This window comes from Clostridium sp. M62/1 (assembly GCF_020736365.1).
GTDB classification, from domain to species: domain Bacteria; phylum Bacillota; class Clostridia; order Lachnospirales; family Lachnospiraceae; genus Otoolea; species Otoolea saccharolyticum_A.
The window spans coordinates 2,766,135-2,823,805 of record NZ_CP085988.1 but is presented as its reverse complement, the minus strand read 5'-3'; the positions used below and the strand labels follow the sequence as shown (position 1 = coordinate 2,823,805).

Genomic DNA, 57,671 nt, shown 5'->3' with positions numbered 1-57,671 from the left:
TTCTGCGCCCAGCTGGACCTCTACATGGTTGCCCAGGTATGCAGAAAGCTGAGGCAGTGGGAGGATGAGGGCAGAAGGCCAATCAGCGTTTCTGTCAATCAGTCCAAGCTGCTGTTTTATCAGTCTGACTATGTGGAGCGTCTGTGCCAGATCACGGAGCACTACAACATTCCGCGCAGCAGGATCACGCTGGAGATACTGGAAGGGCTGGCGGCGGAGAGCATCGGAGAGCTGAATAAGACAATTATGCTCTTAAAAAATCTGGGATTTAAGATCTCTCTGGACGATTTTGGAAGCGGCTATTCTTCCCTGAACCTGCTGACGAGAATCGGCATTGATGAAGTCAAGCTGGACCGCGGTTTCCTGGAGCAGGAGGTCTTCAGAGAGAGTGAGAGCCAGGCGGTTCTCATGAAGCATATTGTGAATCTGGCGAGAGACCTTTCCATCACTACGGTTGTGGAGGGAGTGGAGACTGCAGAGAATGAAGCCTTTATCCGCTCCATCGGCGTGGACTATGGACAGGGCTACTATTACAGCCGACCGATTCCAAGTGATGAATTTGCAGAGAAGTATCTGCAGTAAGAGTATATACAAAGCCAAAAGCGGCGCATTCCAGGCGGTTTATCCGTCGTCTGGAATGCGCCGCTTTTGGCGCGCTATGTGGGATATGAAATTCTCAGAAGCGTTTCATTTTCCAGCTTTCCGGGAAACTGGAAGATGAAACTGTCATTACAGATCCAGCTTTAAATCTCCTTCACGAATCCATCCGATTTTGCGGAAGATCTCTCCGAAGGCAAGTGTCAGGACTGCCGGGAGCAGAAAGCATACAAGGGCGATTCCAAGCCACATGTTTGCTCCGCCCTCAGGCATAGCTGTGTAGATGCCGATAGGTCCTACCAGTCCGCAGGTTCCCATGCCGGATCCGGCCGCGATATTTTCCAGCTTGAAGACCATGGTGGATATAGGCCCTGTCACCATGGAAGCCAGGGTGGGAGCCAGCCAGATTTTTGGGTTCCTTACAATATTCGGCATCTGCAGCATGGAGGTTCCAAGCCCCTGAGCCAGAAGGCCGCCAAAGCCGTTCTCCCTGTAGCTCAGTACGGCAAAGCCGATCATCTGTGCGCAGCAGCCGGCTGTAGCTGCTCCTCCCGCCAGCCCGTCAAGGCTCAGCATGATGCAGATGGCCGCGCTGCTGATAGGAAGCGTCAGGGCGATGCCTATAAGAGTGGAAACTACAATTCCCATGAAGAATGGCTGCATGACAGTGGCTGTCTTTACGAGATCTCCGAAGGCTGTCATGAAGGCGGAAACGCCTGGTCCGATAAACTGGGCGGTAAGAACTCCGAAAATGATCGTGACCCCGGGGGTTACCAGGATGTCAACCCTCGTTTCCTTTGAAACGGCCTTTCCAAGCTCGGCTGCAATGATGGTGGCTACCAGTGCGCCTACAGGTCCGCCCAGCTCGTTTCCGGCAATGCCGACTGTGGCGGCAGAGAAGATGACAAGCTGGGGAGCCTTCAGAGCATAGGCGATGGAAACGCCCAGGGCGGCTCCGGTGGCCCCCTTTGCATAGACGGCAATGGTGTTGAAGATTTCAAGGCCTGTTTTTTCTCCCAGGGTACCGAAGATGGTGCCGATCAGCAGGGAGGCGAAAAGACCGAAAGCCATGGCGCCCAGCGCGTCAATCAGGTAGGTCTGGACGGAGATATTGATCTGCTTGCGTTTGAGAAAGTCTTTTACAGTCTGACTGTTCATTGGTGTAAATCCTCCTGTGAAAATCTTGAACTGTCTTACAATCACACTGCATGGACGAAAAGGAAGGCAGCAGACGGGGCCTGGCTTCGAGCATGCTTTCAGCGGCAGAGTAAACAGCACAGCATTGTTAAAAATCTGTCGAGTAAAACAGTTACCGTATTCTACCATAGATTGACAGGAATGCAAGAAAAATTCGAAAAAATGTGAAAAATTTGTCAATATCATTTGTGGAAATTTTATCAATCCTGTGCTATACTTACAGAAATCTTACAGCTGAATGTCAGGCAGCAGTTCAGCGCCCTGCCAGGCAGGCCCTGACCAAAGGCTCTGAACAGATGCCTGTCTCAGTGAAAGAGCAAAAAGAGAAAAAAAGAAAACTCGGCCTCCTCGGAGGACCAGGGGAAACGGAGGTATTCAGGTATGAAGATCAGAGATATACTAGCACAGGGGAAGCCGACTCTTTCGTTTGAAGTGTTTCCCCCAAAGGCAGAAGACAAATATGATTCTGTGGAAGAGGCAGCCATCAGGATTGCCAGGCTGAAGCCTGCTTTTATGAGTGTGACCTATGGGGCGGGAGGAGGTACAAGCAAATATACAGTGGATATTGCCTCCAGTATCAAAACCAGGGAGTGAATGCCCTGGCTCATCTGACCTGCGTCTCGTCCACGAAAGAGGAGGTGCGCCGTGTTCTGGGAGAGCTGAAGACCCGCGGGATCGAAAATGTCCTGGCGCTCAGGGGCGACATTCCCGAGGGAGGCCCTCTGGCTCACGACTACAGGTATGCGTCTGAGCTGATCCGTGAGATCCGCAGCTTTGACGGGGATTTCTGCATCGGCGCCGCCTGCTACCCTGAGGGACATGTGGAATCTGCCAACAAGACAGAGGATATTGAGCATCTGAGGGAAAAGGTGGAGGCCGGCTGCGACTTTGTGACCACCCAGATGTTTTTTGACAACAACATTCTGTACAACTACCTCTACCGCATCCGGGAGAGGGGAATTACAGTTCCTGTGGTAGCCGGAATCATGCCTGTCACCAATGCCAGGCAGATCGACCGCATCTGCAGGATGTCCGGAACCTATCTTCCGGCCAGATTTAAGGCCATTGTCGACCGGTTCGGAGACAATCCGGCTGCGATGAAGCAGGCTGGAATTGCCTACGCTACCGAGCAGATCATTGACCTGATTGCAAATCATGTAAACGGCATCCATGTCTACTCCATGAATAAGCCGGATGTGGCGGAGCAGATCAAGAACAGTCTTTCAGAGATTTTGCAGGATTAAAATATTTATAAGTATCCTTCAGAAACCATTAGGTATCACCAGGCGGAGCCTCCTTTCAGCAGAACCGGGGCGCATGATGAAGGGAAGCAGAAAGCAGGAAAGTACAGCCGGAAGAGCGGGCTGCCAGCCCGGGGACGGAAAGCAGGACAGCCTGCAAAGCAGAAAGCGGGGAAAAATGGAAAAGGACACAGAAAAGCAGACGGAAAAAAGAAAAAAAGAACGGGAACTGGAGAACAGGACGCTGGAAGCACAGATTGCAGGATCCACAAACCGCAGGGAAATCTTCCGCTACCTGGGCTACAGAGGAAAACGCCCTGAAAGGAGGGAGGAGGAGCTTGTGGAGAGCTGTATCGAAGAGCTTTCCGGCTTCCTGTCTCCCCGCTTTTACGGCCGGGAATACCCTTTTTCCGTCAGTCAGGACGGCTCCCTCGATTTCACCTGCTTTCAGGCCAGAAGCGAGAGTCTGAGAAAAAATCTGGAAGGATGTCGGCAGGTATTCCTGTTTGGAGCCACACTGGGGGCAGGAGTGGATCTGCTCCTTCGCCGCTACAGCGCCATAGAGATGAGCCGGGCAGTTGTGATGCAGGCTGCGGCAGCTGCCATGATCGAGGCCTACTGCAACCTGGAAAACAGGCGCCTGGCAGAGGAGTACGGGAGGAGGGGGCTGTATCTGCGTCCCCGCTTCAGCCCCGGCTATGGTGATTTCTCTCTGGAATATCAGCGATCCTTTGCGTCAGCCCTGGAGCTTGAAAAGCGGGCGGGAATCACACTGACTGACAGCCTCCTTATGGTGCCGTCGAAATCGGTGACAGCCGTTATCGGGATTGGCAGTGAGGCCTGCTCACAGGCGGGCACAGCAGGAGGACGCAGCTGTGAAGCCTGCCAGAAGGAGGACTGCATGTACCGGGAGAGGAAAGAGGGTTCAAAAGGCCAGGTTTCCAGGTCCGCAGCCGGACGGGCAGGCACAGGGAACAGACAGAGAAAATAGATTTAAATAATAAAAGTTGCTAAGACAGGAGTGCGGGAAGATATGAGCATAGCAGAGAGACAGACAGGGAAAAAGAGCAGACTCCTTCATGAGCTGGCGGAGAGGATTCTGTTTTTTGACGGAGGGACAGGGAGCCTTTTGCAGGCGGCCGGGCTGAAGCCGGGAGAGCTTCCTGAAACCTGGAATATCCGCCGTCCAGAGGTGATCGTAAAGCTGCACAGAGATTACCTTGATGCAGGCTGCGATATCATCAATACCAATACCTTCGGGGCCAACCGGCTGAAGTTCAATGAGAATACGGAATTTGGCCTGAAGGAAATCATAGAGGCGGCCGTCAGGAATGCGAGGGAGGCAGTGAATCTGGCAGGCCACGGATACATTGCCCTCGATCTGGGGCCCACAGGCAGGCTTTTAAAGCCCATGGGAGACCTGGATTTTGAGACAGCGGTGGAGATTTACCGGGAGGCTGCCGGGATTGGGATCCGCGCAGGGGTGGATTTAGTTCTCATCGAGACAATGAGTGACAGCTATGAGCTGAAGGCCGCTGTTCTCGGCGTCAAGGAGGCTCTGGCAGGGGACGGAATCTCAGGGGAGCAGGCGGATCTGCCTGTTTTTGCCACAACGATCTTTGATGAAAAGGGCAAGCTCCTGACCGGCGGCACGCCCCGCACGGTGATTGCTCTTCTGGAGGGGCTGGGCGTGGATGCAGTGGGCATTAACTGCGGCCTGGGACCGGTGCAGATGAAGGAATTTGTCAGGGAGTTTGCGAAATATGCGTCAGTGCCGATTATTGTAAATCCCAATGCAGGTCTGCCCAGAAGCGTGGAGGGCAGGACTGTATACGATATAGACGAGGATCAGTTTGCCAAAACCATGGCTGAGATTGTGGATATGGGAGCATCCGTTGTAGGCGGCTGCTGCGGAACGACGCCGGAATATATCAGAAAGCTCTGCCTGGCATGCAGGGAAAAGAAGCAGAAGCTCCCGTCCAAAAAGGCAGAAACCGTTGTCACCTCCTACTCCCAGCTGGTGGAGATCGCATCGGATCCGGTAATCATCGGGGAGCGCATCAACCCCACCGGAAAGCCGAAGTTTAAGCAGGCCCTGCGGGATCACGACATGGAATACATTCTCAGGGAGGGACTGGCACAGCAGGATAGCGGCGCACAGGTGCTGGATGTCAATGTGGGCCTTCCAGAGATTGACGAGCCGTCCATGATGGAGGAGGCGGTGAGAGAGCTTCAGAGCATTCTCGACCTTCCGCTTCAAATCGATACCTCGAACATTGAGGCCATGGAGAGAGCCATGAGGATTTACAATGGAAAGCCTCTCATCAACTCCGTAAACGGAAAGGCAGAGAGTATGGATGCCATCTTTCCCCTGGTAAAAAAATACGGAGGAGTTGTGGTGGCCCTGACTCTGGATGAGGAGGGAATCCCCGACACAGCTGACGGCAGAATCAGGGTAGCTGAAAAAATATACAGGAGAGCCGCCCAGTACGGAATTGACAAAAAGGATATTCTGATCGATACACTCTGCATGACGATCAGCTCAGACAGCCAGGGAGCGCTGACCACGCTGGAGGCGGTAAGGCGCATAAGGGATGAACTTCACGGGAAAACCATTCTTGGGGTATCCAATGTCTCTTTCGGCCTTCCCCAGAGAGAGAGCATCAATGCCGCTTTCTTCACAATGGCCATGATGAATGGTCTGAGCGCGGCCATCATCAATCCCAATTCCGATGCCATGATGCGCTCCTGGCGCAGCTTTCGTGCCCTGGCCGCTCTGGATGAAAACTGTGGGGATTATATCAGCGCATATGGGGGACAGACAAAACAGCAGCCCTCGGACACTGTCTTTGGCAAAGGAGAAGCAGTATCGGAGAAAGCGCCGGAAGAGGTACAGGAAATCCATGAGAGCCATAAGAGTCAGGTGCAGCTCTGGGAGAGCGTGGTGCGCGGACTGAAAGAGCAGGCTGCCAGAGCAGCAGCTGCTGCTCTCAAGGAGGCTTCCCCTCTTGAGGTGATCAATGCCTGCATGATCCCGGCTCTGGACTGTGTGGGAAAGGGCTTTGAGCAGGGAACGGTGTTTCTTCCCCAGCTCCTCATGAGCGCGGAGGCTGCCAAGGCTGCCTTTGAAGTGCTCAAGGCTGCCATGGCAGGTTCAGGGAAGAGTCAGGAAAAAAAGGGAGTGATTATCCTTGCAACCGTCAGGGGTGATATTCACGATATAGGGAAAAATATTGTGAAGGTGCTTCTGGAAAACTACAGCTATGAGGTGGTGGATCTGGGAAAGGATGTGCCGCCTGAGCGGATTGCAGAGGAGACGGTGAAGCACAGAGCACCTCTTGTGGGACTCAGCGCCCTGATGACCACCACGGTGCCCAGCATGGAGGAGACGATCCGGCTTCTCAGGAAGGAAGCAGGCTGGGCAAAGATCATGGTGGGAGGCGCAGTTCTGACTCCTGAATATGCCGATTCCATCGGGGCTGACGCCTACTGTAAAGATGCCATGGCATCTGTAAACTATGCCCAGAAGGTCATTGGATAGCGCATGAAAGCGTACTTGACACAGAATGAAAATTGTAATAAAATTCTCATATATCAGACGAGGAGTCATGGCACTCTAAGGAAATGAAACAGTAGAGGAGACGAGCGTATGTTATCTAAAAAATTAACGGTTGTGAACCCATCCGGTCTTCACTTAAGACCAGCTGGAGTGTTATCCCAGGCAGCTATGAAATTCAAATGCGACGTAATCATCGAGTGCGGTGAGAAGAGGATTGTCGCAAAGAGCGTGCTGAATGTAATGGCAGCAGGAATCAAGTGCGGAACAGAGATTAACCTGATCTGTGACGGCGAGGACGAGGAGGCAGCTATGGAGGCCCTCTCCGCAGCGATCGAGAGCGGACTCGGCGAGAATTAATAGAATATGCGTGAGAAGAGAGAGTGTTGCTGGCAGCAACGCTCTCTTTTTGCCAGTGCCGACTTTTATCCAGCGGCGGAAGCATGAGAGGCTGCGCGGCTGTGCAGGTCCGAACCGGTACATCCTTTTGATTCGGAACGTACATTCAGGCCGTATGATTCAGGCCGCGTACTTCCAACTGTGTGTTTCGAAGGGAGAGCCGTGATACCAGGAAGATGATGGAAGCAGGAAAGGAGCGGGATGTCGTGAAATATGAGGTTTATGAACACAAGACACAGTATTATGAAACGGATCAGATGGGGATTATTCACCATTCCAATTACATCCGCTGGTTCGAGGAGGCCAGAGTCCACATGATGGAGCAGATGGGCATGGGATATGACATGATGGAGGCGGAGGGAATTATCAGCCCCGTTGTTTCCATCCACTGTGAATACAAGAGCATGACGCGCTTCGGTGAAACCGTGCGGATCATCACGAATCTGAAGGAGTACAATGGAATCAGAATGACCATAGAGTACACGGTGCTGGACTGCGAGACAGGTCAGGTGCGCTGCGTGGGAGAAAGCCGTCACTGCTTTTTGACCAGAGACGGGAAACCCGTTTCCCTGAAGCGCAATTACATTGAGATGGACAAGGCGTTCAGGGAGATGAAGAATGAGTCAGAAGAAGACTGACGAAACGGCAGAGACAGCCTTCAAAGCCCCGATTGACCGGGACGCAGATAAAAAGTATTGAAAAGTTATGCTGATATGGTATAATAGCGAGAAAAGCGCATGCCATGCTTGCATGAGCATGCATTTGGCGAGCAGTCCCATCGAGACGTCAGTAGAGATGGTATACTGTGGTTACAGAAAAATAAGAACGCAGAGTAGGGGAGCAGGCGTTAAGTGCCGGATGGACAGGGAGTTGCCGTCCGGACGAAGAAGGAAACCTTCGCGGTCTGTTCCCCGCATCCCGCTGCATCCGTGGAAGGAAGTATCTCCCTGGTGCGGTTCGAGATTCTGCACGAAGGAGGTATTTTTTTATGAAAAAACTCGCAGAATTGTATGCCCAGTCCTGGAAGGAAATGAGACATCTGAGGACGATGACCACGTCGGCCATGTTTATGGCCATCTCCGTTGTGCTGGGCTATTTTACCATTGAGGCAGGGCCTTACCTGAAAATAGGCCTTGGAAGTGTGGCAAATCAGTTTGTCTACTACCTCTTTGGTCCTGTGACAGGCATGTTCTATGCGGGAATCCTGGACATTCTGAAGTTTGCAGCCAAGCCGACGGGAGCCTTTTTCCCTGGCTTTACCCTGATCGCCATGCTGGGCGCCATGATTTACGGAACGGTTCTCTACCGCAGGCCCATTACCTTTGGCCGCGTCCTCTTTGCCAAGCTTCTGGTGGCTCTTATCTGCAACGTACTCTTAAACACCTGGTGCCTCAGCTTTATGTACGGCAAGGGAATGGCAGTTCTGATCGGGCCGAGGCTGTTGAAAAATCTGATCATGTGGCCCGTTGACTCCGTTATTTTCTTCGTGATTGTAAAGAAGCTGGAGGATCTGGGCTTTGTAAAAACGATCAGAAACCTTAGGACGGCCAGAAGGATACAGCAGTGATCACAGAGAAGACATGGCTACGGTGCCCGGCCCCTGTTTAAACGGCGAGAAGCAGTTCAATCAATGGGTGAAATAAGAAAGCAGAAGAAGGAAAAACACTGACAGAGAAGGGGGAAGAGTAAAGCTCTTCCTCTTTTTTGCGGAATAAAACTGCAGACGGGACAGAGAGGAGAAGACGCTGCCTTTTGGAATAAGAACGGAGATGCACGAAAAAAAGAACGGGACAAACCGGTGGGAATGTGATACGATAGAAGCTGTCAAAAAGCCCAAAAGGGCAGAAAAAACGATTGGGAAGGGAGAACCCTTCTGACCATAAAAAAGAACGTGCCGGCTTTTAAAGACGCCGGGGACGGAAAGGAGAAATTATTATGAGTGAAGGGTGCAATCATGACTGCAAAAGCTGCAGTGCTGACTGCCAGAGCCGCCAGCCATCCAGCTTTTTAGAGCCGTTAAACCCACAGAGTACAGTAAAGAAGGTAATCGGCGTAGTGAGCGGAAAGGGAGGCGTGGGAAAGTCCCTTGTGACCTCACTGATGGCCTGCAAGATGCGGGCAAGAAACAACAGAGTCGGGATTCTGGATGCGGACATTACCGGACCGTCCATCCCGAAGGCCTTCGGTGTTCATGAGATGGTGAGGGTGACCGCTGACGAGCTGATGGTTCCCTGCGAGAGCCAGACGGGCATCCAGATGCTGTCCGCCAACCTGATCCTGGAGAATGAGACGGATCCTGTGATTTGGAGAGGCCCCATTGTGGCAGGCGTGATCAAACAGTTCTGGAAGGAGGCACTGTGGAAGGATATCGACTATATGTTTGTGGATATGCCTCCGGGAACAGGGGATGTGCCGCTGACCGTCTTTCAGTCAATTCCCCTTGACGGAATCATCATTGTAACCTCTCCTCAGGATCTGGTTTCCATGATTGTGGCAAAGGCCGTCAACATGGCGAAGAAGATGAACGTGCCGATTATCGGTCTGGTGGAAAATATGAGCTATCTTGTCTGTCCTGACTGCGGAAAGAAGATTTCCGTGTTTGGAGAGAGCAGAATCGAGGAGGTAGCCAGAGAGTATCAGATCCCGGTGCTCGCCCAGCTGCCGATCGATCCGAAGATCGCAGACAGTGTGGATCAGGGTGTGGTAGAGTATGTGGAATCTCCATGGCTCGATCATGCAGCAGATGTGATTGAGAAGCTGTAAGCTGCAAATGGTTTGGCAGCCGTAAATTCTGCGTGAAAGAATAAAGAAAAATGCGGCTTCCGGCCGGACGGAACGGGAAGGTTCCATGTCTGTGCAGGGAGTCCGCATTTTTTCTTTTCCGTACTGCATTGAACATCTGGCAGAATATCAATAGAGCAAAGGCTCTCCCGGTCGATGCAGTGCTATCTGCCGTTTTCAGTTTCGCGCAGGAAGCGCTCCACATAAGCATTCTGAAGCTTTTTGAAAAGGTCAGAGGCCTTTCCGCCCACCGGCTGTCCCTCCAGCTCGCATGCGCGCAGCACCAGCTTGGTGGAGCTGGAAACGATGATCTCGTCAGCCTCCAGAAGCTCCTTCATGGTGAATGGAGTCTCGTCCACCGGAATGCCCAGGCGCCTGCACTCCTGAATCAGATGCATTCTGGAAATGCCGGGAAGGATGTAGTGGTCGGTAGGATGGGTGATGAAAACGCCGTCCTTTAAAATGGAGACATTGCTGTGGGCGCACTCGGTTACAATGTCGCCGCGGTGGAACACACATTCATCGCAGCCTGCCTCGTGGGCCTTCTCGGCGGCCATAACATTGGGAAGCAGGTTGAGTGTCTTGATATTGCAGTGGAGGAAACGTGTATCCTCTGTAGACACCAGCTTCAGAACATGATCCGGATCCGCCTTCTTTCCGGGCTTCATGGTAATCCAGAGATTTGGTTTTACGGAGGCGTCGGGGAATACATGATTTCTGATGGCAGTGCCTCTGGTGAGCTGCCAGTAGACCAGAATCTCAGAATCATCCATCTTGCCGAGCATGGAATAGAGAATGTCGGTCAGCTCCTCTCTCGTGTAGGGAACTGTCATCCTGATCAGTGCGGCGCTGTTGTAGAATCGGTTTAAGTGATCCTCAAGGGCAAAGATTTTCCCATTTCTGGCCAGGGTCGCTTCATAGACGCCGTCGCCGAAGTATCCGGCGCGGTCGTTCATAGGTACGGTCATCTCTTCCAGAGGGCCGAAGGCACCGTTGTAGTAACCTAAGTTTTTCATAATAAACCTCCAATCCGATGTAAAATATCTACTGCTAAGCATACCATTAAAGGGATAGTTTGTAAACCGCTCAGCGCGAGGGAACCCGGGTAAAATGAAAAAATACAGAACCTGTGCCGGAGAGCATATGGGAACTGCGGCAGACGGTGCCCGCCGGATAGGAAAGAAACGAACTTCAGGGAAAATTAATGAAAGTTTCATTGTCTCCGAACGGTTTTTCGGCTATAATAGACAGAGATAATGCGGAAAACACCGGCAATCCGGCTGTGCCGCAGCAGACAGAATGACAAACCAGAGGTGTGTGATATGAGTTTTAACCAGAATCCGAACAGTGAGCTGAGCCAGTCAGTTGTGATTGGGCCAAGTGAGGTGGAGGTTCCGGAAAGCCTGATCGGCGAGGCCATTGAATTTCGAAATGAAATGATGAAATACTCCTGTGCAATCCGTGAACTGAAGACAAAGCTGGAGGTACTCAACGACGAGCTGTCAGTCAGGAACCAGAGAAACCCCATAGAGATGATTAAGTCCAGAGTCAAAAGGCCGGAGAGCATTTTCGGGAAGCTCAGACGCAGAGGACTGCCTCTGACTGTGGAGTCCATGACGCAAAATCTTGATGACATTGCAGGAGTCCGCGTGATCTGTTCTTTTATTGACGATATTTACGATGTGAGCCGTATGCTGGCGAGACAGGATGATGTGAGAGTGGTTGCCATTAAGGATTACATCAGAAGCCCCAAGGTAAACGGATACAGGAGCTATCACATGATTGTGGAGGTTCCGGTGTTCTTTTCAAACTGTAAGCAGTATATCAGGGCAGAGGTTCAGATTCGCACGATAGCCATGGATTTCTGGGCCAGCCTTGACCACCAGCTCAAGTATAAAAAAGAGATGACCGAGGAGGAGGCGGCAGAGATCGGGGAGGATCTGAGAAAGTGTGCGGAAGTCATTGCCGGGACAGACTGGAAGATGCTGGAGATCCGGAGAAAAATTGAGGACCGGGAGCAGATGAAGGAGTTCGATATCAACAAAGGCAGGGAAAAGGCGGTGTAGAGCCGGCCCGTTTGAATATTTCACAAATAAGAAAGAACTGTTTTCGGGACAGATGCCAGAGATGGCTCTGTCCCATTTTTGGTGTGCCCGGCGGGCACACGTTCTAACGGGTGAAAGTCCCCGACCCGCCCAGCAGTGGGAAGGGTGCAGCCAATGGCAAAGGCGTCATCGCGAGGTGGGGTCTGAAGGAAGCCGGAGGCAAAACACTGGCCTGTAAAAGTTGTACCCACAGGGCATGATACCCGGATAGGCTGTGAAGCGTGGATGAGGTTACCAAACAAACTAAAGTCCAATAACTGCACGGAACGCCAGCAGTAGACGGGGCAGGTATAAGTGGGAAAGAGCGTGTGAGTACCCGGGGAGGTCTCATGGACATGGCAAAGGCGATAAAATATTCGTAGCCATGGAGTAAAGCTTGCCATGAGAAGTCAGCAGATGTCATAGTACCGGAACAGCTATAGATGTACCGGGAAGGACGGAACAGTAGGAGGTGCCATTTCCAAATGGAAACCAGACATGGAACGAAGTACAGACAACTTCATATAGAAGACTACCTGAGAGAGATACCTGCGGAACAGGGAAAGGTAACAGGAGTGTACGCCCATGAATGGATTACCGGGAACCCTGACACCAACACGGACTTTTGGACGGACAACCTGCTTGATACGATACTCAGGAGCGACAACCTCAACGCCGCATACAAAAGAGTGAAAGCAAACAAAGGCAGTGCTGGTATAGATGGTATGGATTTTGAGAAATTTGAAAAAAGACTAAATAATAATCTTTATAAAATCTGGAACCGGATGAGTTCGGGAAGTTATTTTCCATCTCCAGTGATGGCGGTAGAAATACCAAAGAAATCAGGAGGAACCAGACGACTCGGAATACCGACTATAGCAGACCGGATTGCACAGATGGTCGCAAGAGCATATGTAGAACGGGCAGTGGAGCCTATGTTTTGCGAAGATTCATATGGATACAGACCACACAAATCAGCATTAGATGCGGTTGAGAAGACAAGGAAAAGATGTTGGAAATATGACTATGTTATAGAATTAGATGTAAAAGGATTGTTTGACAATATCGACCATGAATTGTTAATGAGAGTGGTACGCAGACACGTAAAGGAGCCTTGGATATGTTTGTATATTGAAAGATGGCTCAAAAGTCCTTTCGTTCTGCCGGATGGAAGCAGGATTGAAAGAGAATCTGGAACACCACAAGGTGGTGTAATTAGTCCAGTACTGGCAAATATGTTTCTGCACTATGTCTTTGATATGTGGATGAAAAGAAATTTCCCACAGGCGCCGTTTGAAAGATATGCAGATGATGGAGTTGTGCATTGTAGAACCAAAGAAGAAGCACTCTACATAAAGAAGAAGCTTGTTAAAAGGTTTGAAGAGTGTAAACTGGAGCTGCATCCTGTTAAAACAAGAATTGTATACTGTAAAGATAAGGACAGGACTAAGGAGGAAGAACTGGCGGAGTTTGACTTTCTTGGGTACACTTTTAAGGCAGTCTACATTAAATGTAAGGATGGTGTGATGCGAAATAACTTTATCGCATCGGTCAGTAAAACAGCAGCGAAAGGTTTCAGGGATAAGATCAAAGCACTGGAGATACACAAGAGAACCGGGTGCAAGATAGACATGATTGCAGAACTGCTGAATCCGATGATTAGAGGGTGGATGAATTACTTTGGGAAATTTAATCCGTCAGCAATGAAAAACACGTTACAGTGTATTGAATGCAGGCTGATAAAATGGGCAATGTGCAAGTATAAAAGTTTTCGTGGACGCAGGCAGAGGGCTGAGAAATGGCTCTCGTCTATCAGGAAACGAGAGCCGAAGCTGTTTGCTCATTGGAGCAGGATGTACTCGTATTGTTAAATGATAAGAGCCGTATGAAGGGAGACCTTCACGTACGGTTCCGTGAGAAGTTTGAGGTGAAAGTCCTCTTACTTACTCGACTGGAAGGGGAGGGTCAAATCTCCCCTATCCGATTCTCTCCCAGAATATTTAAGCTTTTGACAGAAGCGCTGCAGAAGGAGGAACCTGCGGGACAGAACTCCTGTTCCTGTAATGAAGTCCTCCTGGGATTTTCAGTTTCCGCAGCGGTTTGCAGAAAAATTTCAAAAAACTTTACGCCATGTGGGCGGCTGATATGGACATGGAGGTTTCGGAGTGTGTCAGAAAGGCTCTTCACGAATATGTGGATCCGGGCGTGTCCGGCTATGTGAGAGTAATTTTGGATGAAATTTTGGATGAAATTCATCAGGATCTGGTATGCGGGGAAGACAGACGTCTCCCCCTGTTTTTTTCTGTCTAATTTTAATAGAGATAATAGGACAGAATTTCACTGATTTGAAAGCCTGCTTTCCGGTACAGGGAGACGGCGGCTGTGTTGAGCCCTGATACATGGAGAGAGATCCGCTTACAGCCCGGTACAGGCAGACCGCCTTCAAGGAGGGAGAGGGTGAGAAGAAGGGCCTCTTTTCCAAGACCCTGGCCCCGCAGGGATTCTTTGATTTCAAAGCCATAGAAGCAGGCGCTGTCTGAAGAAAAGAACAGGCAGCAGCTCCCCGCACGGAGGGAGGACGGGCAGGGGCGTTCTTTTCCCTTTTTCAGATAAAAAGAGAGAAGAAAAGAGCCGTCTCCCATATCCTCCCACCGGACGCCGAGACGGCCGGATGCTGCCGGTTTGGCTGTTCTGTCTCCTGTTTCCTCGGCTCCCGCTTTCGCGCCTTCTTTTTTATCCGTTTTATCCAGCTCAAGCTCCATCTTATACTCATCCCTGTCGTGAACCGCCTCCAGAGAGGCCAGGGCAGCCAGAGTCCCCTCGCAAGGCGCGCTTACAGGAAAGTAGAGATCCATATCCTCAATATCCTGGGACAGCCGCTCAAAGAGAGCAGAGAAATACCCGTTTCTTCGAAGGTCGGGGCGGGTAAAGGCAGTACACTCTGCGTAGGAGACGGCTGGATCGGCGAAAAAGCTTAAGGCTGCTGCGCAGGCCAGCTCTTTTGTGTCCATAAAAAGAAGATAGAAAAGATCTCCGTCCTCAAGGGGAAAAAACGGCGCGGCATTCTCCCCGTTTCTGCACTCTTCTAAAAGTCTGCAGACTTTTTCTCTCTGAATGAGAGAAAGCCGGTCTGTTCTTATTATATTCATCGCAATATCTCCTGAAAAATAAAAAACGCATGCTTCATGTGCGTTCATTATAAGTATAGTCCATATATCGTTTTAATTTCAACAGAAAAATGAGAACTTTTTCTATTGTGCGATGAAAATCTCAGTGATAAAATATAAGCGTTTATAAAAATGAGGAGGGACTGAAGATGAAATTCATGAAGGGCATCACTATCATTTTCGGCATCACCGTAATAGGGGAATTTCTCAATGTCCTGCTTCCGTTTCCTATACCCTCAGGGGTATACGGGCTTTTTCTGCTTTTAGCTTTGCTGTGCCTTAAGGCTGTGAAGCTGGAAGCTGTGGAGGGGCCTGGAAACTTTTTTCTGGATACCATGCCTCTGATGTTTATTCCGGCAGGCGTGGGCCTTATAAACAGCTGGGATTTGATGAAAAGTATTTTGATTCCCCTCACGGTGATTACAGCGGTATCAACAGTTTTTGTCATGGCTGTGACTGGAAAAACGGCTCAGTATCTGATCAGAAAGAGGCAGCAGAAGTGACCTGTACGGCAAAGGCAGAAGATGTGGCAGGAAAGGAAAACGAGAGATGGAAGAATTAGCGGGAACATCCCTTTATTTTGGGATGCTTTTAAGCGTGGGAGCATACCTTTTAGGAGTGTGGCTGAAAAATAAGACAGGGCTTTTGATTTTAAATCCGCTTTTGGTGGCTATACTGGCGGTGATTGTGGTTTTAAAGGCCTGCGGGATCAGCTATGAAACTTATAACAGAGGAGGAGAATACCTGAGTTATTTTCTGACTCCGGCGACGGTCTGTCTGGCCATTCCGCTCTATAAGCAGCTGGAAATGCTCCTGAACAACAAGCTGGCAGTGGGCGCTTCGATTCTGACAGGGGTAGCCGGCAGCGCAGGAAGCATTTATGTCATGGCGAAGGGCTTTGGCCTGAACCATGAGATTTATGTGAGCCTCCTTCCGAAATCGATTACTACGGCTATCGGAATGGGAGTCAGCGAGGAGATGGGAGGAATCGTAACCCTGACAGTGGTAAGCATTATAATTACAGGAATTCTTGGAAACATTATAGCTGATGTGATATTTAAGATCTTAAAGATTGAGGAGCCTATGGCGAGAGGACTGGCTCTCGGAACATCAGCCCATGCTATCGGGACAGCCAAGGCCCTGGAGCTGGGTGAGGTGGAGGGCGCCATGTCGAGCCTTTCCATAGCGGTAGCGGGTATTTTAACCGTGGTTGTGGTTCCTCTGATTTCAGACATGCTTTAGAGCAGACACGTCTGGATACGCCAGGCAGAGGCAAATAGACAGGCACCTAAGGCCGGGGACATAAAAAGGAAGTGGGAGAATGAATCTGTATGAAGCAATAGGCGTCCGCCACTCAGTGCGGAAGTATTCTAATAAAGAAGTTTCAGAAAAGCTGAGAGAACAGCTTCTGGTATTTGCCGGAAAGGCCTCGCCGCTCAATGACAGGATTGCCGTTGCCTTTGAGATGATTGACAACAGAGGAAAAAAGGCAGATGTAAAGGGGCTTTGGAAGGTGGACGCGCCCTGGTATCTGGCCCTCTACTCAGAACCGGCAGAAGGATTTGAGCGGAACGGAGGCTACCTGATGGAGCAGATAGTTCTCTATATGACCACAAAGGGGCTTGGAACCTGCTACCTCGGCGGCAGTACTGTCAAAAAAAAGAGAATGGACGGAAAGCGTCTGGTTATGATTATAGCCTTTGGCTATCCGGAGGGAAAGCTGTGCAGGGAAAGCTCCCTGGCAAAGAGGCTTCCTCTGAGCGAGCTGTGTGTCTTTAAGGAAGACGTGGGAGAAACCATGAAAACTGTCCTGAAAGCGGCGAGACTGGCGCCTTCCGCATTTAATTCCCAGCCCTGGCGTTTCATCGTATATTCCGACAGGATTTACGTATTCTCAAAGAAAGAGCCCGGGCTTTTCAGAGGCCTGAAGGGACTGGCCCCCCAGGCCGGCACAGGCAGAGATTTCTCCATAGGCGTCATGCTCTCCCACATCATGCTCGCCGCAGAGGAGCTCTGGCTGGAGCTTGAGACAGCCACCGAGGAGCAGTTTGCCTCAAAGGTGTATAAAAACGGGACCTACGTCGCCACACTGACGATCCGGCCCTAGAGAAAGACACAGAGAGAAGAGCAGAAAACCACAGAAACATTTGTGCCATGCAGATACAAATTTTCTGTGGTTTTCCTGCGCATACAGGAAAAAAGGGGTTTCCTCCATCTCCCTGGAAGCCACTGAGGCCGGCAGACCGCTGTATGAGGCCTTCGGGTTTGTGCCCATGGAACATGAGATGGAACTTCCTGTATAACGCTATTGATCCCCCCTCTCTCTTATGATAAAATGAGTTAGAATTAAGCTAGAATTAAACTAGGTAAAGTCTGGAAAACAGGAGGATAAGATGGTAAGTAAATTAATTGAAAAAATTCAGAAAACAAAGGCTCCGATCTGTGTTGGCCTGGATCCGATGTTAAGCTATATCCCGGAGCATGTGACAAAAAAGGCATATGAGGAGTTCGGTGAAACGCTTGAAGGAGCAGCAGAGGCAATCTGGCAGTTCAACAAGGAGATTGTGGACGCGACTTGCGATCTGATTCCATCCGTAAAGCCGCAGATTGCCATGTATGAGCAGTTCGGCCTTCCAGGGCTTGCAGCGTACGACAAGACCGTAAAGTACTGCCAGGAAAAGGGACTGATTGTCATTGGAGATGTGAAGAGAGGAGATATTGGTTCTACCTCTGCAGCCTATGCAGCGGGCCATATCGGAAAAGTCCAGGTGGGAAGCAAAACTTACAGCGGCTTTGACACAGAGTACATCACAGTAAACCCGTACCTGGGAACAGACGGCGTGAAACCCTTTGTGGATGTGTGCAATGAGTGTGACAGGGGAATTTTCGTGCTGGTGAAAACATCCAACCCGTCCAGCGGCGAGTTCCAGGACAGGCTGATTGACGGCCGTCCTCTGTACGAGCTGGTAGCTGAAAAGGTTGTAGAGTGGGGCAGCGCCTCCATGGACGGAGAGTACAGCAATGTGGGCGCTGTAGTGGGCGCTACGTATCCGGAGATGAGCAAAATTTTGAGAAAGCTCATGCCGAAGACATACTTCCTGGTACCTGGCTATGGAGCCCAGGGCGGAACTGCCGAGGATCTGAAATACTGCTTTAACCAGGACGGACTCGGAGCAATCGTAAACTCTTCCAGAGGAATTATTGCTGCCTATAAGAAGGATACCTACGCAAAGTTCGGTCCGGAGCATTTCGGCGAGGCTTCCAGGCAGGCAGTTATCGATATGATTGCCGATATTGGCCGCGTACTGTAAAACGGAAAAACTGTATGAACTGTGTGCAGGTTCCCGGCGGTCAGGCCTGCAGGCCTGCGCTGCAGCCGGAAAGAATCGGGGCAGGGAATACAGGAAAGATTTTCAGAAATGGAAATAAAATACCGCGTGAATCAAAGAGATAAAAAGAAAAAAGCACGCGGAGTACAACAGGGAGAGAAAAATGGCACAGATAAAGGAAACGGCTGTTGTGTACAGCCAGGAAATGCTGGCCCCTGGGATCTACAGCATGTGGATTTCCACGAAGGCGTCAGAACAGGCAAAGCCGGGACAGTTTATTTCTGTCTATACAAAGGATGGATCCAGGCTTCTTCCGCGGCCAATCAGCATCTGCGAGATTGATAGGGAAGAGGGGCGCCTGCGCATCGTGTACAGGATTGCAGGAGCGGGAACCGAGGAGTTTTCCCACTATGAGCCGGGAGATTCTATTGAAATCATGGGACCGCTGGGAAACGGATTCCCCACAGAGGGGAAGAAGGTATTCCTGATCGGAGGAGGAATCGGAATCCCTCCCATGCTGGAGCTTGCCAAAACGCTTGACTGCGAAAAGCAGATGATTCTGGGCTATCGTGATGAAAATCTGTTTTTAAAGGAAGAGTTCGAGGCCTGGGGCCAGGTGTATGTGGCCACAGAGGACGGAAGTGCAGGGACGAAGGGAAATGTTCTTGACGCCATCCGTGAACATGGGCTGACTGCCGACGTGATGTACGCCTGCGGCCCGACTCCCATGCTCCGCGCACTGAAGGAGTACGCCAGAGAACATCAGATCCGCTGCTACATCTCATTAGAGGAAAAGATGGCCTGCGGAATCGGAGCCTGCCTGGCCTGCGTCTGCAAGTCAAAGGATGTGGATCACCACACCAATGTAAACAACAAGCGGATCTGCAAGGACGGGCCTGTATTCTTAGCCGAGGAGGTGGAGCTGTAATGAACATGAAGGTGAATCTGGCCGGAGTGGAGCTCAAAAATCCGGTTATGACAGCCTCCGGAACCTTCGGCTCCGGAGCTGAGTACGGCGAAATGGTAGACTTAAACAGACTGGGAGCTGTAGTGACCAAGGGAGTTGCCAGCATTCCGTGGCCGGGAAACCCTACTCCCAGAATTGCGGAAACCTACGGCGGCATGATCAATGCAGTGGGCCTGCAGAATCCGGGCTTTCAGGTATTTGCGGAGAGGGATATTCCCTACCTGAAGCAGTTTGACACGAAGATCATCGTCAATGTCTGCGGCAAGACCACGGAGGACTATATCGACGTGGTGGAGAAGCTCTCCGACCAGCCGGTAGACATGCTGGAAATCAATATTTCCTGCCCCAATGTTAAGGAGGGAGGAATCGCCTTCGGTCAGGATCCGAAGGCCGTGGAAGCCATTACCAGAGAGGTGAAGAGGCATGCCAAGCAGCCGGTGATTATGAAATTAAGCCCCAATGTGACGGATATCACAGTTATGGCAAAGGCTGCCGAGGCAGGAGGAGCAGATGTGCTCTCTCTGATCAACACTATCACCGGAATGAAAATTGACATCCACCGGAGAACCTTCGCCGTGGCCAACAAGACAGGAGGACTCTCCGGTCCTGCCATCAAGCCTGTGGCTGTCCGCATGGTGTACCAGGTAGCCAACGCAGTCAGCCTTCCGGTTATCGGAATGGGAGGAATTATGTGTGCGGATGACGCCATTGAATTTATGATGGCCGGAGCTACAGCCGTTGCAGTGGGAACTGCAAACTTCCACAACCCCTATGTGACAGAGGAGATTGTAAAAGGAATAGAAGCGTATATGAGACAGTATCAGGTGGAGGATATTAACAGCCTGATCGGAATTGTAAAATAGAACCCAGCGCAGGTCGTGCTGGAAAAATCAGGCATAAAAGGAGCAGAAAATGGAACAGTATAAGCAGGAATTTATTGAATTTATGGTGGAGAGCCAGGTACTCAAGTTTGGAGAGTTTACATTAAAGAGCGGAAGAAAATCTCCGTTTTTCATGAACGCAGGCGCATATGTGACGGGAGCGCAGCTTCGCAAGCTGGGCGAGTATTATGCGAGAGCCATCCATGACAACTACGGCCTTGATTTCGATGTGCTGTTCGGGCCGGCCTACAAGGGAATCCCCCTGTCTGTGGCTACAACTATGGCGATCAGCGAGCTTTACGGAAAGGAGATCCGCTACTGTTCCAACCGAAAAGAGGTGAAGGATCACGGCGATACGGGAATCCTTCTGGGAAGCAAGTTAAAGGACAAAGACAGGGTAGTGATTATCGAGGATGTGACAACCTCCGGAAAGTCCATTGAGGAAACCTTCCCGATTATCAAGGCTCAGGCCGATGTGGAGGTGAAAGGTCTGATCGTTTCCCTGAACCGTATGGAGAGAGGAAAGGGAGAGAAGAGCGCCCTCGAGGAGGTAAAGGATCTCTATGGCTTCCCGACAGCGGCCATCGTTTCCATGAAGGATGTGGTTGAGCACTTATACAACAGAGAGTGCCAGGGAAAAATTGTGATCGACGATCAGATCAAGGCTGCCATTGATGCATACTATGAGCAGTATGGGGCAAGGTAATCTGAGAAACAACAGAAAAGCTAAGGAGATGAGTCCGATGGAGAAGGTTTACAGGACAATGCGCAATGCAGGCGCATGCAGTATCGTGATCGGAAGCGTTATGATTGTTACGGGGCTTGCAGCCGGGATTATGGCTATTGTAAGCGGGGCGGCTCTTTTGAGACGTAAATCAGAAATTACATTTTGATAAAGGGCTTTGACAGAAACGGCTGCAGCAAAATAAGCTGCAGCCGGGAAAAGCAGAGGAAAGAGTGTTGCATTTTTACGTGATTTCAGTTGCAACACTCTTTTTGGGATGGAGGCAAAGAGTGAAAGAAGAAAATATTCGCGGCATTCACGGGAAGCCGCGTTTCAGATAGAGGGGAACTGTTAAAATATTTATGTGGAAAAGAACGAAGACGCATCAGAAGGTGTGCTGGGTGCTGTTTATCGGTTACCTGCTTATGCTCACTTATTTTATGTTTTTTTCCGACGGATTCAGCCGGTCGGAATATACGGAATACCATTACAATATCACTCTGTTCAAGGAGATTAAGCGGTTTTACACCTACCGGGAGCTGCTGGGAATGAAAGCCTTTCTCATCAACACGGTGGGAAATGTGGTGTGCTTCATGCCCTTTGGCTTTATTCTCCCGATTATCACAGAGCTTGGAAAGCGCTGGTACAATACTTTTCTTCTGAGCTTTCTGATGACGTTTACCATAGAAACTATTCAGCTTGTATTCAAGGTGGGGAGCTTCGATGTGGACGACATGTTTTTAAATACTGTGGGAGGAATTGCCGGATACATACTGGTGATAATCTGCAAAGCGATGAGGAGGGTTTTCTATGACTCAGAAACCTAAAAAAATTTCATATATCAGGAAGCCGCTTGCAAAAAACAGCTTCATCTGCCTGGGACTTGCCGCTGTGGCCCTGTTTCTTGGAGGCGCAGGCATCGGCCTGGGAGTGAAAAGCCAGGGAAATCTTCCCGTAGGAGGGGCGGCGGTGTGCTTTTCCAGCTTTCTGTTTGCCGTGTTTGGAATCATATACGGCGCAGCCTCTTTTCAGGAGGATGAAAAAAATTATATTCTGGCTAAAATCGGGGCGCCTGTAAGCGGGCTTCTCGTTATTTTATGGATAGTACTTATATTAATTGGATTGAAAGGATGATGGGGATGAAATACGAAATGGGGATCCGTTATGCAGATAAATGGAAAGAGGAAAACGAGGCTGTAGGGGAACGGCATGAGCTGGCTCTCGGGCGAATCCGCGCCATACTCTCCGAGACAACCGTGGGGGAGCGCTTTCTGCCGTATTTCAGGAAAACGGCGGAGTTTATCCTGCTGTGCGAGGAGGTTTTTCGGATGCAGGTCCGCGGGGAGCTGGCAGAAAAGTCCCTGTCTGAGCTGAAAGATCTGAATGGGAAGCTCTATGAGGATATTTTGCCCGCCAATTATGGGGAGAGCTTTGCCAACCCGGCTTTCGCCTGCAGGGAGCTGACGGAAAGCTACGGGAGATACCTCTCCTTCCTCTATACAGAAATCAGGGGAATGATTGTCTATGCCTATGAGAGCCGGCTCTCCGATATGACGATTCTGGAAGAGGTGTTCATTGAAGTCTACAATCTGTTCGAGGGGGAAAAACCGGAGGAAAAGGAGTTAAAGTCTGTGCTCTACTGGTTTGTCAGCGACTACTGCGACGTCACTCTGACTTACCGGATTCGGGAGTCTTTAGATCCGTCCCTGGACTTTGCGGCAGACATTATCCGAAATGCGGATCTGTCGGATGAAAGGTATCTCTACCAGTTCGGAGAGTACATTTCTGATACGGAGCGCTCTCTTTCTGCCTTCTTAAACAGCCTGCCGGAGGAAACTGTAAAAAAGATGGCAGATACCTTCACAGAGGGCTACAGGAAAGGCTTCGAGGTGATGGGGCGCGATCTTGCAAAGAAGGAGACTGTCCAGATCCGCTGCCCTCTGGGATATGAGCGGATGATGCGGTACGCAGTGGAAAATTTTGAAAAGATGGGGCTTTCGCCGATTTTCTGCAGGGCAGCAGTGGGAACCATGAACAGGACTCCCTCCAGAACCAATGGGTACTATGGATTTTCTCCGAACCGCCAGTATGAGTATGATCACCGCTATGACAATGCCCTCTATATGGACAAGGCCTTTAAGGAGAGAAAACTCTCTGTGCTCAGGGTAGCCTATGAGGAGTACAAGGCTCTGGCAGCTGTCTATGGAGGCCCTGCCGTTCTGGAGACCTTCGGAGAGGAGGCCTTCCTGCCGGAAAACAAGAGGGAGGCATTTTCCCTGACTGAAAAGCAGGAGAAGCTGACACACGCCTATGTCAACGAGTCCATGCAGATCGTGGACGGATATATTCCGGGAGATGAAACCAGCTTTACGATCATCGCCTTTCCTGTCCCGGAAATCGGGGCGAAATTCCCGGAAATTTTTGAGGAAACCATCCGCATCAATACGCTGGATTACGAGCTCTATAAGAGAGTCCAGCAGGCGATCATCGATGCTTTCGATACAGCGGAATATGTGAAGGTAACGGGCAGGGGAGAGAACCGGACGGATCTCAGAATCAGCCTCAGGCCCCTCGGGCATCCGGAGCGGGAGACAAGGTTTGAGAACTGCGTGGCAGATGTGAATATCCCGGTTGGAGAGGTGTTTACCTCACCGGTGCTTCAGGGCACGGAGGGAACGCTGTTTGTGGGAAATGTCTATATCGGAGATTTTCAGTTCAGAAACCTCTGCATTCATTTTGAGAACGGCAGGACAACGGACTACACCTGTGAAAACTTTGCCGACGAGGAGGAGTGCAGAAAGCTGGTTAAGCAGGTCATCTTAAAGAATCACGGCAGCCTGCCTATGGGAGAGTTTGCAGTGGGAACGAATACAACTGCCTATGCGGTGGGAATCAAATACGGGATTCTCGATAAGTTTCCCATTCTGATTGCGGAAAAAACAGGCCCCCACTTTGCAGTGGGAGATACCTGCTACAGCTGGTCAGAGGACAGCCCGGTCTACAACCCGGATGGGAAAGAGGTTGTGGCCCGGGATAACGAGATTTCCATCCTGAGAAGGGAGGATCCGTCCAGGGCCTATTTCGGGTGCCACACGGATATTACGATTCCCTACTCAGAGCTTGACACGGTGGAGGCTGTGCAGAAGGACGGAAGCAGCGTCTATATTATTAAGGAAGGGCGGTTTGTGCTTCCGGGGACAGAAGAGCTGAACCTGGCGCTTCGGGAGCTGGAGGAGCAGGAATTCTAGGAGCATGGAGCCTTCGAGCCTGCCGGAATGACGAACCTGCCGGCAGGGGACAGGCTTCTGGTTAAACAGCAGGGATCATATCTGCTTATAAGTATAATTCATAAGCGCTGATCTTGACGGCAGAAGATAAAACAGGTATTATTAATTAGCAAAGCTAAGATAAAGAATGATAATTATTAGCAAAACTAATGTAAAAATATAAAAGACAAAGGAGAATTCACTATGGCAAAAGTAGGAATTGTAATGGGAAGCGACTCAGATATGCCGATTATGGCACAGGCAGCTGATTTCCTGGAGAAAATGGGAATTGACTTTGAGATGACCGTTATTTCTGCCCACAGGGAACCGGACGTATTCTTTGAGTATGCCAAATCAGCAGAGTCCAGAGGATTCAAGGTGATCATTGCAGGGGCCGGAAAGGCAGCTCATCTGCCGGGTATGTGTGCCGCCCTGTTCCCCCTCCCGGTGATCGGAGTTCCGATGAAGACCTCCGATTTAGGCGGTGTGGATTCTCTGTACTCCATCGTTCAGATGCCGTCCGGAATCCCGGTGGCGACGGTTGCCATCAACGGCGGAAAGAATGCCGGTATTCTGGCAGCGAAGATCCTGGCAGCTTCTGATCCGGAGCTTCTCGAAAAATTAAAAAAATACTCTGAGGAAATGAAGAACGAGGTCGTTTCCAAGGCAGAAAAGTTAGACAAAATCGGCTACAGGGAGTACGTGGCTCAGATGAAATAGTCCCGCGGGGCTTTGCAGTTTAAAGCCTGTTATGATACGAAAGAGCGGCAGATGTGAATACAATAGGACGTGCGCACAGGGCACAGATAGGAGATAAATCATGGATTACAAGAACGCCGGAGTGGATATTGAAGCTGGATATAAGTCTGTAGAGCTTATGAAAAAATTTGTTCAGGGGACAATGAGACCTGAGGTTATGGGAGGAATCGGAGGATTTTCCGGGGCCTTCAGCGCAGCGGCTTTTAAGGGTATGGAGGATCCGGTTCTCTTATCCGGTACAGACGGAGTGGGAACGAAGCTCAAGCTGGCTTTCCTTCTGGATAAGCATGACACCGTGGGCATTGACTGTGTGGCCATGTGCGTGAACGATGTGGCCTGCGCAGGCGGAGAGCCTCTGTTTTTCCTGGACTATGTTGCCTGCGGGAAAAACATTCCCGAGAGAATTGCCACAATCGTGAGCGGCGTGGCAGAGGGCTGCATCCAGTCAGGCGCTGCCCTCATCGGCGGAGAGACAGCGGAAATGCCGGGCTTCTATCCGGAGGACGAGTATGATCTGGCAGGCTTTGCCGTGGGCGTGGCTGACAGAAAGGATATGATCACCGGAGAGCATTTAAAGGCAGGGGATGTGCTGATCGGTATGGCATCCTCCGGCGTTCACAGCAACGGATTTTCCCTGGTGAGAAAAATTTTCGAGAATGAGCTCACAAAAGAGGGCTTAAATACATATTATGATGAGCTTGGAAAGACCCTGGGAGAGGCGCTGATTGCCCCTACCAAGATCTATGTGAAGGCTCTGCGGGCAGTGAAGGAGGCAGGAGTTGCCGTTAAGGCCTGCAGCCACATTACCGGAGGCGGCTTCTACGAGAACGTGCCTAGAATGTTAAAAGAGGGAACCAGGGCTGTGATTAAGAAGGACAGCTATGAGGTTCCGCCGATCTTTGGTCTGATGGCGAAGAAAGGACAGGTAGAGGAGCACATCATGTACAATACCTTTAATATGGGAATCGGCATGATCGTGGCTGTGGATCCGGCAGATGCAGAGAAGACCATGGAGGCCATGAGGGCAGCAGGTGAGACTCCTTATGTCATCGGCTCTGTGGAGGCAGGAGAAAAGGGAGTAGACTTATGTTAAGAGTCGGAGTCATGGTGTCGGGAGGAGGCACGAATCTTCAGGCTATCCTGGATGCCATTGACAGCAAGAAGATCAGAAACGCCGCTGTGGTGGCGGTGATCAGCAACAACCGGAATGCCTATGCCCTGGAGCGGGCGAGGAACCATGGGATTGAGGCTGTCTGCGTTTCACCGAAGGACTATGAAACCAGAGCTCAGTTCAATGAGGCTCTCTTGGCCAGGGTGGATGAATACAGGCTGGATCTGATTGTGCTGGCCGGATTTCTGGTGGCTATCCCGGCAGCCATGATTCAGAAATACCCAAACCGTATTATCAACATCCATCCGTCCCTGATCCCATCCTTCTGCGGAGTGGGCTATTACGGACTTAAGGTGCATGAGGCAGCTCTTAAAAGAGGCGTAAAAATTACCGGGGCTACCGTTCACTTTGTGGACGAGGGGACTGACACGGGACCCATCCTTCTGCAGAAAGCTGTGGAGGTAAAGCCGGGCGATACGCCGGAAATCCTCCAGCGCCGGGTGATGGAGGAGGCCGAGTGGATTCTTCTTCCGAAAGCCATCGACATGATTGCAAATGGGGAGATCTCATAAATAGAAGGGCCGGAAACGGCCCGGCTGGTTTGAGGCTGGCTTCCGTCCGGGAGGCCGGCCTTAGGCCGTTTTGGCAGAGGATGAATTTTGACAGAACTGAGAGTTTGGGAGAAATTCTGAGAGAGGGGCCAACGCCCGGGTAGGGACGGATTCCGCTCAGATAACTCAGAGATAAATGGAGGACAACGAGATGAAGGTTTTAATTGTGGGAAGCGGCGGAAGAGAGCATGCGATTGCCTGGAAGGTGGCTCAGAGCCCTAAGGTAGAGAAAATTTACTGTGCGCCGGGAAATGCGGGGATTGCAGAGGTGGCAGAGTGCGTTCCCATCGGAGCCATGGAGTTTGAGAAGCTGGCAGCCTTTGCAAAAGACAGACAGATTGACCTGACGGTCATCGGCATGGACGATCCGCTGGTAGGGGGGATTGTGGACGTATTTGAGAAAGAGGGGCTGAGGGTATTCGGGCCGAGAAAGAATGCAGCCATTCTCGAGGGATCCAAGGCCTTCTCCAAGGATCTGATGAAGAAATACGGGATTCCCACTGCAGCCTATGAAAATTTTGACAATGCGGACGAGGCCCTCGCATATCTGGAAACGGCTTCCATGCCTATCGTCCTGAAGGCGGACGGCCTGGCCCTGGGAAAGGGCGTGCTCATCTGCAATACGCTGGAGGAGGCAAAAGAGGGTGTAAAGAGCATTATGCTGGACAAGAAATTCGGCTCTGCCGGAAATCAGATGGTGGTTGAGGAGTTTATGACAGGGCGGGAGGTGTCTGTGCTCTCTTTTGTAGACGGCAATACCATCAAAATCATGACCTCCGCGCAGGATCACAAGCGGGCCAAGGACGGCGACGAGGGACTCAACACAGGCGGAATGGGAACCTTTTCCCCCAGTCCCTTCTATACAGAAGAGGTGGATCAGTTCTGCAGAGAGCACATTTACCAGGCCACAGTGGATGCCATGAAGAAGGAGGGCAGGGAGTTCAAGGGAATTATTTTCTTTGGACTGATGCTGACAGACAAGGGGCCGAGAGTCCTTGAGTACAACGCCAGGTTCGGAGATCCGGAGACCCAGGTGGTGCTTCCACGCATGAAGAATGATATTGTGGAGGTATTTGAGGCGTGCATCGACGGCACCCTGGATCAGATCGATCTGGAATTTGAGGACAATGCAGCGGTCTGCGTCGTTCTGGCCTCTGACGGCTACCCGGTGAAGTATGAGAAAGGGCTCCCCATCCGGGGCCTTGAGAATTTCCGGCAGAAGGATGGATACTATGTATTCCATGCCGGAACAGCCTTCGACAGGGAAGGAAGGATTGTCACAAACGGAGGACGCGTTCTGGGCGTGACAGCCACCGGAGAAAACCTGAAGGCCGCCAGGGCAAACGCCTACAGGGCTGCAGAGTGGGTGGATTTTGACAATAAATATATGCGCCATGATATTGGAAAGGCTATTGACGAGGCTTAGAACAGGCGGCAGGGAGCGATAACGGAACCCTGACTAATCTGCAGGAAGCCTATTCTGAAATGAAAATGCCGCGGGCTGTCAGTGAAATGCTGATTGTCTGCGGCATTTATGGGATAACAGGATTCCTGCGGGAGGGTGGGAAAGCTTCCGGCAAGGCAGAGCCGTTAGGAGACTTGTATATAAAATTTGTAAAAAAAGTAAAAGAAAAGAGGGAAGCTTGCAGGACGCGGTAATTGGTGGTAGGATAGGAGTGGTCTGAGAGCAGACCCTGCGATGCATAAGCAGATGAGAGTTGACAACAGATACGGAACATACACTGGGAGGAAACGAAATGTTTGCAGACTACCATGTCCATTCTGAATTCAGCTGGGATTCCAGGACGCCCATGGAGGCCCAGATTCAGGCGGCAGTCCGGGCGGGAGTGGAGGAGCTTTGCTTCACGGAGCATGTGGACTACGGGGCGAGATGCGGGGAGGACAACTGCGATTACAGCGCATATAAGAGGGAGCTGGAGCGCTGCCGGGCGATTTACGGAAATCAGATCCGGCTGAAATATGGAATTGAATTTGGAGTGCAGACGCACACAATCGGAGAATATGAGAGGGATTTCCGGGAGCAGTCCTTTGACTTTGTGATTTTGTCCTGCCATCAGGTTGACAATCTGGAATTTATATAATTATCTCTCTAACTTTCCCCATTTTATAGGCTTTCCCGCCTGTCCATTAGTGAAATGATATGTAGTTTCCCTTATTTTTGCCCTTATGAGATAATCACAAGGGAAATAAGGGAAATTTTTTAGTCATTGCCTACCACTTTATCAAGAAGCCGAACCGATTTTCGTTTCGCATCTCTTGTGGAGTGAGCATAGACGTTCATTGTGGTACTGACATCTGAGTGTCCTAACAATTCCTGCACATCTTTTGGGGCAGCTCCATTTGCTAAAAGGTTGCTTGCATAGGTGTGACGTAACTGGTGGAAATGAAAGCCTTCAAATCCCTCTAATGTTTTTGCTACCTTTCTGCATACCGTTCCCAAAGTAGTCGGAAGTTCCAGACAGCCATCAGGTCTTAAGCAGACGAAAGAAATTTCTTTATAATCTGCCGGGACTTCCTCTGTTCTGTCTAAGCAATAATACTCGTAGTACACTCTGTTTTTCTCTTTGACCTCTTTGTAGTAGTTCGTGTGATAAAGTTCTCCATACTGCATTCGATTTTTTAACTGCTCTTTCCGGGCATTACGGAAAATCTCTACCAGCGTATCTCCAAAATCAACAATCCTCACTTTTTTCCGCTTGGTTGGTCCGATGATATATTTGCGTTTTGAGCCATCATATCGGATGCTGCGTCTTATGGTAAGGCATTGTTCTTCCAGATTTACGTCCTGCCATGCCAAACCACAGGCTTCTCCAATACGAAGCCCGGCATAATAGGCTATCTGGATTGGAAGTATTGCGGCTGGGTTCTTTTTTTGAAGATACGTAAGCAGTCTTTCATAATCTTCTCGTGAAATTGGTTGGATATTTCCGTCCATGTCCTCATCCGAAAACAAATCAACTTCGTCCGTCTGATACCGCAGTTTAATATACTGCATGGGATTGAACGTAATATACTGTTTTGGAAATACTGCAAAGCGGAAGGACTGCTGCATGACTGCGGAAAAAGAATGGATGTAATCTTTGCTGTAACCCTTTTTCTCTTTTCCATCGGGATGAACTCCCCCAAAGGAAAGCAAATCAAAGAAGGATTGCAAATGCTCAGAGGTTACATTTTTTAATTTCCGTTCTGCCAATGGGTGTTTCTTGATATTTCGGATTGTTCCGAGGTAATTCTCCACAGTACCATTGCTGAGCGTACCTGTTTTTAATTCCTCCTCTGCCCACACATCCAGAAGTTGTCCGACTGTGAGATTTTCCGCTTTGGCAACAAATTTCTTTTTTTCATAATCATCCATTGCCTGACGGAGCAGCTTTTCAGTTTCACTTTTGCTTTCTGTTCCAACGCATTCTTTTTGAACAAGATTGCCGCTTGCGTCCTCTACATAGAAGCGGTAGTACCATTTCTTTCCTTTTTTTCTTACAGATCCTTTTGCCATAATCGTATATCTCCTTTCGATATTAGACAATCGGAACTGATGAAATGCTTCGTGCGTGTAAGTATATCATAACTCCGGTTGTCTTACTATACCGATTCGGAATCTTCGTATAAGACTTCTGATAAAAGATTTGCAAGCCTTTGTTCTGCTGTTTTTGGTTTCTTGGAATAGAGCCTTACAACGTCTGCCATCTCATTAAGAGCATTGATGGTAGGAGTGATTTCCCTTAAGAACATAATCTCATTATATTCCTCATTCGATTCAAACCCTATTGTTTTGGCAATATCCGTCTGACCAGCATTCCCCTTGAAATTTTTGCAGGCGAACTGGAAGGAATCCAAAAACAGACCATATTGTTTTAACATCAGCAGTAATAAATCTTTTGAAAAAGCATCTTCTTCTTTGGTAAGGGCAAGCGGTAACTGTTCCAGAATATCTCCCATCGCATCACGAATCTGTAACTCTCTCTTATCCGTAATGTCGGTTTCATATTCATCTGTTTCCCCTTTGAGCCATTCCACAGATACATGGAGTGCTTCCGAAAGACCTTCCAGCACCATTTTTTTCGTATTGTCAATCGAACCATTCTCATAACGCAGGATTGTAGAAGCGGTAACCCCCATCTTTTCTGCGACATAAGGCTGTGTCAGATTCAATTCCAGACGGCGCTGTTTTACTCTGCTGCCTATCAGCTTGCGTAGTTCTTTATCTTTCATGCTGACTGCCTCCTTTTTCGGTATGTATGAATTATAGCATTGTTTTTCTAAAATTGCAATATGCAACATAAAGTTTGTTTTTGATATTTCGTAACGCTTGACAAAAAGATATGAAAAGGATATACTTACATCACAAGAATTGCATAATGCAATTTATAAGGAGGTGATTATATGACGCAAAGAAAAATTGCATTATCCATCGAAGAAGCTGCTGACTATACGGGAATCGGCAGAAATACCTTAAGACAGCTTGTAGAATGGAAGAAACTTCCAGTATTAAAGGTTGGTCGCAAAGTCCTGATTAAAACCGATATTCTGGAAATGTTTATGGAAGCTAATGAAGGTCGTGATTTGAGGGATAGAGGAAATGTAAAAGCCGTAACAAGAACTGCGGCAAATTAAAAAGGCGGCTTCCGAAGAAACCGCCAAAGGTTCTATCAGACCGAAGCCATGATATACCTACACGCAAGAAGATTATACCATGTGCTTCTTCTGATACGCAACCGAGAACTTATGTTTGTGAAGGAAAGGAGAATGTAAGAATGGCAAAATCAACAAAAAGTTATGAAGAACGAATGCTTGAAATGGAAAAGAAGGAACAGGAAAGCCTTGAAAAAGCAAAACGATATGCAGCACAGAAGAAAGAACTTCTAAAACGAAAGAAAGCCGAAGAAAGTAAAAAACGAACCCATAGGCTCTGTCAGGTTGGCGGTGCGGTGGAATCCGTTCTTGGTGCGACTATTGAGGAGGAAGACATCCCAAAGCTGATTGGTTTTCTGAAAAAGCAGGAAGCCAATGGGAAATTTTTCTCAAAGGCAATGCAGAAAGAAACAAATACCGATATGGAGGAAGTGTAATGGCGGATGGGATGAGTTTTTCATTCCCTTCATTGCTTTTTCATGAAGGGCGCACTTATGGACAACCAGAGGTCGTCCCAATAAGTTTGCCACAAGTGGCAACCGGTCTGCGCTCACGCTTGCCGGGCTCGTTCCGTCGGCGGGGCTTTCAGCCAGACCTGCTCATGCCACAGGAGGCACTCTTCGCCAGAGAGGCGCATTCCATGCAGGCTGCTATGCGCAGGGCACTCTTACGCAGAGGGCGTTCTGGCAATGCTGCTTTTTCTAAAATCGAAAGCAATGTTGCCGGAAATCTATACCGGATGTGCAGAAAGGAGGAATCCAGATATGGCGATTTTTCATTACACAATCAAAATAGTCGGACGAAGTAAAGGGAAATCTGTTATCTCCGCTTCCGCATATCTCAATGGGGATGTGATGAAAAACGAGGAAACCGGGAGAATCAGTTATTACACTTCTAAAAAAGAAGTGGTCTACACCAGTCTGATGATGTGTGAAAACGCACCTCCTGAATGGCAGATAGTACCAGAAGAAAATATAAAACGCTTTCAAAAATCTGTCCGCTACAAAAGGTCAGAAGATAAAGAAGCTGCTTTAGAAAAATTCAAAATCACATTTCAGAAACAGAGGTTATGGAATGAGGTATTGAAGATTGAAAAAAATGCAGATGCCCAACTTGGCAGGTCATTTGAATTTGCCCTCCCCAAAGAATGGAGCAGACAGGAACAAATTCAATATACAACCGACTATATCCAAAAAACTTTTGTAGATAGAGGAATGTGCGCTGATTGGAGTATCCACGACAAAGGGGATGGCAACCCCCATGTCCATCTGCTTCTAACTATGCGTCCTTTTAACCCGGATCATTCTTGGGGAAAGAAAGAAGTCAAGGATTGGGATTTTGTCAGAGATAAAAACGGAAATATCGTGATTGATGAATCCCATCCGAACTGGTGGCAGGATAAGAAAAACCCTGACCGTCATGGAATCCGTATCCCTGTATTAGACGAAAACGGAATTCAGAAGATTGGAGCAAGAAACCGCCTGCAATGGAAACGGGTGCTGACCGATGCTACTGGATGGAACAATCCAAAAAATTGTGAACTGTGGCGGAGTGAATGGGCAAAGGTATGTAATGAACATCTGCCTTTGCATAATCAAGTTGATCATCGTTCTTATGAAAAGCAGGGAAAACTCCAGATTCCTACCATCCATGAAGGAGCTGACGCAAGAAAGATTGAACAAAAGTTTTTTGCCGGGCAGGAAATAAAAGGCTCGTGGAAAGTAGCGGAAAATCAAATCATAAAACAACAAAACACGTTATTGCAAAAGATACTAAACACCTTTGGGAAAGTATCGGGTGCATTATCATTATGGAAGGAGCGATTAAATGACATTAGAAGAAAGCCGGGAAATTATACCCTTAATGGAATCCATGATTGGTCAAATCGAAGAACAGCAGAACCTAATGGCAGAAATGATTCTGGAAATGCAGAACCGGGACACTCAACTCTCTCTTATGCAAAAACAGAATCAGAAATTACAAAAATTAAACAACGAGTTATCCGAGCTGCTCAACATTTTGCCAAATACCGAGGAACTGCTTTCCAAGATGGAAGAACAGAAAACGAAGATAGAGCTTTTGGAAAACGAAAATCAGCAATGGCAGAAATTGGCACAGAAGCTGAACAGCGAAAACAGTTTATTACTGAAACAGAACACCGAATTGCTGAACTGGAACAGCAGATAGAGAAAGGACGTGATATAGATGAACGAATCCAGAGAATCAAAGAACGCCGAACAGTTGGAAGAACTTCTGCTCTTGACCGAGGAGATACAAGAAGAACTAGAACAGAAAGAACAGCTTATCGTGGAACTGAAGACGCAGCTCAGCGAATCTCTGACCTTGAACGAGAAATTAAACAAAGAGAACAGAGCCGGGAATATTCAAGCATTAAAGAACGACTTGAAGCTGGCAGACAGAGCATTGCGGATCGAGAAAGAGAAGTTGCGAAGCGCAAACGTCATGATAGAGGAATGTCAAGATAAAATATGCTATTTAACACAGGAACGGGATTATGCCCGGACACATCAGAAAATCGTAGAAATACCGGTAGAAAAGCCGGTACTCTATGAAAAATGTGAAGCCTGTAACCGGACAGCCTATCAGAATGCAAAAGCAAAATACGAAACACAAAAAGAGCGACTTGCAGGACAGTATAAAGCAAAAACGGTAATGTTCCAAACAACCTTGTTCCTTCTTGCATGGTATTCGTTGACAACCACTCTTTTTCAGGCAGTACAGTCAGATATGTTCCTTGTCGATTGTAAATCATTCTTCAATGATTTAGCATCATTCATACAAACCTTTGTCGGATGGACGATTGATGCCGGGCATTCTGCGGCACAGATTAGTACAAAAATTCCAAATGCTTTTATAGCCGGAATGGTATATTGGTTATTGCTAATATTGATTGTAGGAATATGTATGGCAGGAACAGGGATGCTGGCGATACTGATAGAAATAAAGGTTATAGAATTATATAAGAAAAACTGTTGGGATGTTATTACTCTACTAATGATACTGACAAGTGTTGCTATTGTCATTTATTTTGGAGAATCAATCAAAAAAGTACTGTCAGTAAATCTTCTATTGCTTTTCGTACTTTCGCAGGGCGCATATGTTGGAATTAGATGTTATCTTAAAGTTTGGTTAGAAAAAAGACCATATTAGTATTTTCAACTTACTGTATAGACAGTAAAATTACTCCATACCAGCCTAGTGAAAATTTACTGTATGAAAAGAAGTATTACAGAGAAAAAAGGCTGTAAAAACAGGAACAGCCAGCCCGAAAGAATTTACGGACTGGCTGTATCAGCAGAGTAATGTAATTGTGGAGCTGACCGAGATATGAAAAGCTTTCTATCATCAATTTCGCATTATTGCAATAACAGATTGCTTCTTCCATGAATGAATAAGCAATATTGTCATCAAACTTTCAAGCATAAACATAGCAACAGCAAAAAGAGTAAAAGCAACAACCGGAAATACAAATCCCGTAGACATGCCTGCATTTTTCAAAAATATACCGATTGCATATCCGCCGGGGATTCCAACAACAGCAGTTATAAGCAATGCAATCAAAGTAGTAAAAAGACCTTCCATCATAAATGCTTGCTTCAACTGCTTATTTGTCATACCAATAGATTTTAGTGTGCCCATTTCCTGTTTCTGTGATAAAAGATTTGTCACAGTAAGATTGATTTGATTGATGACCGCAAATATCCACAAGATGGCTGCAATCGCATAAGCTAATGTAAAACCTGCACGATTGTCTGATTGGTGTTCTACAATAAAATCTTGAAGGGTTTGTAAGCGAACATCCCTATTGTCAGAAACGAGTAATTTGAGTTCTTGCTCGATTATCTCCTGATATTCAGCTTCTGCTTGTATTTCGATTGCGTATGTACAGTCATAACCTGCAAGTTCTTTGAGCATATTTTCCGGCATTCTGAAAATATAGCCACCCATTCCATCATTGCTGGAAGTGATTGCACCAATTTTGAATGCTTTTGTTATTGTTTTACCACTATGATTTTTGAAATTAAAGGTCACAGTATCCCCAATTTGAGGTTTCCAATGGTAAACATCATAAATACGTTCGGGATCACTTACAACTAATTCTGTATCATCAGTAATATTTCCAGACAAAACCGCTGCATTTAGCGACGCCAAATCCTTTTCATTATAGCCGAGCATCAAGGTGCTATCTGAAATATCATTGTCTGTTGAGAAATCAACTGGTACGGTAGCATAAGTAAATATATTGCTAACTCCCTCTATATCTCCAACACGCTTTACATAATCAGAAAAATATTCTTTCTGCAAGAGAGCATCCAAATTTTCACTTTCGTTTTCTAAATCAATGCTGATTTTGAAATCTCCGTACTTCATATCCCAATAACGAGCCATACTCTCGGCATTAAAAGAACTCTGATAACTTGCTGCAAGGAAAAATATAACTCCGCACAGTCCCAATGATAAAATGGTCAATAGAGATTTTTTTCTGTTTCTGGAAAAGCTGATTTTCGCTAAATATACAGGCGTAATACGATGTCTTTTGTGAGTGCGGTAATTTACAATTCCCACTGGATTTTTCAGGGCGGAAATTGGAGAAGTATTCGCTGCAATTTTTGCTGGTTTACGAACACTAATATAAACAAGCAGTATTCCAAAAAGGCATGCGCCACATAGAGAAACAATAAATGCAAATACTGACCAGCCTTTTGATTGCAGACAATAGCTGATGATCGTTCCCATGATACTACCAATTAAAATCCCCGGAACTGCAAGCATATAACCCTGTTTAAGAACTATTTTATAAATTTGCTTTTTACTTGCCCCTATTGTCCGAAGCTGTCCGAACTCAGCAACTTTTTGTCCAACCGAAATATAGAAAATGCTGTAAATTACAAGTGCGGCAGCTAAAAACAAAATGGCAGCAACTACACCATATACCGCATAATTACTGAAGGACAAAGTTGTATTTACATAATCATAGTAACTGCTGACTGTCCAATTATTCAGTCCAGTCTCCTCTGAAATTTGAGATAATATTTCTGTTGCTTCGTCTTTTGTAAGGGTATCTGCATTTTCAAGCCAAACATATCCATTAAGCAGGTTATTTCCACGTAATTCCCGGCATTTTTCAAGTGAAACAAAAACAGGATAAGCGGTAGAAGTTTTATCATGATAAATACCAACAATAGTATAATTCTTCAAAGTACCATCCAGATTCAACTGAACTATGGCGTTGATTTCCGGAGACTTATTTTCACTGGCAAAAAAGGCATCTGTAACAGCAATTTCACTTGCTTTCTCTGGATATTTTCCGTCAAAGGCAGGAATCAAACTAAGCATGTCATCATCATAATAAATCAGAGACAGTTCTTTAGAATTTTCTTTCACTGTTTTGATATTACAGGAAAGTCCTACACTTTTTACTTCTTCGTTTGCTAACAACTTTTCTTTACTGTCCTGCGTAATGTCAAAGAAAATCCCTTGATGTAATCCTTCGATTTCTTTCTGATTTTGATAAATGATATTTTGCACTGTGAGCAACGACATCATTATCATAGCAACGGCTACAATAATTGCCGAAAGGCAAAATAAGTTTTTCTTCTTATCAAAACGCACACTTTTTCGTGCTAATTTTTTAATTACTGCACTGGTATCATTTTCAAAAGGATAATTCATAATTCCCACCTCCTTTAGCCAACAATTTTACCATCTTCAATCCGTACAATGCGGTCTGCGAGTTGAGCGATCTCGTTGTTGTGAGTAATCATTACAATGGTCTGATTAAATTCTCCGCTGGTATGCTTCAAAAGCCCTAACACATCTGCACTGGTCTTGCTATCAAGATTTCCGGTCGGTTCATCAGCAAGGATAATCGCAGGCTTCGTAATTAAAGCTCGTGCAATCGCTACACGTTGCTGTTGACCGCCTGAAAGATTGTTCGGCATATTTTCCAGTTTATCTTCTAAAGCCAACATATACACAACTTCGTCCATAAATTTCTGGTCTACTGTATCGCCATCCAGTTCCACAGGCAGGACGATATTTTCATATACATTCAAAATCGGAACCAGATTATAATTTTGGAAGATAAATCCGATGTTACGACGGCGGAAAATTGTCAATTCATCATCATTCTTTTTTGCGAGTTCTTCTCCCCGTACAATCACGCTGCCGGAAGTGGGGGTATCAAGTCCTCCCATCATGTGAAGCAATGTAGACTTACCGCTGCCGGAAGTTCCAACTACGGCAACAAATTCTCCCTGTTCCACAGTAAAATTTACACCATTAAGGGCACGAGTAATATTTGGTTCTGTGCCGTAATACTTCTTTAAGTCGATTGTTTGTAAAATGCTCATATTCAAATGCTCCTTTCAAGGCTTTCTATCTGTTGATAAAGCCATTGTAAACCACAAATGTTACACAAATGTCCGAGATAGAAAAAATTTTTATCGAAAATCAGAGTGAAATGTTACAACGCTCGGACATTTCAAAAAAAGTGGTTATATCTTACCTTACAGGAAGCATAATAGAAAATTCTGAGCCTTGCCTCAGCTCTGAAACAACCTTGATATAGCCCCCTTGCCTTGTTACAATCTCACGAGCCAAATACAAACCTATTCCCACACCCTGTTGATCGTGTACTTCTTCCTCACGATAGAAGCGCCGGAAGATGGCAGCCTGATTGCTTTCTGAAATGCCCTTGCCGGTGTCGGTCACTTTGACCTCTACGTACATTTCCCACTGAACCACTGATACAGAAATCTTTCCACCTGACGGAGTGTATTTTACTGCATTGTCCAGCAGATTGAAAAGGGCTTCGCTTGTCCACTTGCTGTCATGGGAGATTATCAAATTTTCCGGGCAATCCACGGATACAGCAATTTCTTTTTTCTCTGCGGCATATACAATACTGCTCATGGCTTGTGCAAGCGTATGGAATAAGCTGCTGTCTTTCTTTTCTAATCGTATTGCTCCGGTTTCCAACCGGGACGTTTTAACCAGTGCTTGGAACAGAAAATCCAGTTTATCAGTCTGACTACGTATGCCTTGTAAAAAGTCCATCCGTTCTTCTTCTGAAACAGGCTTTGTTAAAAGTGTGTCCGTTACCATTTGCAAATTGCTGACAGGCGTTTTAACTTGATGTGAAATATCAGAAATCAGCATTTGAAGCTCCTGTCGTTCCATGTCTACCTTGTGCCGGTTTTTCTGCATAATCTCATACAACCGAATTAAGCGGTGGTTGATACGGGCAAAAAGAGTTTCACTATCATTTGACTTTTGTAATTCCTCGTTTCCATCAATCATGTTGTCCAGCGTCCGGCACAAATTAGAAGTAAAATGAGAAAGGCGTTTTCCAAAAATCAGCACCAATAGCCAAATCCAGAAAAACGCACAGAGTGTCAATGTTCCACCCACTATAAAAATTCGTATATCCTGCATTATACCGCCGAAAATACCGGTAATTACCAGCATAGAGAAAACCATGCCAGCACTAACCAGTCTACAAATTTTCTTAGCAGAAAGGTTATTCAGATTCATTTCTTTTCGCCTCCTGTCCATTGATACCCCATACCATAAACCGTTTTGATATATGTGTCGCCATCCGCTTCAATCTTACTGCGAATACGGCTGATAGAAGTAGTAAGGGTATGTTCATCTACATATTTTTCATCAACATCCCACAGTTTTTCTAAAAATTGTTGGCGAGTAAGTACCTGCTTCGGATTTTTAAGAAATAGGTTCAACATTTTATATTCCATCGCAGAAAGTGCTAATGGTTTCCCGTTCAAACTTGCAAATTGTTCCGAAAAATCCAGAAACAAGCTACCATCCTCGTAAATATCCTTAGCTGGTTTGTGATGCTCCAACATAGCGAACATGGCTTTGATTTTTCGCTGCAAAGCACTAATCGAAAAAGGTTTCGTGATATAATCCACTGCACCAGCTTCATATCCCCGTATCTGATTGCTTTCCTGATCGTTGGCAGTTAGAAATATAACTACTGTATCAGGATGCTCTGGCTTGATAAGACGGCATAGGTCATAACCATTTCCGTCTGGTAAATTTATATCCAGCAATACCAAATCAAAAATGTTTGTTTTTAATGATTCAGCGGCTGTCCTTGCATTCAGAACAGAAGTTATTGTGTAACCGTCCAATTCCAAATTATAAGTAAGCGTTTTATTCAAAAGATTATCATCTTCGACAATTAAAATATGCTTCATATTATCACTTCCTTTTCTTTTTGCAGATAGTATAACAGGCAAATGTCCGAGAATTGTTACAAGGACAAATATATTTTTCATTTTACAGCTTTTTTCTGTGTACTGCAATTTTATAAAAGAAAGGACAGCAGTGTCAAATTGCTGTCCTTTCTTTTATCATAGCTGGTAGTGTATAAGCGTGGGTTCATCATATCGGGTGTGGTATCTTTAACTACAGGAAACTCCCTACAACACTATCTCACTTCTTGCTTAATAAAGTTCTAATGAATCTTCTGTATCCACCCACATCTGTAAATTGCCATCAAGATATAATCTTGCATATTCCAAAGGCTCATCCACAGCCAATGAAGTAAGCGCACATTCTGATCCATATGTGGTTTTTAAATTTTTTTCAGCTTCCCAGCAATCAATGCGAAGCATATATCCAGCACTTGTGTAAACATCAATACTATCGTGGTTTATATTATATTCTGCATAAATTGTTCTCATCGTATCTTATCTCCATTTTCTTTTGATAATCAGTTACAGAGTTAAATATCGAAAACATTTCAATCAGTTCACCATGTCGTTATTGTTATATGTTATATTGTGTTATGAAATTTTCTTTCCCTTAATTTTTCCCATATTAAGGTTCATGAAAAGCAATGGGAAAATGTAACACAAGGGAAAGAGTAAGGGAAAGTTCACTTGCTACAAACTTAGTATTTTCAAGGGTTTGCGAAGAATTTGATAATCAAATATAACAGTTATTAAATTTCCTAAAATATGTGAAATATCAACTGGAATTTGACAATCAGGCTTACCAGAGAGGAAAGACGCAGAGGGAATACAATGAGGGATATTACAGTGAGCTTCTGAAGGTGATCCGGAGTTTTGACAGATACAGCGTGCTGGGACATCTGGATCTGATGCGCCGCTATGACAGAAACGGGCCCTGGCCGTTTGAAAACAGCCGTCCCATTCTGGAGCAGATTCTTTCCCATGTGATTGAGAGAGGAAAGGGGATAGAGGTCAATACCTCCTGCTTTCGCTACAGGATTGGAGATTTAACTCCCTCAGAGGATATTTTGAGGCTGTACCGGGATATGGGAGGAAAAATCCTGACACTTGGCTCTGACGCCCACCGCCCGGAACAGATTGCCGAACAGTTTCCTTTTGTCAGGAGAAGGTTAAGGGAGCTGGGGTTTCGGGAGCTCTGCGCTTTTCACCAGATGGAACCGGAATTTTATCCCCTGTAGGAGCGAGGCAGACGGCTCAAATGAGGAGGAATTTTGGCGGCTTACCGGAGACTCAGGTTTTGGATGCCCGGCAGAGAAATTTCCGGAATAGAGATCTCAGGAGGGCATGGAAGAGGGCTGCGCTGCATAAAATGGCAGATAAGAAGTGAAGTACAGGAATGATGTAAATGAAGATTGCCGTAGTCAGGGAAGGGGACAGCGTGGATACGATTGCCGCTTCCTTTCAGATACCGGTGGAGCGTCTTGCCGCCGACAATCAGATAGAGTACCCATACCGCCTGGCCGTAGGCCAGGCTCTTTTGATCCGGGAGGATGAGGATACAGAGCCGGTACAGCCGGTTAAGCAGCTGATTGAGGCGGGGGGATATGCCTATCCCTTTATCAGGGAAGAGGTGATTCAGGAGGCGCTGCCATTTCTGTCAGAGGTTCTGGTGTTTTCCTATGGATTTACCAGGGAGGGGCAGCTGATTGCGCCGCTGACACCTCCTGACAGACTGCTCAGAGAAATCCAGGCATCAGGAAAGCGGGCTGTGCTGGTGCTGACGCCCATGGAAGCAGGCGGCCGCTTTAACAGTGAACTGGCCTCTGTGCTGATCCGGGATGCGGAGCTTCAGCAGCGCCTTTTGCGGGCTGTTTGGGAGGAGGTACAGGAGAAGGGCTACAGAGGGGTAGATCTTGATTTTGAATATATCCGGCCTGAGGATGGGGAAGGTTATGCAGCCTTCGCAGCCAGGACGAGAGCGCTTTTCTCCGTTTACGGAATCCGTGTTTCAGTGGCTCTGGCGCCTAAGACATCCGCTGATCAGAGAGGACTGCTGTATGAGGGAATTCTCTACCGGGATCTGGGAGCGGCTGCAGACCAGGTAATGCTCATGACTTATGAGTGGGGCTATACCTACAGTGAACCTATGGCCGTTGCGCCTATTCATATGGTAAGACGCGTGGCCGAGTATGCCCTGACTGAAATACCGCGGGAAAAGATTCTGCTGGGTATCCCCAACTACGGCTATGACTGGCCGCTTCCTTACGAGAGAGGGGTTACAAAGGCAGAGAGCCTCGGGACAATGGAGGCGATTCAGCTTGCGATCGATCATGGGGTTCCCATCCACTTCGATGAGCGCTCTCAGACGCCCTGGTTTCGCTACTGGCAGTACGGCGTTCTCCATGAGGTGTGGTTTGAGGATGTGAGAAGCCTTCTGGCCAAGTTTAACCTGGCGGGAGAGCTGGGATTAAAGGGTATCATGTACTGGCAGCTGATGCGCTTTTACCGGGCCGGGTATCTTCTGCTTGACGGGTTGTTCAGAACAGAGTGAAAATAACACGAGTCCTGTTTCTGTATGCAGGAATAAGAAAATTCCAACTGCCCAAATTGATAAACTGGCGGAAATACACTGGCATGTACTAAGATTTTATCCAGCGGATCAAAGCGGGAGAAATCTTCTATCTTAGCAAGAACCATGGCAGCTATATGGTATAGGCGTGAATATCTATGCTTTATATGGCAACGGAAAAGGCGTTATCAAAAAAAGAGAGAAATAGTTACAACTTTCTGATAATAATATTTTATAGAAATAAAATTAAAAATATATTGACAAATACTGATAAAAAATGTAATATATCTATATAATAACAAAATTTCATGAAATACTCTTATTAATGCTGATATGCACTTGAATTAAGAAAGGGTGATAACATTGGTGACTTCTAAAATTTGAACAATCGCAGATTCGCATATTTTATGGATGAGCGATCAATTGTCAAAAATGGGTTTAATACTACAGTGAGCTATTTAAATTACCCTATAAAGAGGGGACATTTTATGAAAAAACTTATTTGTTTAGTATTAGCTATCATTTTATCGTTTGAGGGTTCTTTGATAGTCATGGCATCAAATACAATATCAGACGATATTTCTATCGAAAACCGTATTGTTTCTGATTCTGAATACATTAATTTAGTAGCAGCAGAGGAAAATATATCCTATAGTGAAGCAGAAAGACTAATTTATGAAAATAGAAAAGCAGCTAGAATTGATCCTGAAACAGTAGTTGATATCCATAGAAGTGTCAGTAAAAAAGTCAATAAGGATTTTGAGCTACAATGCAGTGTATATATGGAAGTAGTTCGAGATAATATGAATCATGACTATATAGAAATATTAGCTGTAAGAGCTCCAAATGTTTCTTTAGTTGGCCCTTATGTAAATGCAAAAATGGGCTCTTCTGCGTTAGAAGCTGAGGTAACTGGAACAAAAGCAGCTACGGTATATTGTAATGGTACTATTGAATATACTATCCCCGCAACTGTTTCTTCAGGTTTTTCCTTCCCCGGTGTCGGAGTAAGCGTTGGCGTAGGCTATGATATAAATTATAGCTATGATGTCAGCGAACAATTCAACTTTACGATATGAATTTAATTAGGGGGGTGTCAGCAATAAAAAAGATACAGAATAAAACATTGCTGCGTGTTTTTCTAATTTTAATTTTAATTCTGTTTCTGTTTAAAACAGTCTGGTGGGAAGTAATAGTTGCACATCCTTATACGTTTTTGGCCTGGGGAGCTGATTCTACAGGAAATGTTGTAGGGAGAGAATCTTTTTGGTATACTGCAAACTATGTAACGTATATGACTGCTATGTTTTTAGTACCATTGCTTAAACTGCTAATCATTCTATTTGGCATTGAGATACTAAAACGTATTCTTTTGAAGGAAAATAAATGATACATTAAAAATTGGCTCTATGTCAATAGTTGGGGTGGGATTCATTGGAATCCCGCCCCATTTCTGCATCCGGAGCTATCAGGATATAGGGTCTGTTGAATGATAGTTTTGGACATGATAAAAAAGCCGTCCTGTCAGATGGCGTAAATTAAGGCGCTGTTGACACAATCGGCTGTAGAGATGCGCACATTTATTTTCAGAAAGACAAATCCATTATCCTATTGAGGTTCAGCATAATAGTTATTATAACAGGCAGCCAAATAACTGGATGCATAGGTATGTATATAAATATTATGCGAAAGAGATTGGCTGCGCCTAGCGGAAAGCATAGGAGCATAGTATAATTAGGACGGAACAGGAGTTTAAGGAGGTGTTGAACCGTGTCTTATTTGACAGCCAGAAAATTTGATGGTATTGGAAGTATTGCTTTGCAGGCCGCTTACGGCTAGCATGTGGTGAGTATAAGCTGTATCATTTTGTGGATACAGAAGAATTTGAAAAAGAAGTTGTTAAAATGTAACCCCGCTCTAAACAAAACGTCATGCGGTATCCAACTGATTAACAAATATACAAAGAAACTGCAGCTGCAGTTTTTCAAAAACCATCGAGTGGCAGGAGGGATGAACCAATCCACAGTATCTCCAACAGTATAGCATACAGACCTTGGAGAGGGTCTATAAACACTACTACTTTATGATACGAGGAGAGATTACATATGATACAGGACATTTTGCCTCACAGATACGATAATTCCTTTAAAAGGCCCAGGCTGACGAAGAATGCTTTTCTGATGTATATTGCAAAGGGAAATATTCTCTTTGCCAGGAGAAAGGAAAGAGGGGAAAGGGACTGCAGGGAGGCGATCTATGAGTCAGAGCGCGCTCTTCCTGAGCCGGATGAGTTCGGGCCGCCGACAGCCGGGGAAGTGGATGAAGCCGGATTAGTGCCAAAGCTCTCAGAACGGGCGGAGTATCTGTTTTCCATTGACGATATTCCGTATTTTATGGTGAGGAGCAGGGACAGCGATCCGGCTGCAGCGCTTCTGACCCAGGAGAAAACGGGCAGAGATGGGCAGGAAAAGGGGAGAGAAGCGGCCGGCTTTTCTTTTCAGGGCGCTGCGTATTTTCGCATCATGCAGCCGGAATATCAGGCCTTTGCCTCAATTACGGCCATACAGCTATGGCGGTGGAAGGAGAGCAGGAAGTTCTGCGGCCGCTGCGGCCACGAGACCGTAGACAGCCAGTCCGAGCGCGCGCTGGTCTGTCCGGTCTGCGGGCAGACAGAGTATCCGAAGATCTGTCCGGCTGTGATCGTGGCTGTGACGGACAAGGACAGGATCCTGATGTCGCGCTACCGGGGACGCGCCTACCGCGGATATGCCCTGATTGCCGGATTTGTGGAGATCGGGGAAACCTTTGAGGAAACGGTCCGGCGGGAGGTGATGGAGGAGGTTGGACTCAAGGTAAAAAATATCCGCTATTACAAGAGCCAGCCCTGGGCCTTTACCGACACGGAGATGATCGGATTTTTCGCAGAGCTGGACGGAGACGACAGGATAAGGCTGCAGGAGGATGAGCTGTCGGAGGCCGGCTGGTATCACCGGGATGAGATACCGGAAGATACGTCGCTGATCAGCGTGGGAAGCGAGATGAAGATGGCTTTCAAGTATGGAATGATTTAGGAGGAACCTGTGAAAACTGATACGCAAGGCCAAGTGTATGTCCCCTCTTATATATCTTCAGGTAATAGTTCCTATTCCTTTTAATTAATTGACAAAAGTCCGTTTGGTTGTTATGATTGTTGATAACCAAACGGACTTTCCCAATAAAGGCAGGTAATGGCATGAGCAGAATCGTATTATCCCTGCTGGTGGACAATACAGCAGGTGTACTGAGCCGTGTGGCCGGGCTGTTCAGCCGCCGCGGTTACAACATTGAGAGTCTGACCGTTGGAGAGACGGCAGATCCCAAATATTCCAGGATGACAGTGGTTTCCCAGGGAGATCAGGAAATTCTGGAGCAGATTGAAAAGCAGCTCAGAAAGCTGGAGGATGTTTACGACATCAAGGAGCTTCGGGCGGGCCGCTCCGTATACAGGGAGCTGATCCTTGTGAAGGTGAGGGCCAATGCCAGCGAGCGTATGGCTATCAATGCCATCGCAGAGATTTTCCGTGCGTCCATTGTGGATGTGGGGAAGGAGTCAGTAACCGTAATGCTGACAGGTGATCAGTCAAAGCTGGACGCTATGATTAATCTTCTGGAGGATTACGAGATTCTGGAGCTTGCAAGGACCGGCGTGACCGGACTTTCAAGAGGAACGGAGGACGTCAGATACCTCCCCTAAAAACTGACATGACATGCTGAGTAAAGCCATTGCCAGAGGCGGACAGAGAGTCGTCGGCGATCCGCTTTTTATCACATATTTTTTGCATCCTAAGGAGGAAAAGAAAATGGCAAAGATTTATTATCAGGAGGACTGCAACTTATCATTATTAGAGGGAAAGACCATCGCAGTCATCGGCTATGGCAGCCAGGGACATGCCCATGCGTTAAATGCAAAGGAATCCGGATGCCACGTAATTATCGGCCTCTATGAGGGAAGCAAATCCTGGGCCAAGGCAGAGGCCGCAGGATTTGAAGTATATACGGCAGCAGAAGCGGCAAAGCGCGCCGACATTATCATGGTTTTAATCAACGATGAGAAGCAGGCGAAGATGTACAAGGAGTCCATCGAGCCAAACCTTAAAGAAGGTGATATGCTGATGTTCGCGCATGGATTTGCCATCCACTTCGGACAGATTGTTCCGCCGAAGAATGTGGATGTGACCATGATCGCGCCGAAGGGACCTGGCCATACAGTGAGAAGCGAGTACCAGATCGGAAGAGGCGTTCCCTGCTTAATCGCAGTTGCCCAGGACTACACAGGCAAGGCTCATGACCTGGCTTTAGCCTACTCCCTGGCAATCGGCGGCGCAAGGGCAGGCGTTCTTCAGACTACCTTCCGCGAGGAGACAGAGACAGACCTGTTCGGTGAGCAGGCAGTTCTCTGCGGCGGTGTGACAGCCCTGATGAAGGCCGGATTTGAAACTCTCGTTGAGGCTGGCTATGAGCCTGAGAGCGCATACTTTGAGTGTATCCACGAGATGAAGCTGATTGTAGACTTAATCTACGAGAGCGGATTTGCAGGAATGAGATATTCCATTTCCAATACAGCAGAATTCGGCGACTACATTACAGGGCCGAAGATTGTGACTGACGAGACAAAGAAGGCCATGAAGCAGATCCTGTCCGACATCCAGGACGGAACCTTCGCAAAGAACTGGCTTCTTGAGAACCAGGTTGGCTGCCCGCATTTCAATGCCATGAGAAAGAGAGAGGCAGCTCATCAGCTGGAGAAGACCGGTGAGGAGTTAAGAAAGCTCTACAGCTGGAACAACAGCAGCAAGCTGCTGGACAACTAAGGCTTTAAACGCCCGTCCCAGCATTCCGGATGGTCATTGATGCTTTATTATTTTTATTATTTTATTGCTTGCAAGAACATTTACTATACCTCAAGATTATGAAACGGAGGATGCGTCATTGCCCCAGGGGGTGATGGCGCATCCGCTGTTTTCAGAGAAGAGAAAACTGGCCGTTTTCTTTTTCCGGCAGACAGAACCTGACAAACTGGCTGGTGGTTTTTGTGGCATAGGACGGATTGTAGGCGAAGCCAATGGTTCTCCTGCGTATGGGAGCCGACAGGGGAATTTCTATAAGGCTTCCCTCTTCCAGCTCTTTTCTGACGAAATCCTTGATCACACAGCCGATGCCAAGGCCGATCTTCGCAAACTCGATCAGCATATCCATAGTAGTGGCCTCCAGCACCTGTTTCGGCTCAATGTCGTTTTCTGTAAACCAGGCGTCGATGTGGGTCCTTGTCATGTTGCTGCGGTCTAACAGCATGATGGTGCCTGTCGAGAAGAGATCTGCCTCACGCCCCTCTCTGAGATACAGATTTTCCAGGTAACTCTTTGTACAGACAAATCCGTCTTCAATCTGCATCAGTGGGATAAACTTCAGATTCCTTTTGGTCTTTGGCTCCGCCACCAGACCAATATCAAGCTGCTGCTGTTCCAGCTTGGAAACGGTTTTGGCAGTAGACTGTCCGTCAATCGTCACTTTGATGTGTGGATTCTTCTCTACAAAGCCCTTGAGATAGGGGAGAAGCACATACTTGCAGAGCGTATTGCTGACCCCGATTTTAATCTGGCCGATATTGAAATCCTTGATCCGGCGAAGTTCGTTCTCGCCGCGGCTTAAGGTATCGAATGCATTGCTCACATGGCTGAAGAGCACCTGCCCCTCCACCGTGAGCTGGACTCCCCTGGAATTTCTCGTAAAAAGCGGGACGCCAAGGCTCTCTTCAAGCTTGCTGACCGCCTTGCTGATGGCAGGCTGGCTGATAAACAGTTCCTTGGCGGCCTTTGAAATATTACCTGCCTTAGCGACGGCGTAAAAAATTTTGTACTGCGATAAATGCTGTTCCATATACTCACCTCTGAAAGATTACAAAAGAAAACAGGAAACAAAAAGTCTATAACTGAACTTTATATTTCCTATTCATAATATATATTGGTATTATACCAGCCCCTATGCTAAGATGTAAATAGACTTTTCGCGACAGCAGAGAGCAGTGCGAAAACAGGCTGGCACAATCCCACGTTGTGCTTGCACATAAGAGGGATTGTGCCAGCCTGTTTTCATAGGGCGGGAGCCCGCGAGCGAGATGGAGCGAAGCGGAATCGAGCTTGGCACTGCGGAGCGGAGGCAGAAACCTCCCCCGGTGCTTGCACATAAGAGGGATTGTGCCAGCCTGTTTTCATAGGGCGGGAGCCCGCGAGCGAGATGAAGCGAAGCGGAATCGAGCTTGGCACTGCTGCCGCAGACCATCAACCATTCCAAGGAGGATTATAACCATGGGTATGACTATGACTCAGAAAATCCTGGCCGCCCATGCCGGCCTTGAGTCGGTGAAAGCCGGCCAGTTAATAGAAGCGGATCTCGACTTAGTTCTCGGAAATGACATCACCTCCCCGGTAGCTATCGCAGAGATGGAAAAAATGAACACCCAGACCGTATTCGATAAGGACAAGATTGCCCTTGTCATGGATCACTTTATCCCCAACAAGGACATAAAGTCAGCTGAAAACTGCAAGTGCTGCCGTGATTTCGCCTGCCGCCATGAGATCTCCAACTACTTTGACGTGGGGGAGATGGGGATTGAGCATGCCCTCCTTCCGGAAAAAGGCCTGGTGGTAGCCGGAGATGCGGTGATCGGGGCAGACTCCCACACCTGCACCTACGGAGCCCTCGGAGCTTTTTCCACAGGAGTGGGAAGCACTGACATGGCTGCCGGGATGGTGACTGGAAAAGCCTGGTTCAAGGTCCCGTCTGCCATCAAATTTGTGCTGACGGGAAAGCCTGGAAAGTGGGTGAGCGGAAAAGACGTGATCCTCCACATTATCGGAATGATCGGAGTGGACGGAGCCCTCTACAAATCCATGGAATTCACAGGCGACGGAATCCGGAATCTGTCTATGGACGACCGGTTCACTATCTGCAATATGGCTATTGAGGCAGGCGGGAAAAACGGAATTTTTCCTGTGGATGAGAAGGCTGTCCAGTATATGAAGGAGCACTCGAAACGGGAGTTTCAGATCCACGAGGCAGACGAGGATGCAGAGTATGAGGCAGTCTATACCATCGATCTGTCTGCCCTCAAGCCGACTGTAGCCTTCCCTCACCTTCCAGAGAACACAAAAACCATTGACGAAGCAGGCGATGTAGCCATCGATCAGGTGGTGATCGGCTCCTGCACCAACGGAAGGCTGGAAGATATGCGGATTGCCGCGGAGATCTTAAAGGGAAGAAAGGTGAAGAAGGGAGTCCGCTGCATCGTGATCCCCGCTACACAGGCTATCTACCTTCAGTGCATTAAGGAAGGACTCATGGAAACCTTTATCGAAGCGGGAGCAGTTGTGAGCACCCCCACCTGCGGTCCGTGCCTGGGCGGCTATATGGGAATCCTGGCGGCCGGGGAGCGCTGCGTTTCCACCACAAACAGGAACTTTGTAGGCCGCATGGGCCATGTGGACTCGGAAGTTTATCTGGCAAGCCCTGCAGTGGCAGCTGCCAGCGCGGTGACAGGAAAGATCAGCAGCCCCTGTGAGATTATGGACTAGGAGGAAAAGAGATGAAGGCGTGCGGACATGTATTCAAATATGGAGATAACGTAGACACAGACGTAATTATCCCTGCAAGGTACTTAAATGCCACAAAAGGGGAGGAGCTTGCGAAGCACTGCATGGAAGATATAGACAAAGATTTTGTGAACCGGGTGCAGAAGGGGGATATTATTGTAGCAGAGAAGAACTTTGGCTGCGGATCCTCCAGGGAGCATGCGCCTCTGGCCATCAAATGCGCAGGCATCAGCTGCGTCATTGCAGAGACCTTCGCCAGGATATTCTACAGGAATGCCATCAATATCGGCCTTCCCATCATCGAATGTCCGGAGGCTGCCGCCTCCATACAGGCAGGACATGAGGTGGAGATTGACTTTGACAGCGGAGTGATTACAGATAAGACCACAGGGGAGAGCTTTGAGGGGCAGGCCTTCCCGCCGTTTATGCAGAAGATCATTGAAGCCGGAGGGCTGGTCAACTATATTAATCAGAAGTAGAGAGACATGGCAGCGGAGAGCCAAAGCTCTGCCGGTTCTGCGGGAAAATAGACTTTAAATTTTAGTTGACAGACCTGAGGTTTTCTGCTATTCTTACACACAGCTTTATAGAGATTGATTGCCGCCGGGTAAGAGCGTTAAATTTTGTATCGTTAGGCCGAAGTAGATACAAAACTTAGCGCTCTTTTTCTTTGACAGGGGTTTTTGACAGAGGAAAGCGCCCTGCGCCTTTCCAGCCCTCTGCAGGAAACCGGCAGCCGGTTTTTATCAGGCAAAAACAACATGGAGGAGACAGTATTTATGGGAAAGATCCACAGAGAGTTTGCAGAGTATATATCGCTCAGCGTAGCAGGAATGCTGGCAATTTCCTGCTATATTCTGGCAGATACATTTTTTGTATCCCAGAGACTTGGAACGGATGGCCTCGCTGCGCTTAATCTGGCGATACCGATTTATGATGTGATCCATGGAACAGGGCTGATGCTCGGCATGGGAGGAGCGACCAGGTTCTCCATATGCAAAAGCAGAGGCGAGGACAGAGAGGCGAACCTCATGTTCACGAATACGCTTTTTCTGGCAGGGGCCTGTTCAGTCTTTTTTGTCCTTTCGGGACTCCTGTTTTCAGAAAGGCTCGCCGTCCTGCTGGGGGCGGACGAGGCTGTGCTTGAGATGACAAATACGTATTTAAAAGTCCTCATGCTCTTTTCACCGGCCTTTTTGATGAATGACATATTTCTCTGCTTTGTGAGAAATGATAAAAATCCGGGAATGTCCATGGCAGCCACTATCGGGGGCAGTTTTTCCAATATCATTCTCGATTATGTTTTCATGTTCCCTCTGGGCATGGGAATTTTCGGGGCAGCTTTGGCCACAGGCCTCGCCCCCGTTATAGGAATTGCCATTATGTCGCCGCACTGGCTGAAACGGTCAAAGGGCTTCCATGCAGTGAAAACAGGCCTCCTGCCAAAACAGGTAAAGATGAATGTTTCCCTGGGATTCCCTTCGCTTTTGGCTCAGCTCTCATCAGGAGTTGTCATGATTGTATTTAATAAAATCATTCTGGAGCTGGAGGGAAACACCGGGGTAGCTGCCTACGGCGTGATTGCGAATATCGCTCTTGTAGTTGTGGCTGTATACTCAGGAGTCGGACAGGGAATCCAGCCTCTGGTGAGCAGGGAGTACGGGTACGGAAGAAAAGAGAGGGAAGTGCAGCTTCTGCGCTGGGCAGCCGCAGTTGTATTAGCTCTGTCCGTTCTGATCTATGGAGGGCTTTTTGGCCTTGCAGAGCCCATCGTCGGCATTTTTAACAGTGAAAATAGTGTAAGGATGGGTCAGATAGCGGTTATCGGACTGAAACTGTATTTTATATCTGTGCCTTTCGTGGGACTCAACATTGTGCTCACCACCTATTTTTCCGCAGTGGAACAGGCGGTGCCGGCCCAGGTGATTTCTCTTCTGAGAGGCCTTGTGCTGCTCATCCCCATGGCGTTTTTTATGGCGGAGGCCGGAGGACTGACCGGTGTGTGGCTGGCAGTGCCGGTCACCGAATTTCTGTCTGTGGTTCTGGGCGGCTGGCTGTATTTCAGGATGGAGAAGAGAGGAGCTAAAAGAGCCAAAAGCCAGCTTCCGGAAGTATAAAACCTGCCGTATTCTGTTAACACAGGAAAGAAGACCCGCCGCGGCCAAAGGCGGAAAGTGGTGTGCTTTTCCATCACTCCGCCTGGCCGGAGGGCCGTAAGGCCGGCAGACTGCCAACGGCATCAAAGCATAAGAACAGTTCGAACTGTCTGAATCATACATCCATATCAAAAATACACAAATAAATAAAGCGAAAAATATATTATAAATACAAATTCAATAAAAAATCCCCTACAATAAAAAGATTACACCCCTTAATTGCACAAAAACCTTTTGGTATAATAAAAACATATTGGAAAAGATAACTGAAACAAAAGGGAAGGGAAAACAGGTGGTACAGATGGGTGAAACAATTGTTTCCATGAAAAATATCAGCAAGAATTTCCCGGGTGTCAAGGCCCTTGACCATGTGCAGTTTGAGCTTCGCTCCGGTGAGGTGATGGCCCTTTTAGGTGAGAATGGAGCAGGGAAGAGTACCCTCATGAAGATTCTCAGCGGCGTCTATACCAGGGACGAGGGGAGCCTTGAAATTTTCGGGAAGGAGTACGGAGATCTGACTCCCAGGCAGGCCCAGGAGATCGGTGTCGCCATTATCCACCAGGAGCTGAATATGTGCCGCCATCTGTCGGTGGCGGAAAACATGTTCCTCGGACGGGAAAAGGTAAAGGCAGGCGTCCTCTCAAACGCGCAGATGGAGGAGGAAGCTGCCAGGATCCTGGAGGAGCTTAAAATTGACATGGATCCGGGACAGGTGGTCGGAGAGCTTCCTGTGTCCAAGCAGCAGATGGTGGAGATTGCGAAGGCTCTGTCCACCCACGCGAGAATCCTGATTATGGATGAGCCCACATCGGCCCTGACAGCCAGGGAGATTGAGGATCTGTTCCGAATTATCAGGGATCTGAAGGCGAAAGGCTGCGGCATCGTTTACATATCTCACAGGCTGGAGGAGCTGTCCCACATCGTAGACCGGGTTATGATTATGAGGGACGGACAGTTCATCACATCCATGAATTTCAGGGACACGACGCTGGATGAGATTATTGCGAACATGGTGGGCCGTGAGATCAAGGAAAAATTCCCGCGTGTGTCCTGCAAGAAGGGAAAGAAGGTCCTGGAGGTAAGAAACCTGAACGCGGGGCACATGGTCCGGAATGTAAACTTTTCCCTCTATGAGGGGGAGATTGTGGGCTTTGCAGGGCTGATGGGAGCTGGACGGACAGAGACTACGAGAGCGATCTTCGGCGTGGATCCGAAGGAGGGCGGGGAAATTATTCTCGACGGAAAGCCGGTGACCATACGGAAGCCGGAGGATGCGATTCGGGCAGGAATCGTACTTGCGCCGGAGGACAGAAAGAAGGATGGGCTGTGCACCAAGCTCAGCATCCGCCACAATATTGCCCTTCCGAATCTGGATCTGCTCTGTAATAAATTCGGAGTCATTAACAGCCAGAAGGAGCTGGAGATGTGTGACCGGGTGGTGGAGAACCTGAAGGTCAAGACACCCAGTGTGGAGGTAAACACAGGCAACCTCTCCGGCGGCAACCAGCAGAAGGTAGTTGTGGGAAAATGGCTGGCCAGAAACTCCAGAGTCGTGATCTTTGACGAGCCTACGAGAGGAATCGACGTGGCCGCCAAGGTAGAGATTTATAATCTGATGAACGATCTGAAAAAACAGGGGATTGCCGTCATGTTTGTGTCCTCTGAGATGCCGGAGGTCATGGGAATCGCGGATCGGATCATTGTCATGTGCGACGGACGCATCACTGGGGAGATGAGCGCAGAGGAGGCGACTCAGAGCGGCATCCTGACTCTGGCAACCCAGTTTGAGAATAAGCTGGAGGCCGGAGCAAAGTAAGGGGAGGATGAACATGAACAGCAAAAAGCAGGATCCATTAAAACGATTTTTGAATATACGCGGAATGAGGGGAGCCATGACGGCGTTTGTAGGTCTGATTGTCATCTATATCGCCTTCGGTATGATTAACCCCACCGTCTTTTCGGGCCAGAATGTGATGAACCTTCTGCGCTCCATGTCCAAATACCTGATTATCGGTATCGGACAGAGCTATGTGCTTATTACAGGAAACATTGACCTTTCCATCGGTTCTGTGGTGGGAATGAGCGCCATGATCTCGGCGACGCTTATGACCCACGGCATTACCCCGGCGGTGGCGATTATGATTACGTTATGCTGCTGTCTGGCAATCGGCGTGATCAACGGAATTCTGGTTGGAAAATGCCAGCTTCCCCCGTTTATCGCAACACTGGGAACCATGTTCGTGGCCAGAGGCGTGGCCTACATGGTAAACGGAAACAGGAATACAGACGCTATCAGCTCCGGAATCGGCAAGGAGGCGGCAGACGGATTTCAGAATCTGTTCTACTACGGAAAGACAGCCGGTGTCTACAACACCTTCTGGATTGCCATTATTCTGTTTGTAATATTCTTTTTCCTGCTCTCCAAGACGAGAACCGGCCGTCATATTTATGCGATCGGCTCTAACGTGGAGGCAGCAAAGCTCTCAGGCGTCAGCGTAGTGTCAACAGTGACAAAGACCTACATCGTCAGCGCCTTCTGTTCCTTCGTGGTAGGCTTAATCCTCTGCGGACAGGCCAACATGGGAAATATGGAAGCAGGAAACATGTATGAGATGTACGCGGTAGCGGCAGGCGTAATCGGCGGAATTTCACCTCTTGGCGGTACAGGTATCCTTCTGGGAACCCTGGCAGGAGCGGCTGTATGGCAGACTCTTGAGAACGGCCTCAACATGATCGGCGTGCAGGTGGGAATCCAGAGACTGGTAATCGGCGTTATCGTAGTGTTCGCAGTGCTTCTCGACGTAGTGTTCAGAAAAGGTCTGTTTAAGAAGAGACATACATCTTCCGTTCAGGAGAAATAGCGGAAAACAGATACACGAACAGGAAAGCGCAAAATCTGTAAGACGAATATCATTGACGCCGCAAGGCGCTGATGGATAGAAAAAAAAGAAAAACAGGAGGAAAAAAACATGAAAAAAATGAGGTTGGCAGCAGCTCTGTGCACCGCATGTCTGGCAGCAGTTTCTCTGGCAGGATGCAGCTCAGGAACACAGGAGGCCGCAGGAACGCAGGCTGAGACAACAAAGGCAGCGGAAACAGAGGCTGAGACCACTGCAGCAGAGGAGACCACAGAGGCAGCCGAAGCAGGGGCTGAGGCCGGTGCAGATGTGAAGGCAAGCAAGGAGTGGAAGATCGCCCTGATTACCATGGACTCCATTGACCAGCACTGGGTTACCTTAAATGAGGGAGCTCAGAAGGCGGCTGAGGAGCTCGGCGTTTCCGTAACCTTCATGTCCCCGAACACAAAGGATGACGCGCAGCAGATCGAGTGCGTAAACAACGCGGTAGCAGGCGGATATGAGGCAATTATGGTGGCAGCTAACGGCCCGGATGCTATCTCCTCCGCTTTAAATGAGGCTGCAGCTGCAGGTGTGAAGATTGTGTATGTTGACTCTCCGGCCAATGTAGAGGCAGAGGCAACCTTCTCCACAGACAACAAGGCAGCAGGCAAGACAGCCGGCGAGGAGATGATCAAGGCTCTCGAGGCAGCAGGCGTTACCTCCGGCTCTATTGGAATCATCAATGTAAACGCAGCTACCGATTCCACCGTTATGCGTGAGGAAGGCTTCCGCTCTGCATTTGAGGGAACAGACTATGAGATTCTTGAAACACAGTACGGCGAGGGAGATGCAGCAAAATCCCAGAGCATTGCCGAGAACTACATTACACAGGGCGTTGTAGGAATCTTCGGATGCAATGAGGGCTCCACAACAGGTGCCGGAAATGCAATCAAGGCTTCCGGAAACAGCGAGATTATCGGTGTCGGCTTTGATAAGTCTGATGCAATCCTTGGCTTAATCGACGACGGATATCTTCTGTGCACCATGGCTCAGAACCCGGATGTAATGGGCTATGAGGGTGTTAAGGCATGCGTACAGGCTCTGGAAGGAGAGGACCTGGGCGGAGCTACAACAGACACAGGTGTATCAGTTCTCAAGAAGGAATAATGGAAAGGCCGCGAAGGCAGTCTGGATCTGGAAATGAACTGAAAAATGACAGCCCGAACCAGGGCAGATAGCGGGCCGCAGAAGGCGGTTCCAAAAGGGGATGGAGCAAAGGGCAGGGAGCTTTTGGCCATCCCCTTTTCTCTGTGCAGTAAGCGGTGAAAGGAAATTGCAATATCCTTTCCGGCATGGTAAGATAGCAGGAGAAAAATGGAATCGCGGTGCCCGGGAGGAGAGAAAATGGAATATCTGGCAGGAATTGATATTGGAGGAACGAAGTGTTCTGTAAGCCTGGGAAGGGCACAGGGAGGGCAGGTGGAGCTTCTGTGCAGGGAAAAATTTCCCACTCCCGGGACGCCTAGAGAGGCTGTGGAGCGGATGAAGGATTCTCTTGGCAGGCTCCTCTCATCTGCCCCTCAGAACAGGCTTTCGGCTGTGGGCGTGAGCTGCGGCGGGCCTCTCAGTTCGGAACGGGGGCTCATACTCTCTCCGCCGAATCTTCCGGGATGGGACGGCATTGACATTCTCACACCCTTTGAGAAGGCCTTCGGCGTGCCGGCTTTTCTGGAAAATGACGCCAATGCCTGCGCCTTGGCCGAATGGCTGTGGGGAGCGGGAAAAGGAACGAGGAATATGGTGTTTCTGACCTTCGGCACAGGGCTTGGTGCCGGACTGATTCTGGACGGACATCTTTACCGGGGCGCCTGCGATATGGCAGGAGAGGCAGGACATATCAGGCTTTCCCAAACCGGCCCGGTGGGCTTTGGAAAGGCCGGCTCCTTTGAGGGATTCTGCAGCGGAGGCGGAATCGGCAGAATGGGACGGGCCCTGGCAGAAGAAAGAGGACTGGAGGAGAAGAGAGAGCTTTTTTCCACTGCAGCAGGAATCGCAGAGGCTGCGGATCAGGGGGATGAGCTGGCTCTGGAAATATTCAGAAGGACGGGCAGGATGCTGGGACTTGGGCTTTCTATGCTGGTGGATATTCTGAATCCGGAGCTGATTGTGATAGGAAGCATATTCCTCCGCCAGGAAAAGCGGCTGAGAACGCCCATGGAGGAAGTCCTGAAAAGAGAGGCTCTGCCTCTGAGTCTGGCCTCCTGCCGGGTTGTGCCCGCAGGGCTTGGGGAGGAGCTGGGAGACTATGGGGCTCTGTCAGCCGCCCTCAACGGACTCAGAGAAAAGAAGAAAAACAGGTATCAGGAAGAAGCATAAAAAGTAAAAAAGATAAGAGAGAAGACTGAGAAAGAAGATAAGAAAGAAAAGCGCAAAGGCAGGAAAAGTAAAGGAGGCAGGTTATTATGAAGAGAAGTGAAATCAATGCGGCATTAAGGGAGATGGAGGCTATGATCAGGGAGTACCGGTTTGCCATCCCGCCGTTCTGCAGCTTTACCCCGGAGGAGTGGAAGGAGAAGGGGCATGAGTACGACGAGATCCGTGACAATATGCTGGGCTGGGATATTACCGATTATGGCCTGGGAAAATTTGATGAGGTAGGCTTCTCGCTGATCACGATCAGAAACGGAAACCTGGGAATGAGAGACAAGTATACAAAGACGTATGCAGAGAAGCTCCTCTACATTAAAGAAGGACAGTATTCCCCCATGCATTTTCACTGGTCCAAGATGGAGGATATCATCAACCGGGGAGGCGGAAATGTGCTGATCCGTGTATACAATTCCACAGAGGATGAGGATCTGGATCGGGAGAGGGAGGTTCACGTCCACGTAGACGGCCGGGAGATGGTGGTT

56 protein-coding genes, 1 pseudogene and 1 riboswitch (2 of these 58 cut by a window edge) are annotated in these 57,671 nt (G+C 48.1%); of the genes and pseudogenes, 46 read left to right on the top strand and 11 right to left on the bottom strand.

The window, feature by feature from the left end; translation table 11 throughout:
- On the top strand, positions 1 to 582 hold the end of the coding sequence (locus tag LK436_RS13260; protein WP_008395102.1) for a GGDEF and EAL domain-containing protein. The gene continues 1,671 nt to the left of window position 1, outside the view; only the last 582 of its 2,253 coding nucleotides appear in the window; its start codon lies off the left edge, out of view; the stop codon is at positions 580 to 582.
- Positions 583 to 729: 147 nt separating this feature from the next.
- On the opposite strand, the gene LK436_RS13255 is transcribed toward LK436_RS13260, so the two are convergent.
- The gene (locus LK436_RS13255; protein WP_008395103.1) at positions 730 to 1,755 is read right to left on the bottom strand and encodes a PTS transporter subunit IIC; all 1,026 of its coding nucleotides are present in this window, start codon (positions 1,753 to 1,755) and stop codon (positions 730 to 732) included.
- A 420-nt stretch (positions 1,756 to 2,175) separates the two neighbouring features.
- Between LK436_RS13255 and metF the strand changes: the two are divergent.
- The 7 genes and pseudogenes from metF to LK436_RS13220 all read left to right on the top strand — a co-directional run bounded on the left by metF (position 2,176) and on the right by LK436_RS13220 (position 9,753).
- Positions 2,176 to 3,038: pseudogene (gene metF, locus LK436_RS13250) on the top strand (methylenetetrahydrofolate reductase [NAD(P)H]).
- Between the two features lie 73 nt (positions 3,039 to 3,111).
- Positions 3,112 to 4,026, top strand: coding sequence for a vitamin B12 dependent-methionine synthase activation domain-containing protein (locus tag LK436_RS13245; RefSeq protein ID WP_008395106.1), 915 nt, complete (start codon positions 3,112 to 3,114; stop codon positions 4,024 to 4,026).
- A gap of 42 nt (positions 4,027 to 4,068) precedes the next feature.
- On the top strand, positions 4,069 to 6,576 hold the full coding sequence (locus tag LK436_RS13240; protein ID WP_008395107.1) for a homocysteine S-methyltransferase family protein: 2,508 nt from the start codon (positions 4,069 to 4,071) through the stop codon (positions 6,574 to 6,576).
- Positions 6,577 to 6,684: 108 nt separating this feature from the next.
- Positions 6,685 to 6,951, top strand: a complete 267-nt coding sequence (locus tag LK436_RS13235; RefSeq protein ID WP_008395108.1) for an HPr family phosphocarrier protein — start codon at positions 6,685 to 6,687, stop codon at positions 6,949 to 6,951.
- Positions 6,952 to 7,166: 215 nt separating this feature from the next.
- A complete protein-coding gene (locus LK436_RS13230) occupies positions 7,167 to 7,628 on the top strand; it encodes an acyl-CoA thioesterase (RefSeq protein WP_008395109.1) in 462 nt (153 codons plus the stop codon).
- Between the two features lie 188 nt (positions 7,629 to 7,816).
- Positions 7,817 to 7,916: riboswitch (THF riboswitch) on the top strand.
- A 62-nt stretch (positions 7,917 to 7,978) separates the two neighbouring features.
- Positions 7,979 to 8,557 (top strand): folate family ECF transporter S component, encoded by a 579-nt coding sequence (locus tag LK436_RS13225; RefSeq protein WP_008395111.1) that lies wholly within the window; start codon positions 7,979 to 7,981, stop codon positions 8,555 to 8,557.
- A 368-nt stretch (positions 8,558 to 8,925) separates the two neighbouring features.
- On the top strand, positions 8,926 to 9,753 hold the full coding sequence (locus tag LK436_RS13220) for an Mrp/NBP35 family ATP-binding protein (RefSeq protein ID WP_008395113.1): 828 nt from the start codon (positions 8,926 to 8,928) through the stop codon (positions 9,751 to 9,753).
- A 182-nt stretch (positions 9,754 to 9,935) separates the two neighbouring features.
- Here LK436_RS13220 and LK436_RS13215 read toward each other — a convergent pair whose 3' ends face one another.
- Complete coding sequence (locus tag LK436_RS13215) at positions 9,936 to 10,787, bottom strand: D-amino acid aminotransferase (protein ID WP_008395114.1); 852 nt, start codon at positions 10,785 to 10,787, stop codon at positions 9,936 to 9,938.
- A 306-nt stretch (positions 10,788 to 11,093) separates the two neighbouring features.
- Between LK436_RS13215 and LK436_RS13210 the strand changes: the two genes are divergently transcribed.
- From LK436_RS13210 to LK436_RS13200, 3 genes are all read left to right on the top strand, one after another.
- Complete coding sequence (locus LK436_RS13210) at positions 11,094 to 11,837, top strand: GTP pyrophosphokinase (RefSeq protein ID WP_008395116.1); 744 nt, start codon at positions 11,094 to 11,096, stop codon at positions 11,835 to 11,837.
- A gap of 503 nt (positions 11,838 to 12,340) precedes the next feature.
- Positions 12,341 to 13,726 (top strand): group II intron reverse transcriptase/maturase, encoded by a 1,386-nt coding sequence (ltrA, locus tag LK436_RS13205; RefSeq protein WP_008395119.1) that lies wholly within the window; start codon positions 12,341 to 12,343, stop codon positions 13,724 to 13,726.
- 274 nt (positions 13,727 to 14,000) lie between these two features.
- On the top strand, positions 14,001 to 14,165 hold the full coding sequence (locus tag LK436_RS13200; RefSeq protein WP_021965753.1) for a hypothetical protein: 165 nt from the start codon (positions 14,001 to 14,003) through the stop codon (positions 14,163 to 14,165).
- 2 nt (positions 14,166 to 14,167) lie between these two features.
- Here the strand turns inward: LK436_RS13200 and LK436_RS13195 are convergent, their stop codons facing one another.
- On the bottom strand, positions 14,168 to 15,004 hold the full coding sequence (locus tag LK436_RS13195; RefSeq protein WP_147594793.1) for a GNAT family N-acetyltransferase: 837 nt from the start codon (positions 15,002 to 15,004) through the stop codon (positions 14,168 to 14,170).
- Between the two features lie 167 nt (positions 15,005 to 15,171).
- Here LK436_RS13195 and LK436_RS13190 point away from each other — a divergent pair, with 167 nt between their 5' ends.
- From LK436_RS13190 to LK436_RS13110, 16 genes are all read left to right on the top strand, one after another.
- Positions 15,172 to 15,525 (top strand): CidA/LrgA family protein, encoded by a 354-nt coding sequence (locus LK436_RS13190; RefSeq protein WP_008395122.1) that lies wholly within the window; start codon positions 15,172 to 15,174, stop codon positions 15,523 to 15,525.
- 46 nt (positions 15,526 to 15,571) lie between these two features.
- Positions 15,572 to 16,264 (top strand): LrgB family protein, encoded by a 693-nt coding sequence (locus LK436_RS13185; RefSeq protein ID WP_008395123.1) that lies wholly within the window; start codon positions 15,572 to 15,574, stop codon positions 16,262 to 16,264.
- Between the two features lie 79 nt (positions 16,265 to 16,343).
- The gene (locus LK436_RS13180) at positions 16,344 to 17,129 is read left to right on the top strand and encodes a nitroreductase family protein (RefSeq protein ID WP_008395125.1); all 786 of its coding nucleotides are present in this window, start codon (positions 16,344 to 16,346) and stop codon (positions 17,127 to 17,129) included.
- Positions 17,130 to 17,415: 286 nt separating this feature from the next.
- Entirely contained in the window at positions 17,416 to 18,333 is a 918-nt protein-coding gene (gene pyrF / locus LK436_RS13170; protein WP_008395128.1) for an orotidine-5'-phosphate decarboxylase, read from the top strand.
- 181 nt (positions 18,334 to 18,514) lie between these two features.
- Positions 18,515 to 19,279 (top strand): dihydroorotate dehydrogenase electron transfer subunit, encoded by a 765-nt coding sequence (locus tag LK436_RS13165; RefSeq protein WP_008395132.1) that lies wholly within the window; start codon positions 18,515 to 18,517, stop codon positions 19,277 to 19,279.
- A complete protein-coding gene (locus LK436_RS13160) occupies positions 19,279 to 20,181 on the top strand; it encodes a dihydroorotate dehydrogenase (RefSeq protein ID WP_008395134.1) in 903 nt (300 codons plus the stop codon). Before LK436_RS13165 ends, LK436_RS13160 begins: the two co-directional genes overlap by 1 nt.
- A 49-nt stretch (positions 20,182 to 20,230) precedes the next feature.
- Positions 20,231 to 20,905: an orotate phosphoribosyltransferase gene (gene pyrE / locus LK436_RS13155; protein ID WP_008395135.1), complete on the top strand. Its 675-nt coding sequence runs from the start codon at positions 20,231 to 20,233 to the stop codon at positions 20,903 to 20,905.
- A 37-nt stretch (positions 20,906 to 20,942) separates the two neighbouring features.
- Positions 20,943 to 21,092, top strand: a complete 150-nt coding sequence (locus LK436_RS13150) for a hypothetical protein (RefSeq protein WP_015545229.1) — start codon at positions 20,943 to 20,945, stop codon at positions 21,090 to 21,092.
- Positions 21,093 to 21,285: 193 nt separating this feature from the next.
- Positions 21,286 to 21,750: a VanZ family protein gene (locus LK436_RS13145; protein ID WP_008395138.1), complete on the top strand. Its 465-nt coding sequence runs from the start codon at positions 21,286 to 21,288 to the stop codon at positions 21,748 to 21,750.
- Positions 21,734 to 22,057, top strand: coding sequence for a hypothetical protein (locus LK436_RS13140; RefSeq protein ID WP_008395139.1), 324 nt, complete (start codon positions 21,734 to 21,736; stop codon positions 22,055 to 22,057). Before LK436_RS13145 ends, LK436_RS13140 begins: the two co-directional genes overlap by 17 nt.
- Positions 22,058 to 22,062: 5 nt before the next feature.
- The gene (locus tag LK436_RS13135) at positions 22,063 to 24,171 is read left to right on the top strand and encodes an aminopeptidase (protein WP_083794707.1); all 2,109 of its coding nucleotides are present in this window, start codon (positions 22,063 to 22,065) and stop codon (positions 24,169 to 24,171) included.
- 222 nt (positions 24,172 to 24,393) lie between these two features.
- Entirely contained in the window at positions 24,394 to 24,909 is a 516-nt protein-coding gene (gene purE, locus LK436_RS13130) for a 5-(carboxyamino)imidazole ribonucleotide mutase (protein ID WP_008395142.1), read from the top strand.
- Positions 24,910 to 25,009: 100 nt separating this feature from the next.
- The gene (gene purM / locus LK436_RS13125) at positions 25,010 to 26,041 is read left to right on the top strand and encodes a phosphoribosylformylglycinamidine cyclo-ligase (RefSeq protein WP_008395143.1); all 1,032 of its coding nucleotides are present in this window, start codon (positions 25,010 to 25,012) and stop codon (positions 26,039 to 26,041) included.
- Positions 26,035 to 26,631, top strand: a complete 597-nt coding sequence (gene purN / locus LK436_RS13120) for a phosphoribosylglycinamide formyltransferase (protein ID WP_008395144.1) — start codon at positions 26,035 to 26,037, stop codon at positions 26,629 to 26,631. The genes purM and purN overlap by 7 nt, the downstream gene beginning before the upstream one ends.
- 190 nt (positions 26,632 to 26,821) lie before the next feature.
- A complete protein-coding gene (gene purD, locus LK436_RS13115) occupies positions 26,822 to 28,096 on the top strand; it encodes a phosphoribosylamine--glycine ligase (RefSeq protein ID WP_044930351.1) in 1,275 nt (424 codons plus the stop codon).
- Positions 28,097 to 28,388: 292 nt separating this feature from the next.
- The gene (locus LK436_RS13110; protein WP_227910067.1) at positions 28,389 to 28,772 is read left to right on the top strand and encodes a PHP domain-containing protein; all 384 of its coding nucleotides are present in this window, start codon (positions 28,389 to 28,391) and stop codon (positions 28,770 to 28,772) included.
- Between the two features lie 119 nt (positions 28,773 to 28,891).
- Here the strand turns inward: LK436_RS13110 and LK436_RS13105 are convergent, their stop codons facing one another.
- Together LK436_RS13105 and LK436_RS13100 are read right to left on the bottom strand one after the other, a co-directional pair.
- The gene (locus LK436_RS13105; protein WP_008394179.1) at positions 28,892 to 30,187 is read right to left on the bottom strand and encodes a tyrosine-type recombinase/integrase; all 1,296 of its coding nucleotides are present in this window, start codon (positions 30,185 to 30,187) and stop codon (positions 28,892 to 28,894) included.
- A gap of 86 nt (positions 30,188 to 30,273) precedes the next feature.
- The gene (locus LK436_RS13100; protein ID WP_015530715.1) at positions 30,274 to 30,903 is read right to left on the bottom strand and encodes a helix-turn-helix domain-containing protein; all 630 of its coding nucleotides are present in this window, start codon (positions 30,901 to 30,903) and stop codon (positions 30,274 to 30,276) included.
- Between the two features lie 171 nt (positions 30,904 to 31,074).
- On the opposite strand from LK436_RS13100, the gene LK436_RS13095 reads away from it, so the two are divergent.
- The 5 genes from LK436_RS13095 (at position 31,075) to LK436_RS13075 (ending at position 34,494) form a co-directional block, all read left to right on the top strand.
- A complete protein-coding gene (locus tag LK436_RS13095) occupies positions 31,075 to 31,305 on the top strand; it encodes a helix-turn-helix domain-containing protein (RefSeq protein WP_004843519.1) in 231 nt (76 codons plus the stop codon).
- Between the two features lie 140 nt (positions 31,306 to 31,445).
- Complete coding sequence (locus LK436_RS13090) at positions 31,446 to 31,760, top strand: hypothetical protein (protein WP_008394181.1); 315 nt, start codon at positions 31,446 to 31,448, stop codon at positions 31,758 to 31,760.
- Positions 31,760 to 32,131, top strand: a complete 372-nt coding sequence (locus LK436_RS13085) for a hypothetical protein (protein ID WP_015561462.1) — start codon at positions 31,760 to 31,762, stop codon at positions 32,129 to 32,131. Before LK436_RS13090 ends, LK436_RS13085 begins: the two co-directional genes overlap by 1 nt.
- Positions 32,088 to 33,809, top strand: a complete 1,722-nt coding sequence (locus LK436_RS13080) for a MobA/MobL family protein (protein WP_015530716.1) — start codon at positions 32,088 to 32,090, stop codon at positions 33,807 to 33,809. The genes LK436_RS13085 and LK436_RS13080 overlap by 44 nt, the downstream gene beginning before the upstream one ends.
- Positions 33,787 to 34,494 carry a DUF6040 family protein gene (locus LK436_RS13075; protein WP_008394183.1) on the top strand — a complete coding sequence of 236 codons (708 nt, stop codon included), beginning with the start codon at positions 33,787 to 33,789 and terminating at the stop codon, positions 34,492 to 34,494. Before LK436_RS13080 ends, LK436_RS13075 begins: the two co-directional genes overlap by 23 nt.
- Before the next feature lie 195 nt (positions 34,495 to 34,689).
- On the opposite strand, the gene LK436_RS13070 is transcribed toward LK436_RS13075, so the two are convergent.
- From LK436_RS13070 to LK436_RS13050, 5 genes are all read right to left on the bottom strand, one after another.
- Entirely contained in the window at positions 34,690 to 37,017 is a 2,328-nt protein-coding gene (locus LK436_RS13070; protein ID WP_006859032.1) for an ABC transporter permease, read from the bottom strand.
- A 14-nt stretch (positions 37,018 to 37,031) separates the two neighbouring features.
- Positions 37,032 to 37,697, bottom strand: a complete 666-nt coding sequence (locus LK436_RS13065; protein WP_006859033.1) for an ABC transporter ATP-binding protein — start codon at positions 37,695 to 37,697, stop codon at positions 37,032 to 37,034.
- Positions 37,698 to 37,848: 151 nt separating this feature from the next.
- Positions 37,849 to 38,880 (bottom strand): sensor histidine kinase, encoded by a 1,032-nt coding sequence (locus LK436_RS13060; RefSeq protein WP_006859034.1) that lies wholly within the window; start codon positions 38,878 to 38,880, stop codon positions 37,849 to 37,851.
- Complete coding sequence (locus tag LK436_RS13055) at positions 38,877 to 39,566, bottom strand: response regulator transcription factor (protein WP_009265522.1); 690 nt, start codon at positions 39,564 to 39,566, stop codon at positions 38,877 to 38,879. The genes LK436_RS13060 and LK436_RS13055 overlap by 4 nt, the downstream gene beginning before the upstream one ends.
- A gap of 249 nt (positions 39,567 to 39,815) precedes the next feature.
- Positions 39,816 to 40,055, bottom strand: a complete 240-nt coding sequence (locus LK436_RS13050) for a DUF6061 family protein (RefSeq protein ID WP_006859036.1) — start codon at positions 40,053 to 40,055, stop codon at positions 39,816 to 39,818.
- Positions 40,056 to 40,333: 278 nt separating this feature from the next.
- Between LK436_RS13050 and LK436_RS13045 the strand changes: the two genes are divergently transcribed.
- From LK436_RS13045 to ilvC, 6 genes are all read left to right on the top strand, one after another.
- Positions 40,334 to 40,804 carry a PHP domain-containing protein gene (locus LK436_RS13045; protein ID WP_008395148.1) on the top strand — a complete coding sequence of 157 codons (471 nt, stop codon included), beginning with the start codon at positions 40,334 to 40,336 and terminating at the stop codon, positions 40,802 to 40,804.
- A 167-nt stretch (positions 40,805 to 40,971) separates the two neighbouring features.
- Positions 40,972 to 42,117, top strand: a complete 1,146-nt coding sequence (locus LK436_RS13040; RefSeq protein WP_008395150.1) for a glycosyl hydrolase family 18 protein — start codon at positions 40,972 to 40,974, stop codon at positions 42,115 to 42,117.
- Between the two features lie 506 nt (positions 42,118 to 42,623).
- A complete protein-coding gene (locus LK436_RS13035) occupies positions 42,624 to 43,214 on the top strand; it encodes a hypothetical protein (protein WP_015573831.1) in 591 nt (196 codons plus the stop codon).
- A 1,026-nt stretch (positions 43,215 to 44,240) separates the two neighbouring features.
- Positions 44,241 to 45,206, top strand: a complete 966-nt coding sequence (nudC, locus tag LK436_RS13030) for an NAD(+) diphosphatase (RefSeq protein ID WP_008395154.1) — start codon at positions 44,241 to 44,243, stop codon at positions 45,204 to 45,206.
- Positions 45,207 to 45,367: 161 nt separating this feature from the next.
- Positions 45,368 to 45,868, top strand: a complete 501-nt coding sequence (ilvN, locus tag LK436_RS13025; protein WP_008395155.1) for an acetolactate synthase small subunit — start codon at positions 45,368 to 45,370, stop codon at positions 45,866 to 45,868.
- Positions 45,869 to 45,974: 106 nt separating this feature from the next.
- Positions 45,975 to 46,985 (top strand): ketol-acid reductoisomerase, encoded by a 1,011-nt coding sequence (gene ilvC / locus LK436_RS13020; RefSeq protein ID WP_015573834.1) that lies wholly within the window; start codon positions 45,975 to 45,977, stop codon positions 46,983 to 46,985.
- 151 nt (positions 46,986 to 47,136) lie between these two features.
- Here ilvC and LK436_RS13015 read toward each other — a convergent pair whose 3' ends face one another.
- Positions 47,137 to 48,051: a LysR family transcriptional regulator gene (locus tag LK436_RS13015; RefSeq protein WP_008395157.1), complete on the bottom strand. Its 915-nt coding sequence runs from the start codon at positions 48,049 to 48,051 to the stop codon at positions 47,137 to 47,139.
- Between the two features lie 428 nt (positions 48,052 to 48,479).
- Between LK436_RS13015 and leuC the strand changes: the two genes are divergently transcribed.
- From leuC to LK436_RS12975, 8 genes are all read left to right on the top strand, one after another.
- Entirely contained in the window at positions 48,480 to 49,745 is a 1,266-nt protein-coding gene (gene leuC, locus LK436_RS13010) for a 3-isopropylmalate dehydratase large subunit (RefSeq protein WP_227910066.1), read from the top strand.
- 11 nt (positions 49,746 to 49,756) lie between these two features.
- Positions 49,757 to 50,242 carry a 3-isopropylmalate dehydratase small subunit gene (leuD, locus tag LK436_RS13005; RefSeq protein WP_008395161.1) on the top strand — a complete coding sequence of 162 codons (486 nt, stop codon included), beginning with the start codon at positions 49,757 to 49,759 and terminating at the stop codon, positions 50,240 to 50,242.
- 300 nt (positions 50,243 to 50,542) lie between these two features.
- Positions 50,543 to 51,880: an MATE family efflux transporter gene (locus LK436_RS13000; protein ID WP_147594792.1), complete on the top strand. Its 1,338-nt coding sequence runs from the start codon at positions 50,543 to 50,545 to the stop codon at positions 51,878 to 51,880.
- 340 nt (positions 51,881 to 52,220) lie between these two features.
- Positions 52,221 to 53,735 carry a sugar ABC transporter ATP-binding protein gene (locus LK436_RS12995; RefSeq protein ID WP_044930352.1) on the top strand — a complete coding sequence of 505 codons (1,515 nt, stop codon included), beginning with the start codon at positions 52,221 to 52,223 and terminating at the stop codon, positions 53,733 to 53,735.
- A 13-nt stretch (positions 53,736 to 53,748) separates the two neighbouring features.
- Entirely contained in the window at positions 53,749 to 54,780 is a 1,032-nt protein-coding gene (locus tag LK436_RS12990) for an ABC transporter permease (protein ID WP_015544709.1), read from the top strand.
- A 108-nt stretch (positions 54,781 to 54,888) separates the two neighbouring features.
- Entirely contained in the window at positions 54,889 to 55,926 is a 1,038-nt protein-coding gene (locus LK436_RS12985) for an ABC transporter substrate-binding protein (protein WP_015573839.1), read from the top strand.
- Between the two features lie 237 nt (positions 55,927 to 56,163).
- Positions 56,164 to 57,135: an ROK family protein gene (locus LK436_RS12980; RefSeq protein ID WP_044930486.1), complete on the top strand. Its 972-nt coding sequence runs from the start codon at positions 56,164 to 56,166 to the stop codon at positions 57,133 to 57,135.
- Positions 57,136 to 57,221: 86 nt separating this feature from the next.
- On the top strand, positions 57,222 to 57,671 hold the 5' portion of the coding sequence (locus tag LK436_RS12975; RefSeq protein WP_008395167.1) for a D-lyxose/D-mannose family sugar isomerase. 237 nt of this gene lie beyond the right edge of the window; 450 of the gene's 687 nt are visible here — the first part of the coding sequence; the start codon lies at positions 57,222 to 57,224; the stop codon falls past the right edge of the window.

Coding starts and splice junctions, on each gene's coding strand:
- LK436_RS13255 (WP_008395103.1), bottom strand. CDS start 1,755: ATGAACAGTCAGACTGTAAAAGACTTTCTCAAACGCAAGCAGATCAAT.
- LK436_RS13245 (WP_008395106.1), top strand. CDS start 3,112: ATGATGAAGGGAAGCAGAAAGCAGGAAAGTACAGCCGGAAGAGCGGGC.
- LK436_RS13240 (WP_008395107.1), top strand. CDS start 4,069: ATGAGCATAGCAGAGAGACAGACAGGGAAAAAGAGCAGACTCCTTCAT.
- LK436_RS13235 (WP_008395108.1), top strand. CDS start 6,685: ATGTTATCTAAAAAATTAACGGTTGTGAACCCATCCGGTCTTCACTTA.
- LK436_RS13230 (WP_008395109.1), top strand. CDS start 7,167: ATGATGGAAGCAGGAAAGGAGCGGGATGTCGTGAAATATGAGGTTTAT.
- LK436_RS13225 (WP_008395111.1), top strand. CDS start 7,979: ATGAAAAAACTCGCAGAATTGTATGCCCAGTCCTGGAAGGAAATGAGA.
- LK436_RS13220 (WP_008395113.1), top strand. CDS start 8,926: ATGAGTGAAGGGTGCAATCATGACTGCAAAAGCTGCAGTGCTGACTGC.
- LK436_RS13215 (WP_008395114.1), bottom strand. CDS start 10,787: ATGAAAAACTTAGGTTACTACAACGGTGCCTTCGGCCCTCTGGAAGAG.
- LK436_RS13210 (WP_008395116.1), top strand. CDS start 11,094: ATGAGTTTTAACCAGAATCCGAACAGTGAGCTGAGCCAGTCAGTTGTG.
- ltrA (WP_008395119.1), top strand. CDS start 12,341: ATGGAAACCAGACATGGAACGAAGTACAGACAACTTCATATAGAAGAC.
- LK436_RS13200 (WP_021965753.1), top strand. CDS start 14,001: ATGGACATGGAGGTTTCGGAGTGTGTCAGAAAGGCTCTTCACGAATAT.
- LK436_RS13195 (WP_147594793.1), bottom strand. CDS start 15,004: ATGAATATAATAAGAACAGACCGGCTTTCTCTCATTCAGAGAGAAAAA.
- LK436_RS13190 (WP_008395122.1), top strand. CDS start 15,172: ATGAAATTCATGAAGGGCATCACTATCATTTTCGGCATCACCGTAATA.
- LK436_RS13185 (WP_008395123.1), top strand. CDS start 15,572: ATGGAAGAATTAGCGGGAACATCCCTTTATTTTGGGATGCTTTTAAGC.
- LK436_RS13180 (WP_008395125.1), top strand. CDS start 16,344: ATGAATCTGTATGAAGCAATAGGCGTCCGCCACTCAGTGCGGAAGTAT.
- pyrF (WP_008395128.1), top strand. CDS start 17,416: ATGGTAAGTAAATTAATTGAAAAAATTCAGAAAACAAAGGCTCCGATC.
- LK436_RS13165 (WP_008395132.1), top strand. CDS start 18,515: ATGGCACAGATAAAGGAAACGGCTGTTGTGTACAGCCAGGAAATGCTG.
- LK436_RS13160 (WP_008395134.1), top strand. CDS start 19,279: ATGAACATGAAGGTGAATCTGGCCGGAGTGGAGCTCAAAAATCCGGTT.
- pyrE (WP_008395135.1), top strand. CDS start 20,231: ATGGAACAGTATAAGCAGGAATTTATTGAATTTATGGTGGAGAGCCAG.
- LK436_RS13150 (WP_015545229.1), top strand. CDS start 20,943: ATGGAGAAGGTTTACAGGACAATGCGCAATGCAGGCGCATGCAGTATC.
- LK436_RS13145 (WP_008395138.1), top strand. CDS start 21,286: ATGTGGAAAAGAACGAAGACGCATCAGAAGGTGTGCTGGGTGCTGTTT.
- LK436_RS13140 (WP_008395139.1), top strand. CDS start 21,734: ATGACTCAGAAACCTAAAAAAATTTCATATATCAGGAAGCCGCTTGCA.
- LK436_RS13135 (WP_083794707.1), top strand. CDS start 22,063: ATGAAATACGAAATGGGGATCCGTTATGCAGATAAATGGAAAGAGGAA.
- purE (WP_008395142.1), top strand. CDS start 24,394: ATGGCAAAAGTAGGAATTGTAATGGGAAGCGACTCAGATATGCCGATT.
- purM (WP_008395143.1), top strand. CDS start 25,010: ATGGATTACAAGAACGCCGGAGTGGATATTGAAGCTGGATATAAGTCT.
- purN (WP_008395144.1), top strand. CDS start 26,035: ATGTTAAGAGTCGGAGTCATGGTGTCGGGAGGAGGCACGAATCTTCAG.
- purD (WP_044930351.1), top strand. CDS start 26,822: ATGAAGGTTTTAATTGTGGGAAGCGGCGGAAGAGAGCATGCGATTGCC.
- LK436_RS13105 (WP_008394179.1), bottom strand. CDS start 30,187: ATGGCAAAAGGATCTGTAAGAAAAAAAGGAAAGAAATGGTACTACCGC.
- LK436_RS13100 (WP_015530715.1), bottom strand. CDS start 30,903: ATGAAAGATAAAGAACTACGCAAGCTGATAGGCAGCAGAGTAAAACAG.
- LK436_RS13095 (WP_004843519.1), top strand. CDS start 31,075: ATGACGCAAAGAAAAATTGCATTATCCATCGAAGAAGCTGCTGACTAT.
- LK436_RS13090 (WP_008394181.1), top strand. CDS start 31,446: ATGGCAAAATCAACAAAAAGTTATGAAGAACGAATGCTTGAAATGGAA.
- LK436_RS13085 (WP_015561462.1), top strand. CDS start 31,760: ATGGCGGATGGGATGAGTTTTTCATTCCCTTCATTGCTTTTTCATGAA.
- LK436_RS13080 (WP_015530716.1), top strand. CDS start 32,088: ATGGCGATTTTTCATTACACAATCAAAATAGTCGGACGAAGTAAAGGG.
- LK436_RS13075 (WP_008394183.1), top strand. CDS start 33,787: ATGATAGAGGAATGTCAAGATAAAATATGCTATTTAACACAGGAACGG.
- LK436_RS13070 (WP_006859032.1), bottom strand. CDS start 37,017: ATGAATTATCCTTTTGAAAATGATACCAGTGCAGTAATTAAAAAATTA.
- LK436_RS13065 (WP_006859033.1), bottom strand. CDS start 37,697: ATGAGCATTTTACAAACAATCGACTTAAAGAAGTATTACGGCACAGAA.
- LK436_RS13060 (WP_006859034.1), bottom strand. CDS start 38,880: ATGAATCTGAATAACCTTTCTGCTAAGAAAATTTGTAGACTGGTTAGT.
- LK436_RS13055 (WP_009265522.1), bottom strand. CDS start 39,566: ATGAAGCATATTTTAATTGTCGAAGATGATAATCTTTTGAATAAAACG.
- LK436_RS13050 (WP_006859036.1), bottom strand. CDS start 40,055: ATGAGAACAATTTATGCAGAATATAATATAAACCACGATAGTATTGAT.
- LK436_RS13040 (WP_008395150.1), top strand. CDS start 40,972: ATGAAGATTGCCGTAGTCAGGGAAGGGGACAGCGTGGATACGATTGCC.
- LK436_RS13035 (WP_015573831.1), top strand. CDS start 42,624: ATGAAAAAACTTATTTGTTTAGTATTAGCTATCATTTTATCGTTTGAG.
- nudC (WP_008395154.1), top strand. CDS start 44,241: ATGATACAGGACATTTTGCCTCACAGATACGATAATTCCTTTAAAAGG.
- ilvN (WP_008395155.1), top strand. CDS start 45,368: ATGAGCAGAATCGTATTATCCCTGCTGGTGGACAATACAGCAGGTGTA.
- ilvC (WP_015573834.1), top strand. CDS start 45,975: ATGGCAAAGATTTATTATCAGGAGGACTGCAACTTATCATTATTAGAG.
- LK436_RS13015 (WP_008395157.1), bottom strand. CDS start 48,051: ATGGAACAGCATTTATCGCAGTACAAAATTTTTTACGCCGTCGCTAAG.
- leuC (WP_227910066.1), top strand. CDS start 48,480: ATGGGTATGACTATGACTCAGAAAATCCTGGCCGCCCATGCCGGCCTT.
- leuD (WP_008395161.1), top strand. CDS start 49,757: ATGAAGGCGTGCGGACATGTATTCAAATATGGAGATAACGTAGACACA.
- LK436_RS13000 (WP_147594792.1), top strand. CDS start 50,543: ATGGGAAAGATCCACAGAGAGTTTGCAGAGTATATATCGCTCAGCGTA.
- LK436_RS12995 (WP_044930352.1), top strand. CDS start 52,221: ATGGGTGAAACAATTGTTTCCATGAAAAATATCAGCAAGAATTTCCCG.
- LK436_RS12990 (WP_015544709.1), top strand. CDS start 53,749: ATGAACAGCAAAAAGCAGGATCCATTAAAACGATTTTTGAATATACGC.
- LK436_RS12985 (WP_015573839.1), top strand. CDS start 54,889: ATGAAAAAAATGAGGTTGGCAGCAGCTCTGTGCACCGCATGTCTGGCA.
- LK436_RS12980 (WP_044930486.1), top strand. CDS start 56,164: ATGGAATATCTGGCAGGAATTGATATTGGAGGAACGAAGTGTTCTGTA.